Annotated in this window: 53 protein-coding genes, 1 tRNA gene and 1 pseudogene (1 of these 55 only partly in view); 24 read left to right on the plus strand and 31 right to left on the minus strand. The window is 64.6% G+C overall.

The genetic code is table 11. The features are described from left to right. Positions 1-155: 155 nt before the first annotated feature. Positions 156-2,171, minus strand: a complete 2,016-nt coding sequence (gene tkt / locus DRF71_RS03960) for a transketolase (protein ID WP_112309247.1) — start codon at positions 2,169-2,171, stop codon at positions 156-158. Positions 2,172-2,394: 223 nt separating this feature from the next. Here tkt and DRF71_RS03965 point away from each other — a divergent pair, with 223 nt between their 5' ends. From DRF71_RS03965 to DRF71_RS03975, 3 genes and pseudogenes are all read left to right on the plus strand, one after another. Further along, entirely contained in the window at positions 2,395-3,036 is a 642-nt protein-coding gene (locus DRF71_RS03965) for a hypothetical protein (protein WP_112309248.1), read from the plus strand. Next, positions 3,029-3,400: pseudogene (locus DRF71_RS28405) on the plus strand (cell division protein ZapA); the annotation flags it as partial. The gene DRF71_RS03965 and the pseudogene DRF71_RS28405, both read left to right, overlap by 8 nt. Positions 3,401-3,621: 221 nt before the next feature. Beyond that, positions 3,622-3,963 carry an MliC family protein gene (locus DRF71_RS03975; protein WP_112309250.1) on the plus strand — a complete coding sequence of 114 codons (342 nt, stop codon included), beginning with the start codon at positions 3,622-3,624 and terminating at the stop codon, positions 3,961-3,963. A 107-nt stretch (positions 3,964-4,070) separates the two neighbouring features. Here DRF71_RS03975 and grxD read toward each other — a convergent pair whose 3' ends face one another. The 8 genes from grxD to DRF71_RS04015 all read right to left on the minus strand — a co-directional run bounded on the left by grxD (position 4,071) and on the right by DRF71_RS04015 (position 10,033). Further along, a complete protein-coding gene (gene grxD, locus DRF71_RS03980) occupies positions 4,071-4,430 on the minus strand; it encodes a Grx4 family monothiol glutaredoxin (RefSeq protein ID WP_112309251.1) in 360 nt (119 codons plus the stop codon). After that, on the minus strand, positions 4,427-4,753 hold the full coding sequence (locus DRF71_RS03985) for a hypothetical protein (RefSeq protein ID WP_112309252.1): 327 nt from the start codon (positions 4,751-4,753) through the stop codon (positions 4,427-4,429). The genes grxD and DRF71_RS03985 overlap by 4 nt, the downstream gene beginning before the upstream one ends. 4 nt (positions 4,754-4,757) lie before the next feature. After that, entirely contained in the window at positions 4,758-5,000 is a 243-nt protein-coding gene (locus tag DRF71_RS03990) for a BolA/IbaG family iron-sulfur metabolism protein (protein WP_092896895.1), read from the minus strand. A 67-nt stretch (positions 5,001-5,067) separates the two neighbouring features. Further along, positions 5,068-5,583 carry a GNAT family N-acetyltransferase gene (locus DRF71_RS03995; RefSeq protein WP_112309253.1) on the minus strand — a complete coding sequence of 172 codons (516 nt, stop codon included), beginning with the start codon at positions 5,581-5,583 and terminating at the stop codon, positions 5,068-5,070. A gap of 1 nt (position 5,584) precedes the next feature. Next, entirely contained in the window at positions 5,585-6,007 is a 423-nt protein-coding gene (locus tag DRF71_RS04000; RefSeq protein ID WP_157970917.1) for a GNAT family N-acetyltransferase, read from the minus strand. Positions 6,008-6,039: 32 nt separating this feature from the next. After that, complete coding sequence (gene purL, locus DRF71_RS04005; RefSeq protein WP_112309973.1) at positions 6,040-8,214, minus strand: phosphoribosylformylglycinamidine synthase subunit PurL; 2,175 nt, start codon at positions 8,212-8,214, stop codon at positions 6,040-6,042. 420 nt (positions 8,215-8,634) lie between these two features. Further along, the gene (locus tag DRF71_RS04010; RefSeq protein WP_112309255.1) at positions 8,635-9,090 is read right to left on the minus strand and encodes a hypothetical protein; all 456 of its coding nucleotides are present in this window, start codon (positions 9,088-9,090) and stop codon (positions 8,635-8,637) included. A 49-nt stretch (positions 9,091-9,139) separates the two neighbouring features. Further along, complete coding sequence (locus DRF71_RS04015) at positions 9,140-10,033, minus strand: LysR family transcriptional regulator (protein ID WP_112309974.1); 894 nt, start codon at positions 10,031-10,033, stop codon at positions 9,140-9,142. Between the two features lie 213 nt (positions 10,034-10,246). On the opposite strand from DRF71_RS04015, the gene murI reads away from it, so the two are divergent. Further along, positions 10,247-11,059 (plus strand): glutamate racemase, encoded by an 813-nt coding sequence (gene murI / locus DRF71_RS04020; RefSeq protein ID WP_112309256.1) that lies wholly within the window; start codon positions 10,247-10,249, stop codon positions 11,057-11,059. 56 nt (positions 11,060-11,115) lie between these two features. On the opposite strand, the gene DRF71_RS04025 is transcribed toward murI, so the two are convergent. Further along, positions 11,116-11,736, minus strand: coding sequence for a thiamine phosphate synthase (locus tag DRF71_RS04025; RefSeq protein ID WP_112309257.1), 621 nt, complete (start codon positions 11,734-11,736; stop codon positions 11,116-11,118). A gap of 203 nt (positions 11,737-11,939) precedes the next feature. Between DRF71_RS04025 and DRF71_RS04030 the strand changes: the two genes are divergently transcribed. Next, a complete protein-coding gene (locus DRF71_RS04030; RefSeq protein ID WP_198672104.1) occupies positions 11,940-12,695 on the plus strand; it encodes an RNA methyltransferase in 756 nt (251 codons plus the stop codon). A 124-nt stretch (positions 12,696-12,819) separates the two neighbouring features. Further along, positions 12,820-14,061 carry a lytic murein transglycosylase gene (locus DRF71_RS04035; protein WP_112309258.1) on the plus strand — a complete coding sequence of 414 codons (1,242 nt, stop codon included), beginning with the start codon at positions 12,820-12,822 and terminating at the stop codon, positions 14,059-14,061. On the opposite strand, the gene DRF71_RS04040 is transcribed toward DRF71_RS04035, so the two are convergent. The 3 genes from DRF71_RS04040 to purD all read right to left on the minus strand — a co-directional run bounded on the left by DRF71_RS04040 (position 14,062) and on the right by purD (position 16,847). Then, complete coding sequence (locus DRF71_RS04040; protein ID WP_232831287.1) at positions 14,062-14,835, minus strand: EcsC family protein; 774 nt, start codon at positions 14,833-14,835, stop codon at positions 14,062-14,064. It lies immediately after the preceding gene. A 69-nt stretch (positions 14,836-14,904) separates the two neighbouring features. Then, the gene (locus DRF71_RS04045; RefSeq protein ID WP_112309259.1) at positions 14,905-15,390 is read right to left on the minus strand and encodes a GNAT family N-acetyltransferase; all 486 of its coding nucleotides are present in this window, start codon (positions 15,388-15,390) and stop codon (positions 14,905-14,907) included. Between the two features lie 179 nt (positions 15,391-15,569). Then, the gene (gene purD / locus DRF71_RS04050) at positions 15,570-16,847 is read right to left on the minus strand and encodes a phosphoribosylamine--glycine ligase (protein WP_112309260.1); all 1,278 of its coding nucleotides are present in this window, start codon (positions 16,845-16,847) and stop codon (positions 15,570-15,572) included. Positions 16,848-17,036: 189 nt separating this feature from the next. Between purD and ctaA the strand changes: the two genes are divergently transcribed. Both ctaA and DRF71_RS04060 read left to right on the plus strand, forming a co-directional pair. Beyond that, positions 17,037-18,221 (plus strand): heme A synthase, encoded by a 1,185-nt coding sequence (gene ctaA, locus DRF71_RS04055; protein WP_112309261.1) that lies wholly within the window; start codon positions 17,037-17,039, stop codon positions 18,219-18,221. Continuing rightward, a complete protein-coding gene (locus DRF71_RS04060; protein ID WP_112309262.1) occupies positions 18,221-19,696 on the plus strand; it encodes a carboxypeptidase M32 in 1,476 nt (491 codons plus the stop codon). Before ctaA ends, DRF71_RS04060 begins: the two co-directional genes overlap by 1 nt. Here the strand turns inward: DRF71_RS04060 and DRF71_RS04065 are convergent. The 5 genes from DRF71_RS04065 to DRF71_RS04085 form a co-directional block, all read right to left on the minus strand. Beyond that, positions 19,684-20,868, minus strand: a complete 1,185-nt coding sequence (locus tag DRF71_RS04065) for an MFS transporter (protein ID WP_112309263.1) — start codon at positions 20,866-20,868, stop codon at positions 19,684-19,686. The two genes, DRF71_RS04060 and DRF71_RS04065, sit on opposite strands and share 13 nt — an antisense overlap. A 113-nt stretch (positions 20,869-20,981) precedes the next feature. Continuing rightward, complete coding sequence (locus tag DRF71_RS04070; protein WP_112309264.1) at positions 20,982-21,536, minus strand: class I SAM-dependent methyltransferase; 555 nt, start codon at positions 21,534-21,536, stop codon at positions 20,982-20,984. Between the two features lie 278 nt (positions 21,537-21,814). Then, entirely contained in the window at positions 21,815-22,276 is a 462-nt protein-coding gene (locus DRF71_RS04075; protein ID WP_112309265.1) for an SspB family protein, read from the minus strand. A gap of 131 nt (positions 22,277-22,407) precedes the next feature. Next, positions 22,408-23,757, minus strand: coding sequence for a chromate efflux transporter (gene chrA / locus DRF71_RS04080; RefSeq protein ID WP_112309266.1), 1,350 nt, complete (start codon positions 23,755-23,757; stop codon positions 22,408-22,410). A 58-nt stretch (positions 23,758-23,815) separates the two neighbouring features. After that, entirely contained in the window at positions 23,816-24,274 is a 459-nt protein-coding gene (locus DRF71_RS04085) for a universal stress protein (RefSeq protein WP_112309977.1), read from the minus strand. Between the two features lie 241 nt (positions 24,275-24,515). Here DRF71_RS04085 and DRF71_RS04090 point away from each other — a divergent pair, with 241 nt between their 5' ends. After that, positions 24,516-25,454: a CehA/McbA family metallohydrolase gene (locus tag DRF71_RS04090; protein WP_112309267.1), complete on the plus strand. Its 939-nt coding sequence runs from the start codon at positions 24,516-24,518 to the stop codon at positions 25,452-25,454. Between the two features lie 35 nt (positions 25,455-25,489). On the opposite strand, the gene DRF71_RS04095 is transcribed toward DRF71_RS04090, so the two are convergent. Then, entirely contained in the window at positions 25,490-26,365 is an 876-nt protein-coding gene (locus DRF71_RS04095; RefSeq protein WP_112309268.1) for a LysR family transcriptional regulator, read from the minus strand. Positions 26,366-26,542: 177 nt separating this feature from the next. Here DRF71_RS04095 and DRF71_RS04100 point away from each other — a divergent pair, with 177 nt between their 5' ends. From DRF71_RS04100 to pgi, 9 genes are all read left to right on the plus strand, one after another. Then, positions 26,543-28,984: a GcvT family protein gene (locus tag DRF71_RS04100; RefSeq protein WP_112309269.1), complete on the plus strand. Its 2,442-nt coding sequence runs from the start codon at positions 26,543-26,545 to the stop codon at positions 28,982-28,984. A 77-nt stretch (positions 28,985-29,061) separates the two neighbouring features. Then, entirely contained in the window at positions 29,062-31,521 is a 2,460-nt protein-coding gene (locus tag DRF71_RS04105) for a GcvT family protein (protein WP_198672056.1), read from the plus strand. A gap of 72 nt (positions 31,522-31,593) precedes the next feature. Beyond that, a complete protein-coding gene (locus tag DRF71_RS04110; RefSeq protein WP_112309271.1) occupies positions 31,594-32,427 on the plus strand; it encodes an isocitrate lyase/PEP mutase family protein in 834 nt (277 codons plus the stop codon). A gap of 44 nt (positions 32,428-32,471) precedes the next feature. Continuing rightward, the gene (locus tag DRF71_RS04115) at positions 32,472-34,043 is read left to right on the plus strand and encodes a trimethylamine methyltransferase family protein (RefSeq protein ID WP_112309272.1); all 1,572 of its coding nucleotides are present in this window, start codon (positions 32,472-32,474) and stop codon (positions 34,041-34,043) included. An 85-nt stretch (positions 34,044-34,128) separates the two neighbouring features. Then, positions 34,129-35,565, plus strand: a complete 1,437-nt coding sequence (locus tag DRF71_RS04120) for an aldehyde dehydrogenase family protein (protein ID WP_112309273.1) — start codon at positions 34,129-34,131, stop codon at positions 35,563-35,565. A 122-nt stretch (positions 35,566-35,687) separates the two neighbouring features. Beyond that, positions 35,688-36,587 (plus strand): NAD(P)-dependent oxidoreductase, encoded by a 900-nt coding sequence (locus DRF71_RS04125; RefSeq protein WP_112309274.1) that lies wholly within the window; start codon positions 35,688-35,690, stop codon positions 36,585-36,587. 144 nt (positions 36,588-36,731) lie between these two features. Next, positions 36,732-38,186: a glucose-6-phosphate dehydrogenase gene (gene zwf / locus DRF71_RS04130; RefSeq protein WP_112309978.1), complete on the plus strand. Its 1,455-nt coding sequence runs from the start codon at positions 36,732-36,734 to the stop codon at positions 38,184-38,186. Then, on the plus strand, positions 38,183-38,854 hold the full coding sequence (pgl, locus tag DRF71_RS04135; RefSeq protein ID WP_112309275.1) for a 6-phosphogluconolactonase: 672 nt from the start codon (positions 38,183-38,185) through the stop codon (positions 38,852-38,854). The genes zwf and pgl overlap by 4 nt, the downstream gene beginning before the upstream one ends. A 28-nt stretch (positions 38,855-38,882) precedes the next feature. Next, positions 38,883-40,487, plus strand: coding sequence for a glucose-6-phosphate isomerase (pgi, locus tag DRF71_RS04140; RefSeq protein ID WP_112309276.1), 1,605 nt, complete (start codon positions 38,883-38,885; stop codon positions 40,485-40,487). A gap of 66 nt (positions 40,488-40,553) precedes the next feature. Here pgi and DRF71_RS04145 read toward each other — a convergent pair whose 3' ends face one another. From DRF71_RS04145 to DRF71_RS04155, 3 genes are all read right to left on the minus strand, one after another. Beyond that, the gene (locus DRF71_RS04145; RefSeq protein ID WP_112309277.1) at positions 40,554-40,907 is read right to left on the minus strand and encodes a RidA family protein; all 354 of its coding nucleotides are present in this window, start codon (positions 40,905-40,907) and stop codon (positions 40,554-40,556) included. A 129-nt stretch (positions 40,908-41,036) separates the two neighbouring features. Continuing rightward, positions 41,037-41,420, minus strand: a complete 384-nt coding sequence (locus DRF71_RS04150) for a hypothetical protein (protein ID WP_112309278.1) — start codon at positions 41,418-41,420, stop codon at positions 41,037-41,039. Between the two features lie 258 nt (positions 41,421-41,678). Next, a complete protein-coding gene (locus DRF71_RS04155; protein WP_112309279.1) occupies positions 41,679-42,554 on the minus strand; it encodes a hypothetical protein in 876 nt (291 codons plus the stop codon). A gap of 331 nt (positions 42,555-42,885) precedes the next feature. Between DRF71_RS04155 and DRF71_RS04160 the strand changes: the two genes are divergently transcribed. After that, positions 42,886-42,960 (plus strand) — tRNA-Thr (locus tag DRF71_RS04160). A 607-nt stretch (positions 42,961-43,567) separates the two neighbouring features. Here DRF71_RS04160 and DRF71_RS04165 read toward each other — a convergent pair. From DRF71_RS04165 to DRF71_RS04195, 7 genes are all read right to left on the minus strand, one after another. Further along, positions 43,568-44,701, minus strand: coding sequence for a TFIIB-type zinc finger domain-containing protein (locus DRF71_RS04165; RefSeq protein WP_112309280.1), 1,134 nt, complete (start codon positions 44,699-44,701; stop codon positions 43,568-43,570). A 3-nt stretch (positions 44,702-44,704) separates the two neighbouring features. Then, on the minus strand, positions 44,705-45,835 hold the full coding sequence (locus DRF71_RS04170) for an SPFH domain-containing protein (protein WP_232831288.1): 1,131 nt from the start codon (positions 45,833-45,835) through the stop codon (positions 44,705-44,707). Between the two features lie 130 nt (positions 45,836-45,965). Next, positions 45,966-46,655, minus strand: a complete 690-nt coding sequence (locus DRF71_RS04175) for a DUF4241 domain-containing protein (RefSeq protein ID WP_112309282.1) — start codon at positions 46,653-46,655, stop codon at positions 45,966-45,968. Further along, positions 46,652-47,611, minus strand: coding sequence for a DUF2927 domain-containing protein (locus tag DRF71_RS04180; protein WP_112309283.1), 960 nt, complete (start codon positions 47,609-47,611; stop codon positions 46,652-46,654). The genes DRF71_RS04175 and DRF71_RS04180 overlap by 4 nt, the downstream gene beginning before the upstream one ends. After that, on the minus strand, positions 47,608-48,792 hold the full coding sequence (locus DRF71_RS04185; protein WP_112309284.1) for a toxic anion resistance protein: 1,185 nt from the start codon (positions 48,790-48,792) through the stop codon (positions 47,608-47,610). The genes DRF71_RS04180 and DRF71_RS04185 overlap by 4 nt, the downstream gene beginning before the upstream one ends. Positions 48,793-48,801: 9 nt before the next feature. Continuing rightward, the gene (locus tag DRF71_RS04190) at positions 48,802-49,734 is read right to left on the minus strand and encodes a 5-bromo-4-chloroindolyl phosphate hydrolysis family protein (RefSeq protein WP_112309285.1); all 933 of its coding nucleotides are present in this window, start codon (positions 49,732-49,734) and stop codon (positions 48,802-48,804) included. Positions 49,735-49,959: 225 nt separating this feature from the next. Then, the gene (locus DRF71_RS04195) at positions 49,960-51,228 is read right to left on the minus strand and encodes a pseudouridine synthase (RefSeq protein WP_232831289.1); all 1,269 of its coding nucleotides are present in this window, start codon (positions 51,226-51,228) and stop codon (positions 49,960-49,962) included. Positions 51,229-51,335: 107 nt separating this feature from the next. Between DRF71_RS04195 and DRF71_RS04200 the strand changes: the two genes are divergently transcribed. Beyond that, positions 51,336-51,794 (plus strand): nucleoside deaminase, encoded by a 459-nt coding sequence (locus DRF71_RS04200; RefSeq protein ID WP_112309979.1) that lies wholly within the window; start codon positions 51,336-51,338, stop codon positions 51,792-51,794. Between the two features lie 3 nt (positions 51,795-51,797). Here DRF71_RS04200 and DRF71_RS04205 read toward each other — a convergent pair whose 3' ends face one another. Both DRF71_RS04205 and DRF71_RS04210 read right to left on the minus strand, forming a co-directional pair. Beyond that, entirely contained in the window at positions 51,798-52,214 is a 417-nt protein-coding gene (locus tag DRF71_RS04205) for a CBS domain-containing protein (RefSeq protein ID WP_198672057.1), read from the minus strand. Positions 52,215-52,238: 24 nt separating this feature from the next. Further along, positions 52,239-52,934 (minus strand): metal-dependent hydrolase, encoded by a 696-nt coding sequence (locus DRF71_RS04210; RefSeq protein ID WP_112309288.1) that lies wholly within the window; start codon positions 52,932-52,934, stop codon positions 52,239-52,241. 304 nt (positions 52,935-53,238) lie between these two features. Here DRF71_RS04210 and gatC point away from each other — a divergent pair, with 304 nt between their 5' ends. From gatC to DRF71_RS04230, 4 genes are all read left to right on the plus strand, one after another. After that, on the plus strand, positions 53,239-53,526 hold the full coding sequence (gene gatC / locus DRF71_RS04215) for an Asp-tRNA(Asn)/Glu-tRNA(Gln) amidotransferase subunit GatC (RefSeq protein ID WP_112309289.1): 288 nt from the start codon (positions 53,239-53,241) through the stop codon (positions 53,524-53,526). Beyond that, positions 53,523-55,001 carry an Asp-tRNA(Asn)/Glu-tRNA(Gln) amidotransferase subunit GatA gene (gene gatA, locus DRF71_RS04220; protein WP_112309290.1) on the plus strand — a complete coding sequence of 493 codons (1,479 nt, stop codon included), beginning with the start codon at positions 53,523-53,525 and terminating at the stop codon, positions 54,999-55,001. The genes gatC and gatA overlap by 4 nt, the downstream gene beginning before the upstream one ends. 88 nt (positions 55,002-55,089) lie before the next feature. Continuing rightward, positions 55,090-55,896 (plus strand): hypothetical protein, encoded by an 807-nt coding sequence (locus DRF71_RS04225; RefSeq protein ID WP_112309291.1) that lies wholly within the window; start codon positions 55,090-55,092, stop codon positions 55,894-55,896. Positions 55,897-55,906: 10 nt separating this feature from the next. Beyond that, positions 55,907-56,158: the 5' portion of an N-acetylmuramoyl-L-alanine amidase gene (locus DRF71_RS04230; protein WP_232831290.1), read on the plus strand. It continues 450 nt past the right edge of the window; 252 of the gene's 702 nt are visible here — the first part of the coding sequence; the start codon lies at positions 55,907-55,909; its stop codon lies off the right edge, out of view.

Genomic DNA, 56,158 nt, shown 5'->3' on the forward strand with positions numbered 1-56,158 from the left:
GGGCTGAGGCCTGAAGTGCCCTGAGGTCTGACCGGCCCGGATCAGCCAGCGAAAAAGGCGGGGGATTTCCCCCGCCTTTTCTTTCACCTGCGCGCCCGGGGGATAAAAAAAGGCGGCCCGCGCGGGGGCCGCCTTTGATCACAGCGGATCGCCGCTCAGAGCAGCGCTTTGACTTTCGCCACGGTGGCCTCGGCGGTGATGCCGAATTCCTTGTAAAGGCGGTCATAGGGGGCCGAAGCGCCGAAAGACGACATGCCGACGAAATCGGCTTTGCTGTCGCGGCCGCGCTCGCCGATCAGCCAGCGATCCCAGCCCTGACGCACGCCTGCCTCGATGCCGACGCGAACCGGACCGGCCGGCAGGACCTTCTTGCGCCAGGCTTCGTCCTGGGCGGCAAACAGCTCCATCGAGGGCAGCGAGACGACGCGGGTGCCGATGCCCTCGGCCTGCAAGAGATCGCGGGCTTTCATTGCGATTTCCACCTCGGAGCCGGTTGCCATCAGGATCGCCTGACGCTTGCCCTCGGCTTCGGCCAGAATATAGCCGCCTTTGGCGGTCATATTCTGGTTCGTATGGGTCTTGCGCACCGCGACCAGGTTCTGACGCGACAGCGCCATGACCGAAGGCGTGGTTTTCTGGGTGAACGCGATCTCCCAGGCTTCAGCCACCTCGGTCAGATCGGCGGGGCGGAACACCAGGGTGTTCGGCGTCGCGCGGCTGATCGCCAGATGCTCGACCGGCTGGTGGGTCGGACCATCTTCGCCCAGGCCGATGGAATCGTGGGTCATCACATAGACAACAGGCAGGCCCATCAGTGCCGAAAGCCGCATCGCAGGGCGGGCATAATCGGTAAAGGCCATGAAGGTGCCCGAATAGGGCCTTACGCCGCCATGCAGTGCCATGCCGTTCATTGCCGAGGACATGCCGTGTTCCCGGATGCCCCAATACATGTACCGGCCCTTGCGGCTCTCGACATCAAACACGCCCAGATCGGCGGTTTTGGTGTTGTTCGAACCGGTCAGGTCTGCCGAGCCACCGAAAGTTTCGGTCAGGATCGGGTTGATGGCGTTCAGCACCTTTTCTGATGCCGAACGGGTCGCGAGTTTCGGCTGGTCGGCGGCGGCCTCTTTCTTCAGCGCACGGATGGCGCCTGCGAGTTTCGCCGGCACGTCGAGGGCGAAGCTGCGCTCGAAATCCGCGCGTTTGCCGGTCGGCAGCGCGGCGAGACGGGTTTCCCATTCGGCGCGGGCGGCTGCACCGGGCTTACCCAGCGATTCCCACCAGGATTTGATTTCGGCGGGCACCTCGAACGGGCCGGCGGTCCAGCCATAACCGGCTTTCGCGGCCTCAAGCTGCGCCTTGTCGGTCAGCGCGCCATGGCCTTTCGACGTGTCCTGGGCGGCATGGCCAAGCGCGATATGGGTCTTGCAGTCGATCAGCGCCGGGCGCGGGCTGGCCTTGGCCGCCGTGATCGCGCGGTCGATATCTTCCGGGTCATGGCCGTCGCAATGGAACACATCCCAGCCCGAAGCGGCGAAGCGCGCGCGCTGGTCGGTCACATCCGAGAGCGAGACCTTGCCGTCGATGGTGATGTCGTTGTTGTCCCACAGAACGATCAGGCGCGAGAGCTTCTGGCGGCCCGCGATGCCGATGGCTTCCTGGGAAACACCTTCCATCAGGCAGCCGTCGCCGGCGATGACATAGGTGTAATGGTCCTGGATCCTGGCGCCATATTTGGCACGCAGATGCTCTTCGGCCATGGCAAAGCCGACCGAATTGGCGATGCCCTGACCCAGCGGGCCGGTGGTGGTCTCAACGCCCGAGACATGGCCATATTCCGGGTGGCCGGCGGTGATGGCGCCCCATTGGCGGAAGTTTTTGATCTGATCCAGCGTCACATCGCCGTAGCCGGTGAGGTAGAGCAGCGAATAGATCAGCATCGAGCCGTGGCCGGCCGAGAGGATGAACCGGTCACGGTCTGCCCAGCGGGGCGCTTTCGGGTCGAATTTCAGATGCTTCGAGAAGAGCACGGTGGCGACATCGGCCATGCCCATCGGCATCCCCGAATGGCCCGAATTCGCGGCCGCAACCGCGTCGAGCGTCAGCGTGCGGATGGCGGCGGCGCGCATCCAGTGATCAGGGTGGCGGGCGCGAAGGGTCGCAATATCCACGGGGCAGATCCTCTGCAATGATAGCGGAAACAGGAAGGGGCATAATGCTGCCCAGGCTCAAGATCAAGCGGCGAGGCAGCGCTATGGGCAAGCCCATGGCGCGAAAGGGGAAATAAGCCCGGCATCTGGCTGCCCAAAACGCGCAATTCTGTGGTCGGGGGGTTCCGTCTGCGATTCGTGCATTGTATCCTTGTTACAAGACCAAAAGCCGGTGAGGGCGGGTATGCAGGAAATTGTCGAGTTCGAGCGCCGCATTTCTTCGGCGCTGCGGCGGATCGAAGCCGGGATAGTCACGATTGACGCGGCGCAGGCCGAGGGCGCTGCCCGGTTGGCCGAAGCCGGGCGCCTGACCGCTGCGGCGGAAGAGGGGCGCCGCCAGGCCGAGGCTGCGCGGGATGCCCAGGCGGCACGGGCCGCCGGCGCCGTTGAGGCGGCAGAGCGGGCCGGGCGCCAGGCCGCAGATGAGATCCGGGCGGCAAAGGCCGAGGCCAAAGCCGGGCTTGAGGCCCAGGGGGCACGCGAGGAACCCACTCTCGTCCGGATGCGCGAACGTCTCGCCGAGGCGCGCGAGCGCGAGGCCGAGTTGCGCTCGGATTATGAGACGCAGATCGCGGCGCTTTCGGCCCAGCTGGATGTCCAGGGGCTGGAACTGGCGCGGATGCAGCGCAGCGCCGCCACCTTGCGCGAGGAATTGCGCCGCCTGACCGAGGCTTCAGCCGCCGGGCTGGTGGATGCGGCGGCGGTCAACCGCGCCATGCTGGCCGAGCTTGACGCTTTGCGGGCCAGCCGGCTGGCCGAGATGGCCGAGCTTGACGAGATTTCCGCCGCGCTGTCGGCCCAGATCGGGGAGGCGGAACATGCCTGATATCGAGGTGATGATCGGGGGGCGGAACTTCCTCGTCTCCTGCCAGCCGGGAGAAGAGCATTTCCTGCGCTCGGCGGCGGCGCAGCTGGATGTCGAGGCGCAGCCGCTGATCGCCACGATGGGGCGGCTGCCAGAGGCCAAGATGCTGCTGATGGCGGGGCTGATGCTGGCCGACCGGACGGCGGCGCAGGAAGACGAGATGCGCGCTTTGCGGGCCAGGCTCTCTGAGCTGGAGGACCGGCCCGAACCGGAGGCGAAGCGGATCGAGGTCCCCGTGATCCCGCCGCAGGTGCCGCAGACATTCGCGGAACTCGCCGCACGGATCGAGGCGATGGCGGAACGGATCGACGAGAAGGTGGCTGCGATGCAGCGCGATGCCGGTGCGGGCCTTGCAGAGGCGAAGGCGGTCGGGGAAACTGGCCCTGGCATGGGGAAGGCAGCGGTCGGGCCGGCTTTCGGGTTCGGGGATGGTCGTGACGGGGACGCCGAAGCGGATCCGGTAACCCAACCTGATGCGGATCCCGGGGAGGTCACGCCAGGCGATCCGCCGCAAAAGGGGGATGGCGATCCTGTGGAGACGGAGAAATGACCATCCGATCAACAGTGGCGGCAATGCTGGCCTTTGGCCTGTCCGCAGGTGCGGCTCTGTCACAGGACAGCAACTATCAGACAACGCGCTATCTCTGTGAGCGCGGGGTGGAAGTGCCGGTGACTTATATCAACGCAGCGGATTTGTCGCTCGCGGTGCTGAATGTCGAAGGCACTCAGATCACACTGGAAATCGAACAATCGGCTTCGGGCGCCCGCTATGGCTGGCCGTCCGACGGGGCGCATTACATCTGGTGGACCAAGGGCGAGACAGCCTTCCTGATGTGGTCGGAAGGCGGCGAGGAAAAGGTCATCCTCGATGGCTGCGCCCGGCAATAAGAAAAACGCCCGGAGCCTTGCCCGGGCGTTTGCAAAAAGCCGAAATCTTTGAAGATTTCGTCCCGGTTCCTTAGGAAGGAACCGGCGCCTGTGGTGGCCGGTCGCCTTCAGACATTGGCTTCGCGGATCTTGTCGGCGGCTTCCTTGTTATAGCTGACGCCCACTTTCTCGAACAAAGCATCCAGCTCGCCCGACAGCGTCATCTCGGTCACGATATCGCAACCGCCGACGAATTCGCCTTTGACGTAAAGCTGCGGGATGGTCGGCCAGTCAGAGAAGTCCTTGATCCCCTGACGGGTTTCCGCATCGGCCAGCACGTTCACATCGGTATAATCGACGCCCATGTAATTCAGCACCCCGGCCACGCGGCTGGAGAACCCGCATTGCGGCATGGTCTTGGTGCCTTTCATAAACAGCACCACATCGTTTTTCTCAACGGTTTCGCGGATCTGATCCTGCGCGCTCATCTTTCGTTTCCTTGCTTGGGGCCAAAGGCGTCGTGATAGCGCCTGGCATAGGTCTCATCATCTTTCGGAGCCAGTACGGAGGCGAAAATCCCGCACCCCGGCCCCTGCAATTCCTGTGGCACTTCGCCTCTCGGGGCATTCCGGCTCATTGCCAGAATGAAGCCGTCAAGATCGCTCGCCTCCATCCCCGGCTCGCGCCGGATGCCGTAACGCCCCGAAAGGAGTTCGTCGCGCCCCATCCGCCGTGCCGCCAGCCGATGGTTCAGCGAGGCCATAAAGCCGATCAGCGCCACGAGGCCAAAGAGGATGGGCCAGGCTTCCACCCGCTTATTCCGGCGCCTTGGTGGTCAGCGCCAGCGCGTGCAATTCGCCATGCGCCCCGTCCATCTTGCCCTTGAGGCTGGCATAGACCGCGCGCTGCTGCTGCACCCGGTTCATGTCGCGAAAGCTTTCGTCGATCACTTCGGCCGCCCAGTGATTGCCGTCACCGGCGAGGTCGGTGATGGTGATTTTAGCCTCGGGGAAGGTCTCCCGGATCAGGGCTTCAATATCCTTGCCTTCCATTGGCATCGGGCTGCTCCTTGCTCATTCCCTGAAAGATGTAAGCTCTGGCCGCAGGGGCTGCAAGGGAGATGGCTCAGCCCTGATCCTGCCATTCGTCCCGCATCAGGCCGAAAAGATGCAGATCGACATTGCGGCCAGTTCCCGGGTGCCCAATTCCCGGGTGTCCGGTATCGGGGCGGAACCAGTGGCCGCGCTGCACGCCCTCACGCCGGAAGCCAAGCTTTTCGTAAAGTGCCATGGCGCGCGGGTTCTCGCCCGAGGCATCCAGCCAGAGCCGTTGCGCCTCCAGCGCCTGGAAGCCGTAGCGGATCAGCTGGCCGACAAAGGCGCGGCCTCTGCCGCCGCCGGTCAGCGCAAGCGCGAGGCGGCGCAGTTCCACCCGGCGCGAGGGATCGCCGATCTCGCAAAACAGCGCGTAGCCGATGGCGACGCCATTCTCTTGCGCGATCAGCAACCGGGATTCGGGCGAGGCAAGATAGGCCGCAAGGGCTGCGTCATCCTCATCGGTGATGAAGGCGCGGTTTTCCGGGCGCTGCGCCAGCGCGCGGATGAAGGGGAAATCGGCTGCAACGGCAGGTCTCAGATCCATATCAGCCCCTCAGGCTTTGCCATTCCGGCGCCAGCATCGCGAAAGCATGGCAATCAACCCAGATGCCGCCCCGTTTCCAGCATTGCCGCATATTGCCCTCGAAGGTGAAGCCAGCGCGGGTCATCGCCTTCATTCCGGCCTCATTGTCGAAAACCACGTCGCACATCAGCCGATGGGCGCCCAGCTCATCAAAGACCACCGCCAGCATCTCGCGGATCAGCTTTTGCCCCTGGCCGGGGCGCGTCACCGCGAGATTGTCGAGATACCAGACCTCGTCGTAAAGCATATGCAGCGTGGTGAAACCGGCAAAACCCTGATCCTCGCGGATCAGGATCACACAATCATCCGCCTCCAGCATTTCGCGCAGCTGACCGGCGCCTTTGTCCATCAACGCGCTCGGATGGGCCTTGATCAGCAGGTCCACCCGGGCAAGGTCATCAACTGTCGCGCGCCGGATCAAAGGCCCACGGCAGTGGCGAAGGCGCTGCGGTAAAGCACCGAAAGATCAGTGAGCGAAGCGCTGTCCTGGCCAAAACTCACCTTGTCGCCGCCAAATGTGCCGATGCGGGTGACAGCGACGCCGGCGGTGATCGCGTTTGCCTCGATCTCGGCCGCCGCGCTTTCGCGCACCGCGAGCAGATAGCGCGCCTGGTCTTCGCCAAACAGCGCGCCGGTTTCGGACGGGATCAGGGTGATGCCGGTGCCGGCGCCCTCTGCCATCTCAAAGGCCGCCAGCGCGAGGCCGCCATCGCTGAGATCCGATGCCGCAACGATATTGCGGCGCTGCGCGCGCACGAAATCGCCGTTTTTCTTTTCAGCGACCAGATCGACCGGCGGCGCGTCGCCGCGCTCGTCGCCAAAGGCTTCGGCCAGCAGCGCCGACTGGCCGAGATGGCCAAAGCTCTCGCCGACCAGCAGCGCGACATCGCCGGCCTCGGGTGTGCCATTGATCAGATCATCCAGCGAGGCAAGGATCCCCACGGCGCCGATGGTGGGGGTCGGCAGAATGCCGGTGCCATCGGTCTCGTTGTAGAGCGACACGTTCCCCGAGACGATCGGCATATCCAGCGCCGAAACCGCCTCGCCGATGCCTTTGATCGCGCCGACGAATTGCCCCATGATTTCAGGCTTTTCAGGGTTGCCGAAGTTCATATTGTCGGTGGTCGCCAGCGGCAGGGCGCCCATGGCGGTGAGGTTTCGGTAAGCCTCGGCCACCGCCTGTTTTCCGCCCTCGAAAGGGTTGGCCTTGACGTAGCGCGGCGTCACATCCGAAGTGAAAGCCAGCGCCTTGTCGCTGCCATGGACGCGCACGACGCCCGCAGGCAAGCCCGGGGTCACCACGGTATCGGCGCCGACCTGGCTGTCATATTGCTCATAGACCCAGCCCTTATGGGCGTATGAGGGCGAGGAGATCAGCACTTTCAAACCCTGGATCGCGCCGATCTGCGGCACGTTGTGCAGGGGTTCCGCCTTCGGCGTCTCGACCCAGGGGCGGTTATATTCCGGCGCGCTCGACGAGAGTTTCGAGAGCTGGATATCCGCCTTCACCTCATTGCCGTGCAGAATGAGAAAACGGTCTTCCGGGATGGTCTCGCCGACGATGGCGAAATCGAGGTCCCATTTCACAAAGATCGCCCGCGCCACATCTTCCAGCTCGGGATTGAGGACCATGAGCATGCGTTCCTGAGACTCGCTCAGCATCATCTCATAGGCGGTCATATTGGTTTCGCGCTGCGGCACCTGGTCAAGCTGCAGCTTGATGCCCAGACCACCTTTGTCGCCCATTTCGACCGCCGAGCAGGTCAGACCCGCCGCGCCCATATCCTGGATCGAGATCACCGCGCCGGTCTGCATGAGTTCCAGGCAGGCCTCCAGCAGGCGTTTCTCGGTGAAGGGGTCGCCGACCTGGACGGTGGGGCGTTTTTCCTCGATGGTGTCGTCGAATTCCGCGGACGCCATGGTCGCGCCGCCAACGCCGTCACGGCCGGTCTTTGCGCCGAGGTACACCACCGGCATGCCCACGCCCGAGGCGGCCGAGTAAAAGATCTTGTCGGTGTCGGCGAGGCCCGCCGCGAAAGCGTTCACAAGGCAGTTGCCGTTATAGGATTTGTGGAAGCGCACTTCGCCGCCCACCGTCGGCACGCCGAACGCATTGCCGTAGGAGCCGACGCCCTCAACCACGCCCTTCACCAGATGTGCGGTCTTGGGATGCGACGGCAGACCGAAGGAGAGTGCATTCATCGCCGCAATCGGGCGCGCGCCCATGGTGAAGACGTCGCGCAGAATGCCCCCCACGCCGGTCGCGGCACCCTGATGCGGCTCGATATAAGAGGGGTGGTTATGGCTTTCCATCTTGAAGATGACCGCCTGGCCATCGCCGATATCGACCACACCCGCATTCTCGCCCGGGCCGCAGATCACCTGCGGGCCGGTCGTCGGCAGGGTGCGCAGCCAGACCTTGGACGACTTATAAGAGCAATGCTCGTTCCACATCGCCGAAAAGATGCCGAGTTCGGTGAAGGAGGGCTCGCGGCCGAGGATCTCCAGCAGGCGCGCATATTCGTCGGGTTTGATCCCGTGCGAGGCGATGAGCTCCGGGGTGATGGCGGGTTCGCGTGCGGCAACGGTCATGTCTGGCCTCCGGGTCGGCAGCTCTGGGCGGCGCCAGGTCTGCGGCAATGCGGGAAATCTGCGCGCGTCATATTGCATGCGGTGCGAATGGGGAAGGGCTCTGCCCGCGTGGCGGCAGGATAAAGCGGCGATGCCCACCGGCAGCGGCGGGCGAATCCCTCACGCCGAAAGTGGCGGGCGGTTAGCACAGAACAAAAAAAAGGCCGAGCAAAGCTCGGCCCAAGTCCAACAGGGAGGTATGAGAGCGATCAGGTTGCCCCGATCAGCATCTCATAGCCCGATTTATGGGCTGTTTGCGAATTATGCAAGTGCAGCAATGTCGCAGGTCGGTCAATGCCGCCATGCGCTATGTGCATGGCTTTGCGCCGGCCATGTTTGCGATAACGCTGCAATGCAGTTTCAACAGGCGCTTTTGCCGGATCAGGGCGGCGGCCCAAGGGGCGCGACGCCCGCCGCTTTGGCTTCGGCCAGGCATCGGCTGAGTTGGGCGGCGAAGGCTTCTTTTCCCCGGTAGCGCCGGGAATATAACTGGTCTGCGGGCGACACCCCACCATAAATGCGGGCGGCGCACTGATCGATATGGCGCAGGAAGTCTGTATTGCAGCCGGCCAGCACGAGGCCGCGCCATTCGCCTCGTTCCTGCGGAATCGTTCTGCCAAAGGGCGACAGAGCCTCGTCGACCGTCATTTGTAGCGGGTTCCCCCACAGTCCGATGACGAGACGCAGGATTCCATTGCGGCACATGTCGGCCGCTGTGACCGGCGGTGCGAGCAGATCCTCAAAGCCACTATAGAGGGAGCTAAGGTCGTAATGGGCGCCGGTGATCACGGCTTCGGCCCGGACCGGAGCGGCGAGCAGACTGCAAAGCGTCAGCATTCCTGCCCATACAAGCGCGCCAGAACCGCGACGCCGGCGCCCCCACATCTCAGCCGCCGTGACTGCGCCGGAAGGTCGAGATTTCCTCGGTCACGAAATCGCGGAAGGCGGCGACGCGTTTTGAGTGCCGCAGCTCTTCGGGATAGGCGAGGAAGACCGGCACTTCGCCCGATTCGATGTCTTCCAGCACCCGCACCAGATGCGGGTTTTCCTCGGTGGTGTAATCCGGCAGCACGCCGATACCGAGATGGTTGATCACGCCCTGCTGCACGCCGAAATAATTGTTCACATGCAGGGTCGAGGGGATCTCATGCGCCATGATCTCCTGCACCAGGCGCGCGCCGGCGGCCACCTGGGGCGTGCCCGGATGCTGGCAGATCAGCCGGTGCTGGCTGAGATCGGCCATGGTCTTCGGGGTGCCGTTCTTCGCCAGGTAATCCGGCGTCGCGTAAAGACGCATGCGGATATTCATCAGGCGGCGGCGGATCAGATCGGCCTGGGAGGGTTCTTTCATGCGGATCGCCACATCGGCCTCGCGCATCGGCAGGTCGAGCACGCGCTCTTCCAGCATGAGGTCGATCTTGAGCGCCGGGTATTTGTCGTAAAGCCGCGCGAGTCGTGGCGCCAGCCAGAGCGTGCCAAAGCCCATGGTGGTGGTGACCCGCAACTCGCCGAACACCTCATCCTCGCTGTCGCGGATGCGGGCGGCGGCGGCGTCAAGCCGCTTGGCCATGGCCTGGGTCGCCTCGAACAGAAGCTCCCCCTGTTCGGTCAGGATCAGTCCGCGCGCATGGCGGTGGAACAGCGTCACATCAAGGCTTTCCTCCAGCGCGCGGATCTGACGGCTGACGGCGGATTGCGACAGATGCAGCACCTCGCCCGCATGGGTAAGGCTGCCTTTATCGGCCACCGCATGAAAAATCCTCAGCTTGTCCCAGTCCATTTCCATGCCTCGTCCATTCGGGCGGGACAGTAGCACAAGCCATGCGTCGGAGGAAAACCTGATCACGCAATTTTGCTGTGGCGGCGGGGATTTGGCAGGAAAGTCACGGATGCCCCCACGGCAGGGCCTTTCACGGGGTTTCCCTTGCGCCTATGATTGCAGCATAAGACGGTGAAACCCGTCAGAATTTCCTTCGGGCGAGAGGGCAGGCAGATGGCGGTTGGCGTTTTTGATTCGGGGCTTGGCGGGTTGACGGTTCTGGACGCGGTCTCGCGCAGGCTGCCGGATGTGCTCTTCGTCTATTACGGCGACAATGCCCATGCGCCTTACGGGGTGCGGACCGCCGATGATATTTTCAACCTGACCTGTGCGGCGGTCGAACGGCTCTGGGCCGAGGGCTGCGATCTGGTGATCCTTGCCTGCAACACCGCCTCGGCTGCGGCTTTGCGGCGGATGCAGGAAAGCTGGCTGCCGGCGGATAAGCGGGTGCTGGGTGTGTTCGTGCCGCTGATCGAGGCACTGACCGAACGGCAATGGGGCGACAACTCGCCGCCGCGCGAGGTGGCGGTGAAACATGTGGCGCTGTTTGCGACGCCGGCGACGGTGTCGTCGCGCGCCTTCCAGCGGGAACTGGCGTTCCGGGCGATCGGGGTCGATGTCGAGGCGCAGCCCTGCGGCGGCGTGGTCGATGCAATCGAGCAAGGCGATGAGATCCTCGCCGAGGCGCTGGTGCGCAGCCATGTCGAGGCATTGAAGCGGCGGATGCCGCAGCCCGAGGCTGCGATCCTTGGCTGCACCCATTACCCATTGATGGAAAAGACTTTCCAGGAGGCTCTGGGCGAGGGCGTCAAGGTCTATAGCCAGGCGAAGCTGGTGGCCGAGAGCCTGGCCGACTATCTGGAGCGGCGGCCGGAAATGCTGGGTTCGGGTACAGAGTCGAAATTTCTGACCACCGGCGATCCGGCCTCGGTCTCGGCCCATGCGACGCAATTTTTGCGGCGCGGCATCAGGTTCGAAAAGGTCTGAGGCACGGCTCAGACCTCATAGCGTCTCAGACCTGTAAGCCGTCAGACCTGTCAGCTTCAGCCCAGGGGGGCGATCAGCGTCTGCAGCGCGGCGAGAGGGGCCTCGGTGCGCCAGATTTCCTCGCCAATGGCGAAGTGATCGGTGACCGGGCCGAATTTCGCCACCAGTTCGGCGGTCAGCCCGCCTTCGGCGACGACCGGCACCTCGATCACTTCGGACCACCACTGAAAGAGATCCCAGTCCACGCGGCTGCCATCACCGAGCCCGGTTTCGCCCACCGGGCCGAATGCGACATAATCGGCGCCGGCCTCGCCTGCATTCAGCCCCTCATGGCGGGTGGTGCCGCAATGGGCGCCGATGATCGCGTCCTGGCCGAGATCTTTGCGCGCCTTCCTGACCGAGCGCGCGCCATCGGTCAGATGCACCCCGTCCAGCCCGTGGCGCTCGACCAGCAGAAGATGGTTGTCGATCACCACCGCCACATCGCGCTGATGGGCGATATCGCGGCAGATATCGGCGGCAAGCCCCTGATCATCGGTGTTTTTTGTGGCCAGTGAAACGCGCAGACAGGCGATTTCCACCGCATCGAGGATCCGCGCCAGCTGATCGGGGAAGAGATCGGTCTGGAAGCTTGGCGGGGTGATGAGGTTGATCTGCGGGCGGTCATCTGCGGCCATGTCGCGGCTCCGTAACTGTATCGGGGCGCTTTAGCAGCGTTTGTCGGCTTTGGCTATGGGCGGAGGGGGCGCTGCCCCCGTCTGCGCCTTGCGCAGACTCCCCCGGGATATTTCTGGACAGATGAAAGGGGCTTTGCTTGTTTGCCGGCGGCGGAGCGGCTATCTGGCGGGCGGTTTTTCTGATGGGGGCGGCGATGGCAGAGATGATTGACCCGGTGATCGTGCTGGTGCGGCCGCAAATGGGCGAGAATATCGGCGCGGCGGCGCGGGCCATGCTGAATTTCTCGCTGGACCGGATGCGGATCGTTGATCCGCGCGACGGCTGGCCGAACCCGAAGGCCAATGCGATGGCCAGCGGGGCCGGGCGGGTGCTGGATCATGCCGGGATCTTTCCGGACGTGGCGCGCGCCGTTGCCGATTGCGATTTCGTCTTCGCCACCACGGCGCGCTCGCGGGAGCTGGTGAAAGAGGTGGTGACGCCCGAGCGCGCGATGGCGATGGCGCGCGAGATGGGCGCTTCGGGAAAGAAGGTCGGCATTCTTTTTGGGCCAGAGCGGGCTGGGCTGGAAAATGCCGATATCATCCATGCCAATGCGATTGTCACTGTGCCGGTCAATCCAGAGTTCTTTTCGCTGAATCTGGGCCAGTCGGTGCTGCTTTTGGCCTATGAATGGGGGCGCCAGGGCTCGGCGGTGCCGGAATCGGTCATGGGGCTTGCACGCACCGAAATGGCCAGCCGCGAAGAGGTGGCGCGGCTGGGCGATCACTATGAGATGCGGCTGGACGAGGCGGGGTTCTTTTTCCCTGAAACCAAGGCCGAGGGGATGCGGCTGAACCTGCGCAATATGTGGGGCCGGCTGGGACTGACGCGGGCAGAGGTCCAGACGCTGCATGGGATGCTGCGCCAGATCCTGTTTCGCAAGGCAAGGGGCGAGATGGACGAGGAGCCCCGCGACTGAGAGGCGCAACCGGGTTTTGGCAAAGCGCTGCCGGGTGCCGGGGGGGATGACGGGCGCGGGCTTTGACTGGCGCTTCGGATCAGGTAAACTTCTGCCAAATCGAGAACAAAGGCAGGCAGGCGTTATGATTACCCGCAGATTTTTCACCCTTACCGCCGGCACAGCCTTGCTTTCGGGCTGCGTTGGCGGCGCAGGTTCGCGTATGGGCAGTGCGGCACCCGGCAGCCGCGAGACCCCGGCGCTGCGCCCGGTGCCGAATTCTGGCTGGGACAGCTGGATCGCCAGTTACCGCAGCCGTGCATCCTCACGCGGGATTTCCCAGGGCACGCTCGATTCCGCCTTCCGCTATGCCGGTTTCCTGCCCGATGTGATCGAGAAAGACCGCAACCAGACCGAATTCAAGCGCTCGCTGGAAGACTATCTGTCGATTGCCGCCTCGGATGAGCGGGTCTCGCTGGGGCGTGAGATGTATGCGCGCTATGGCTCGACCCTGGCTGCGATTGAGCAACGCTACGGCGTCGAGGGCAATGTCGTTGCCGCCTTCTGGGGGCTTGAGAGCTTTTTCGGCACAAGGCGCGGCAATGTGCCGGTGGTCTCGGCGCTGTCGACACTTGCCTATGAGGGGCGGCGTGCGGCGTTTTTTGAGAGCCAGCTGGACGGCGCGCTGAAGATCCTCCAGGCTGGCGATGTGGCCCCGGAGCGGATGGTCGGCAGCTGGGCGGGGGCGATGGGGCATACCCAGTTCATCCCGACCTCTTACCTGCAATATGCGGTGGATTTCACCGGTGACGGGCGGCGCGATATCTGGTCGGATGATCCGACCGACGCGCTGGCCTCGACGGCGAATTACGTCGCGCGCACCGGCTGGCAGCGCGGGTTGCCCTGGGGGATGGAGGTCTCGCTGCCTTCTGGGTTCAATGCCGGTCTGCTGGGACGCGGCAAAGGCAAATCGGCGGCGGAATGGGAGGCGCTTGGCGTCTCGCGGGCGGCGGGCGGCGGGCTTTCCGGTGGCTCGATCATCCAGCCGGGCGGCGCGGGGACGCCGGCCTTCCTGCTGACGCAGAATTTCAACGTGATCCTGCGCTACAACAATGCCGAGAATTATGCGATCGGCGTTGGCCATCTGGCGGACCGGATCAAAGGCGGCGGCCCGGTGCGCGCCGATTTCGGCCCCGACCGCACCGGGTTGACCAAGGCCGACCGCCAGCAGCTGCAACAGCGCCTGACCGCGCGCGGCTTTGACACCGGCGGTACCGATGGGGTGATCGGCCCGAAATCGCGCGAGGCGATCTCGGCTTATCAGGCGCAGAACGGCATGGCGGTGACCGGAGAGCCCTCATCGGCGCTGCTGGCCGCGCTGCGGTAATCAGGCTTTGGTGATGCGGGGCTGGGCGGTTGCGGTTGCGAAATGCTCCAGCACCGGCCCGGCGCCGTGCACTTCTCCAAGCCGCAAGAGCCGGAAGCGGATTGCTGCCATCTCGCGGTAATAGCGCAGGAAGGCGGCATTGATCGCGGCGCCCGAAACGGCCCCCATCACCGGCACCGCCTGGGCGGCCAGTTTCTGGCCGAGCGTCGTTGCGAGCTTTGGCGCGATGGTGGTGATCAGCTGGTTGATCGCCGGCCCGGTCAGCGCCGCGCGCGCCGAATAGAACGCGGTGTTGATCCCGTCATCCGCCGCCACCGGACTGCCCGAGCCGAAGGTGCGCAAAGCCTCGGCCATGATCCAGGGATCGTCGGGATCATAGCCCTGCTTTTCGGCCTCGCGCCGGATCGCATGCAGCAAAACCGTGATTGTGAACGGGAGTTCGGCAATCGCCCCCATGATGCCGCCCGCACCGCCGGCAAAGCCCGCACCAATGGCAACTGCGAGGGTGCCACGGTCGCCGCTGCCGGGCAGCTTGCCCCCCTGACGCGCCACCGCCCAGGCATTTTCCAGCGCGGCGGATGTCACCCGCTCGGCCCGGTCGCGAAAGCCTGCGGGCAGGAACGCCATCTGCTCTTCCAGCCGGCCGCCAAACCGTGTGAGCAAACCCATCAGCGGGCCATTGGCCTTTTTCCAGCGCAGTGCGAGGGCATCGACATCGGCACCGCAACCGGCGGGCAGGAGAAGATGCGGCAGGGTCATGGTTTCATGGCTCATATTGTGCATATGGGAAGGGGGCGGCGGCGCGCAAGATCCCGGCCTGCGCTTTCGCCCGACCGCGTGGCCTCAGGTGGCGCGGGTGACCGGTCCGGCAATCCCCGCCCAGGCGCCGGTTTTCAGCTCCAGCCCCAGCACGCGGTCGGGGTTGGTCGGCGGCGGCATCACCACATGCTCCAGCTTTGCAAAGCCGAAACGGCGGTAATAGGGGGTGTCGCCCACCAGCAAAACCCGCTCCCAGCCGAGACGACGTGCCTCGCCCAGGCTTTCCGAGATCAAAAGCCCCCCCAGCCCCTCGCCCTGGCGGGTCGGGTGTACCGCGACCGGGCCCAGCAGCAGGATATCGACGGTGCCGATTTTGGCCGGCCAGTAGCGGATGGCGCCGGCCAGGATCCCATCACCATCGCGCAGACAAAGGCATAATGGCGCGATGGTCGGCACCCCGTCCCGCAGCCGGTACGAGGACAAAGCCGTCCGCCCCGGTGCGAAGCAGAGATCGTAAAGCGCCTCGACCTCCCACCAATCCGCCTCGGTCTCTTCCTCAAGCCTGTACACCAGCGCCTGTCCTCTTCCCTTAGCGGCAGTATGGCCGCAATGCGGCGCGCCCTGCCTGACATGCCAATGCGGTCAGGAATATGACAGGCTGCCCGCCTGAACCGACCGCATCTTCCTCTTGAGAAAAATACTCCCGCCGGAGGCATCCGCCGCCCGCAGGAAGCGCGGCGCTCAGAAGATCAAAGCGCCCGCCAGCCGATATCGCGTCGGCAGAACCCTTCCGGCCAGTCGATGCCATCGACCATCGCATAGGCCGCATCGCGCGCCGCGCCAAGCGCTCCGGCCCGGGCGGTGACATTCAGCACCCGGCCGCCATTGGCGAGAATTTCGCCCTCGCGCGCCACGGTGCCGGCATGAAAGACCATATGGCCGCTATCCTCGGGCAGGCGATCAAGCCCGGCTATCCGGCTGCCTTTGACATAGGCGCCCGGATAGCCGGCGGCCGCCATCACCACAGTCAGCGCATGGTCATCGGCCCAGTTCACTTTGGCCTGGGCCAGCCGCTGATCCGCCGTTGCGATCAGATGGTCCAGCACCTGCGCGCCCAGCCGCATCATCAGCACCTGACATTCAGGATCGCCAAAGCGACAGTTATATTCCACCAGCCGCGCGCGTCTTTCTCCATCCGGGCCGTCATCAATCATCAGCCCGGCATAAAGTACGCCCTGATAGGGGGTGCCACGACGCGCCATCTCGCGGATGGTGGGCAGCACGATCCGCTCCATCGCCTGGGCCTGGAGCGCCTCTGTCAGCACCGGCGCCGGGGAATAGGCGCCCATGCCGCCGGTATTCGGGCCGGTATCGCCATCTCCGACCCGCTTATGGTCCTGGGCGGTGCCGAAGGGGAGCGCATTGATGCCATCGGTCAGGATGAAGAAGCTCGCCTCTTCGCCCTGCATGAATTCCTCGATCACCACCTCGGCCCCGGCCGCGCCGAATTCACCGCCGAACATATCGTCGATGGCATCAAGCGCTTCGGCCTCGGTCATGGCGACGATCACGCCCTTGCCGGCGGCAAGCCCGTCGGCCTTGACGACGATCGGCGCCCCTTGCGCGCGGATATAGTCCTTAGCAGGCGCAGCCCCGGTAAAGCGTGCCCAGGCGGCGGTCGGCGCGCCGCAGGCATCGCAGACCTCTTTGGTGAACCGTTTTGACGCCTCAAGCTGCGCGGCCTCGCGCCCCGGGCCAAAGGTCAGGATGCCGGCGGCGCGGGTCGCGTCGGCCACTCCGGTCGCGAGCGGCGCCTCTGGCCCAACGATCACGAAATCAATCGCGTTTTCCTCGCAAAAGGCGACCACGCGCGCCTGGTCGAGAATGTCAAAGCTGGCGCATTCCGCGATCTGCGCGATACCGGCATTGCCGGGCGCCACGATCAGCCGGTCGCATTTCGGGTTCTGTTTCACCGCCCAGGCCAGCGCATGTTCGCGCCCGCCGCCGCCAAGGATCAGAATATTCATGTCTTTCGCGCGCGCCCCGTCTGTCAGAAGTGGTGTCGCCGCGGGGCAGGGTGACGCCCCTGGCCCCCGCGCTCTGGCCGCCTGATAGTCGCCACAGCCGCCGGTGGCAAGCGGGCAGACGCCCCCTTTGCCACCTTGAAGCCGCGAGGCGCGCGCCCTAATCTCGCGCCCGTCACGAAGGAAGGCACCATGGCCAGAAAACGCAGCATTTTCGAAGAAGTCGGCGAAGCATCGCAAAGCGCGAAACAAGGGGGCAAAACCGCCCCGGCGGGGGGCATGATCGACCAGGGCCATAAGGGCGCGCGCGGCGCGATCCGGCTCTGGCTGATCGTTTTGTTCCTGCTGGTCGTGGCGATGATCATCGTTGGCGGGCTGACAAGGCTTACCGGCTCGGGCCTTTCGATCACCGAATGGCGTCCGGTCACCGGGGCAATCCCGCCGATGGATGCCAGCGCCTGGACGGCCGAATTCGGGAAATACCGCCAGACGCCGCAATATGAGCTGGCGAATGCCGGCATGACGCTTGAGGAATTCAAGGCGATCTATTGGTGGGAATGGGCGCATCGCCAGCTTGGCCGGCTGGTCGGGCTGATCTGGGCGGTGGGTTTCCTCGCTTTCTGGGCCACGAAGTCCATCCCGCCACGCTGGCATAAGCGGCTGTTGCTGATCGGCGCGCTTGGCGGGCTGCAGGGCGCCATCGGCTGGTGGATGGTTGCCTCGGGCCTCTCGGGCAGCATGGTGCGCGTGGCCTCTTACCGGCTTGCGGTGCATCTGGGGCTGGCCTTCATCATCCTCGGCTTTATCGGCTGGTATGTGCTTTTGCTGTCGAGGAGCGATTCCGCGCTGATGACCGCAAGGCGGGGGAGGGAGGCGAAACTCTTCTCGATGTCCACCGGGCTGATGCATTTCGCCTTTCTGCAAATCCTGCTCGGCGCGCTGGTTGCCGGCATTGATGCCGGTCGCGCTTTCCCGACCTGGCCGCTGATGGGCGACAGCTTCTTCCCGGCGGATGCGTTTTACGCGACCGATATGCAAGGGAATGTGCTGCCGGTCTGGCATGCTTTCTTTGAAAACCCGGGCCTCGTGCAATTCATGCACCGGATGGCGGGCTATCTTTTGTTCATCTTCGGCCTGGTTGTCTGGCTGCGTGGTCGCAAATCCGCGCATCGTGATACGCGTTTTGCCTTTAACATGGTTATGCTGATGCTGCTGGCCCAGGTCGGGCTGGGCATCATGGCCGTGCTGACCTCGGCGCATCTGCATGTGGCGATCACCCATCAGATCGGCGCGGTGATCCTTTGGGTGCTGATCCTGCGCGCCCGCTACCTGTCGCAATACCCGGTTGCGGGCTCGATCCGGAAAGGAACCGCGTGATGGCTGACATTTATGAAGAGCTGATGCTGCATGCCCGTGAGACGGCGGCGCTGGAGCAGGTTGCCGGGCGTCTGTCCTGGGATCAGGAGACCATGATGCCGCGCGGCGCGGGCGAACAGCGCGGCGAGGAGATGGCCGCGATGGAGGGCGTTTTGCATGCCCGCCGCTCTGACCCGCGGGTGGGTGACTGGCTTTCAAAGGTCGAGCCGGTCGAGCTGGTCGCGAAAGCCCAGGTCGCGCGCATCCGCCGGTCGTATGAGCGGGCGCTGAAAGTGCCGGCACGGCTCGCGCAGGAGATCGCGCGGGTGACCTCGCTGTCGCAAGGCATCTGGGCCGAGGCCCGGGCGAATGAGGCGGTGGCCTCTTTCCTGCCGACGCTGGAACAGGTGGTGGCGCTGAAACGCCAGGAGGGCCAGGCGCTGGCTGCCGGGGCCGACAGCTATGACGCGATGCTGGATGATTACGAGCCTGGCATGACCGGCGCCGAATGCGCCGCAATGTTCGACACGCTGCGCCCGCGCCTGGTGGCGCTTCGCGAAAAAATCCTTGCCTCGCCCCGCAAACCGGCCCAGCTGACCGGCAGTTTCGGGGCGGATGCCCAGATCCGCCTGTCGCGCCGGCTGGCCATGGTCTTCGGCTATGACATGCAAAGGGGCCGGATCGACACGGCAGTGCATCCTTTCTGCTCGGGCTCTGGCGATGATGTGCGGATCACCACCCGCGTGGCCGAGGGCGACCCCTTCAACTGCCTCTACTCGACCATCCATGAGACCGGCCATGCCGCCTATGAGCAGGGCGTCGATTCGGATTTCCTGCTGACGCCCATTGGCGGCGGTGTCTCGATGGGCGTGCATGAAAGCCAGAGCCGCATCTGCGAGAACCAGCTTGGCCGCTCGCGCCTCTTTACCGAATGGTTGTTCGGCGAGATGCGCGACCGTTTCGGTGAATTCGGCATCACTGACCCGGAAGAGTTCTTCGCCACCGTCAACCGCGTCGCGCCAGGCTATATCCGGACAGAATCGGATGAGGTGCATTACAACCTCCATGTCATGCTGCGCTTTGATCTGGAGCGCGCGCTGATGGGGGGCGATCTGGCGGTCACGGATCTGGAAGCCGCCTGGAATGACCGCTTCCTCAATGATTTCGGGGCAGAGGTCGACAAACCCTCGAATGGGATGCTCCAGGACGTGCATTGGTCGATCGGGCTTTTCGGCTATTTCCCGACCTATACGCTGGGCAATCTCTATGCCGGCTGCCTTTTCAAGGCGATGCGCGCCGATCTGCCGGGGCTGGACCAGGATCTGGCAGCGGGCGAGATCGGGGCGGCGAATGACTGGCTGCGCGAAAACCTGCGCCGCCATGGTGGTCTTTACAGCCCGCGCGAGACCATCACCCGCGCCTGCGGCGAAGAGCCCACCGCCGGGCCGCTGCTGGATTATCTCGAAGCGAAATTCGGCGCGATCTACGGTTTCTGACGCTTCAGAGCGACCAGAGCCATCGCCAGCACCGACAGACCCGCGCCGATCACGAAAGGCGCGGGCGATCCCCAGCTGACCCAGGCCCAGCCGGCCGCCATATTGCCGGTCAGCATCACAAGGCCCGAGACGAGGCTGAAACTCCCAAAGGCGCTGCCCCGCAAGGCGGGCGGTGCGACTGCGGCCAGCATGGCGCCCAGAAGCCCCTGGCTGAACCCCATATGCAGCCCCCAAAGGGCCACGCCGACCAGGAAAACCGGCGCCGTCTGGGCGAAACCCAGCACCAGATGCGCCGCGACCAGCAGGCCCAGCCCGATCAGCAGCGGCACCCGCACCGGGTCACTCCCGCGCGCTTTCAGCCGGTCCGAAAGGATCCCCACCGGCCATGCCGCGGCGCCATAGAGCAGATGCAGCACCACGATGATCAGCGGCACCCAGACCGGCGAAAACCCGGCCTCCAGCGCTTTCAGAAGCAAAAACGCCTCGGAAAAGCGCGCAAGCATGATCAACCCGGCCAGCGCGATCACCGCCCGGACCGGCGCGGTCAGCCGCAACGCCTCGCGCAGCCGGAACGTGCCGCGCGGGGCCTCGGTCTGGCCCTCCGGCTCATGCACCCGCCCTATCAGCAGCAGCACGGCCAGCGCCGCCGGCACCGCTGCCAGCCAGAAAACCAGCCGGATATCACCGGCAAAGACCAGCATCGCGGCTATGGCGATCAACGGCCCCAGAAATCCGCCCATCGTATCAAGCGATTTGCGCAGGCCAAAAGCCGCCGCCCGGATCTCCGGCGGGGTGACCGCCGCGATCATCGCATCGCGCGGCGCGCCCCTGATCCCCTTGCCGACCCGGTCCAGCCCCTTCGCCAGCACCACCTGATCGACGCTCATCGCCAGCGGAAAGATCAGCCGCGACAGCGCGCCAAGCCCATAGCCCAGCACCGCCAGCGGCTTCGCCCGCTCCGACCAGTCCGCCAAAATCCCCGACAGCGCTTTGGTTACCGTGGCCACCGCCACCGCCAGCCCCTCGATAAAGCCAATCACCAGCGCAGATGCCCCAAGCCCCGAGGCCAGAAATACCGGCAAAAGCGTGTTCACCATCTCGGAGGACACATCCATCAGCAGGCTGACAAAACCCAGCATCCAGACCATGCGCGGGATCGGTGACGCCGTCATTGTTCGCTCAATTCCCTTCCCCCTGACCCAAATACTCCGGGGTCCGGGGCAGAGCCCCGGCGCCGGAGGCGGTCATTCCCGCAAAACAGGGACAAGAGGCCAGGCCACAGGTCTCAGGCCCGGCGAAAACGATAGACCCGCGCCGGTGGCAGATTGGCCCAGACCTTATGGCCGTTGTCGACGCTCAGCCCAAGCGCGGCAATGCTTTCCGGCGGGATTGGCGGGCGCGGCCCATAGGTGAATTGCACATATTCCCCGCCGGGAGCCAGCATCCCGAAAGCACTGCCGAGGATCGCGCGCCGCACCGGATCGGGCATCGACAAGAGCGGCAGCCCGGAAATCACTGTCGAGACGCCACCGCCCACGATCGCCGCCGCCTCCTCTGCGCCCGCTTTATGCACAGCCACACCGGGGAATTTCCGGCGCAGGTAATCGACGAATTCATCATCCAGCTCGAACAGGGTCAGATTCTCCGGCGCCACGCCGCGCGCCAGGATCGCCTCGGTAAAACGCCCGGTGCCGGGGCCGAATTCCACCACCTTGCCGCTTTCCGGGTTGATCCCCGCAGTCATCGCCCGCGCCAGCACGCGCGACGAGGGCGCAATGGCCGAGATCTGCCGCGGATTGCGCAAAAGCCGCCGCCGGAACAATGCAAGATCGCTTTCCATCGCCTGTCCTGTCTGTCTGTGGGGCAGAGGCGCCCCGGATCACTGGCCCGGCCCATCGGCAAGATGGTCCGGCTTTCCCCGCAGGCCTGCTCTTGCGCATCGTCGCGCACGGGCCTGCAAGACTTGGGTTATGGCATCGTGGCCCGTCTGTCTGGCAGGCGGCCCTGGCAGCAATCTCACCGCCCGGGGCTTACAGCAGGATGACAGGAAAGAGGCCGGAGTGCCCGCATATGCGGCCGGTCCGGCTCCCTGACTGGAACCGGCCGGCGCGGTGCGGATCAGGTCTTGCGGAACTGGTCGAGGCTGACGACCTCGGCCTCGGGGCGGGGGGCGCTTCCGGTCTCGCCTTCCTCCTCTTCGCCTTCCTCGTCTTCCTCCTCTTCGTCATGCTGGCTCTCAAAGCGCAGCCCGAATTCGACGGAAGGATCCACGAAGGTCAGCACGGAATCAAAAGGGATCACCAGCGGTTCGGGCGCATTGCCGAAATTCAGCGTGACGGTAAAGCCGTCCTCGGTCACTTCAAGCCCGGTGAACCAATGCTGCAGCACCACAGTCATCTCGGTCGGATAGCGCTCATGCAGCCAGTCGGCGATGGCCACATCGGGATGGGTGGTGTCGAAAGTGATGAAAAAGTGATGCGCCCCGGGCAGGCCATGTTCGGCCACCTCTTCCAGAACGGACCGGATCAGGCCGCGCATTGCCTGATGCATCAGGTTCCCATAATCGATGCCGCGCGTCATTCGGTTCCCCCGCCGTTTCCTGGCCACCATAAAACATCTGACCGGCAAGGAAAGGGGCGAGCGCGCGGCCAGGGGCGAAAACTCGCACAGCCGCCCTCGCGCGGCGCGGCTTTCGCCCCGAATTGCGGCAGTCAGGCGAAATGCGCCAGCAGGGCGAGGCCCGCCGCCAGCACCAGCACCAGCGGCATGGCTAGGCGCAGCCGGTAAAGCGCAAAACCGCTGGCCAGTGCGATCATCAGCGAAAGCGGCTTCAGTGTTCCGGCCTCGGGCAGCATCATCTGCAGCGGCCCGGCGCTGAACGCGCGATGCGCGGCAAACAGCACATGGAAGGCGAACCAGAGCGAGAGATTGGCAATCACCCCCACCACCGCCGGCGTGATCCGCGCCATGGCGCCCGCCAGCAGCGGGATCGCCAGCAGCCGCTCGATAAAGGGGCTGGCGGTAAAGATGAACAGGAAAGAGGGCAGAAAGGTCATCCACAGCGCCACCAGGGCGCCGCCCATCGCCATCAGCGTGCCGCCATCCTGAAACGCGGCGATCCAGCCGGCGAAGACGGTGACAAGGATCAGCGGCCCGGGCGTCGATTCCGCCAGTGCCAGCCCGTCGATCATCTGCCCGGTTGTCAGCCAGCCGCGCTGATCGACCATTTCCTGGCTCATCCAGGCCAGCAGCGCATAGGCGCCGCCAAAGGCCAGCGCCGCCAGTTTCGAGAAAAACACCCCGATCTCGGCAAGGCGCTGCGGCCCGGTCAGCAGCAGCACCGCCAGCGGCGCCAGCCAGAGCCCCAGCCAGATCAGCAGCGAGACCGCGCCCCGGCGCAATGTGGCGCCGGCCAGGGCTGGTGGCGCCACCCGTTCTGGCAACCCTGTCGCAGGGCGGCGCAGGGATTGCAGCGCCCCCCAGCCGGCGGCGACCATCAGGATCAGCGGAAAAGGCAGCGACAGAAAGAAGAGACCGGCGAAGGACATCAGCGCAATGATCCGCGCCTCGCGCGATGTCAGCGCCCTTTGCGCCAGCCGGATCAGGGCACCGGCAACTATCGCGATCACAGCGGCCTGGATGCCGGTAAACAGCACCGGAATCAAAGGTATAGTGCCAAAGCCGGTATAAAGCGCCGCCAGAGCCGTGATCAGAACCGCGCCCGGCAGCACGAAGAGCCCGCCCGCAATCAGCCCGCCTCTGACCCCCTGCAGCCGCCAGCCGATCCAGGTCGCCAGCTGCATCGCCTCCGGCCCCGGCAGCAGCATGCAAAAGGACAGCGCCCGCGCATATTCCTCTTCGCTGACCCAGGAATTCTCCTCCAGCACGACCCGGTGCAACAGCGCGATCTGCGCCGCAGGCCCGCCGAAGGACAGAACCCCGATCCGCCAGAACACCGCCGCCAGGGTGTTCAGGGCAGGCGGTACGCCATGTCCCGCCGTCCGGTGGTCACCGGTGGGCAGGGCTGCGGGACTGGCTGGCTTGTGGCTTGCGGTGGTCATGGTGGCGCAGGGATAGCGAGGCCGCGTAACGGCAGGAAGACAGGCCCCGGCGCCGGGATCATGCGCCGGCCTGACGCACCACCAGAACCGGCACCGTGCTCAGCCCCAGCACTTCCGACGTCTGGCTGCCCAGCAAAAGCCGCGTCAGCCCACGGCGCCCATGCGAGGACATCACGATCAGATCGCAGCCCGAAGCGGCGCATTGCGCAATGATCGCTCCGGCAGGGGAGGCGTCGATCAGGCTCACCACTTCGGCGGCGATGCCATGGCCCGCCGCGCGGCTGCGGATCTCGTCAAAGCGGCCGGCCAGATCTTTGGCCACCGATTCTTCGTATTTCTCGGTCGCATCATGCACGCCAGCAATCGCCGCCGCATGGACGATGCGCTGATCCATCGGTTCGGTGACGGTGACGACGGTGACCTTTGCGCCCAGTTTCACGGCCAGAGCCAGCCCGTGATCCAGTCCAAGCCCCGCCAGCGCGGAACCATCGGTGGCGATCAGAATATGGGTATACATCGCATTCTCCATGGCAGAGGCCGCAGCATCGCGATCCGGCGCCGCCGATGCAACCGCCGAAACCGCCCCCGGCGTGAATGCCGCAGAATGCGGCCTCTTGCCCGCGAAAGGCCGACGCGGCACAGTCACCGCTGCCGGGCCCGTCGCAACAGCGTTACGAAGCCCGGCGATATGGTCCCCGGCCGCATCCGCCGCCCGCGCCAGCCCGGCCGGCGGCCGACGGCTCTGTCCGGAGCGAGACATGGTCCGCCAATCTGCCTTCACCGCCCCCGGCCGCTTCTGGCGCGGCAATCTGCACAGCCATTCCGACCGCTCGGACGGCGCGCTCCCGCCTGAGGAGGTCTGCCGCCGCTACCGCGCCGAGGGGTATGACTTCATGGCGCTGACCGATCATTATGTCGGGCTTTACGACTATCCGCTGGTCGATACCCGCCCGTTCCGCAGCGAAGGCTTCACCACGCTCCTGGGGGCAGAGCTGCATTCCGGCGCGATGGAAAACGGCGAGCTGTGGCATGTGCTGGCGGTCGGCCTGCCCGAGGATTTCCCAAAGATCGGCAGCCCCGATTTCCATGCCCATCCCGGGCAGGAGAGCGGCCCGGAAATCGCCGCCCGCGCCGCCGCCGCCGGAGCCTTCGTCACCATCGCCCATCCGCACTGGTCGGGCATGACGCCGGCAGATGCGCGCTCGGTCACCGCCGCCCATGCGGTCGAGATCTACAATCACGGCTCTGCGGTCGGAGCCGATCGCGGCGATGGCGGCACCATCGCCGATCTGCTGATCTCGGAAGGGCGCGACATCACCCTGATCGCCACGGATGATTCCCATTTCGGTGTTCCCGATGCCTTTGGCGGCTGGACCATGGTGAAAGCCACGGAAAACACCCCCGAAGCGTTGCTCGCTGCGCTGAAACGGGGCGATTTCTATTCCAGCCAGGGGCCCGAAATCCACGATTTCCGGGTCGAGGGCGACCGGGTCATCGTCGAATCCAGCGCTGTCGAATGGGTGATCGCCATCGGCCATGGCTCAAGTTCAAACGTCACCCATGGCAAATCCATGACCCGCGCCGAAGTGGCCCTGAAATGGCAGGGCGACACATCCTGGATTCGCGTCGTGGTGATCGACGCCGCCGGTCGCCGCGCCTGGAGCAATCCGATCCGTCGCGCTTTGTCTTCCTCTTGACTTTAAATACTCCCGCCGGAGGCATCCGACCGAAATCACACCTCCGGCGGCTGACCGGCCATCCGCCCGCCCAGCTTGCGGCTGACGATCCGGCTCAGTTTGCGATGCAGCGGAGTGATCCGGTGCCTGATATGCATCGCGGCATAGACCGGCTGGCGCAGCACCGGCGCATCGGCAACCGCCTGGACCCTGCCGGCGACGATCAGTTCCTGCGCTGTGGTCTCCAGCACATAGCCGGTGCCACCCATCCCCAGCAGCAGCGAGGTGACCGAGCCGCTTTGCCCGACCGAGATCGGCGCTTCGGCCAGTTCCGGCGTCACCTGGCGGTGCATCTCCTGAAAAGCCGGCGAGAAATGCGAGAAGATGAAGCGCCCGGGCCGCACCTCTGACAGCGAGGTCACTTCGGTCGATACCATGTGATAACTGGCATCGCCGAGGCTCTCGAAATGCAGATCCGGATGCGGTTTCGGCGAGAACATCACCGCGAAATCAAGGATCCCGGTCAGCAGGTCGGCGCACATCTGGTTGGAGTAATCGGGCTCGATATAAAGTGCGATATCGGGGAATTGCCGGCGGATTCCGGCCACCCAGTCGCCCAGATAGATGGCGGAGAGATCGTTCTGTATCCCCAGCCGCAACAGATGCCCGGCACCGCTTGGCACCTGGATATGCCGCCGCGCCTCGTTCCATTCATGGCGCAACATACGGGCATGCGGCTCGAACCGCTTGCCTTCCGTTGTCAGCATGGTGCCCGCGCGGGAGCGGTCGAAGAGCCGCGCGCCAAGCGCGCTTTCCAGCGTTTGCAGGCGCGCGGAAATCGTCGATTGCGTCACGCCGAGCCGTTCCGCCGTGCGGTGGAAGCTGCGGCTTTCGGCGAGGTCGAGAAAGGTTTCGATGAGTTCGATTTGCATGGGAGCCGCGTTTTCGTTGAAGCCGCCGGGGGCCAGCCCCCGGACCCCCGGAGTATTTGGGTCAGGAGGAAGGTGAAAGCACCTGTCTGATCGGATAGTTCGATCAATAGCTGGATCTCAGCCGAATTGAAAGGGACGGGAAGCTGGCGGATATTGTCGTCAATCAGGGAGAATGACATGACGGAACTGGCCAGCGCGCGGGTCGCGATCATCGGGGGGGGCGTGGTCGGCGTCTCGGCGCTTTACCACCTTGCGAAAGCGGGCTGGAAGGATGTGATCCTGCTGGAAAAGAACGAGCTGACGGCTGGTTCCACCTGGCATGCGGCGGGGAATGTGCCGACCTTCTCCTCCTCCTGGTCGATTATGAATATGCAGCGTTATTCGGCGGGGCTTTACCGCGGCCTTGGCGATGAGGTCGGCTATCCGATGAATTACCATGTCACCGGTTCGGTCCGGCTGGGGCATAGCGATGAGCGGCTGCTGGAATTCAGGCGCGTGGCGGGGATGGGGCGCTATCAGGGGATGGATCTGGAGGTGCTGGGGCCGGATGAGATTCGCGGGCGCTATCCTTTCCTTGAGACGCATGACCTGAGCGGGGCGCTGTACGACCCCTATGATGGCGATATCGACCCGGCGCAGCTGACCCAGGCTCTGGCCGCCGGCGCGCGGCAGATGGGCGCACGGATCGAGCGGTTCTGTCCGGTATCGATGGCGCGCTGGACGGGATCGGAATGGGTGCTCTCGACGCCTAAAGGTGAGGTTCGGGCGGAATATGTCGTCAACGCCGCCGGTTACTATGCGGCCGAGGTGGGCAAACTGTTCGGGCGCCGGGTGCCGATGATGGTGATGAGCCATCAGTATCTGCTGTTTGACACCATCCCCGAGCTTGAGGCCTGGTCGAAGGAGAGCGGTGCCAAGCTGCCTTTGCTGCGCGATGTCGACAGCAGCTATTATCTGCGTCAGGAGAAGATGGGCTTCAACCTGGGCCCCTATGAAACCCCCTGCCGCGCGCATTGGGCAATGCCTGACGACCCGATGCCGGAGGATTTCAGCTTCCAGCTCTTTCCCGACGATCTGGAGCGGCTGGAATGGCATATTGCCGATGCGATGGCGCGGGTGCCTCTGCTGGAAAAGGCGGCGTTGCAAAAGGTGATCAACGGGCCGATTCCCTATACGCCGGATGGCAATCCGCTGATCGGGCCGATGCCTGGTGTGCCAAATGCCTTTGAGGCTTGTGTGTTTACCTTTGGCATCTGCCAGGGCGGCGGGGCGGGCAAGGTGCTGGCCGAATGGGTGACCGAGGGCGCGACGGAGTGGGATATGTGGTCCTGCGATCCGCGCCGCTTCACCGGGTTCGAGGATCACGATTACTGTGTGGCCAAGGGCAAGGAAGTCTATGGCCACGAATATGCGATCCATTTCCCGCATCACGCCTGGGGCGAGGGGCGCGGCAAGAAGCTGTCACCCGTGCATGACCGGGTGGCGGCGCAGGGCGCGCAGTTCGGCCCCTATAATGGCTGGGAGCGCGCGCTCTGGTATGCGCGGCCCGGGGATGACGTTTCCGAGGAGGCACAGCGGACCTGGAAGCGCGAAGGCCCCTGGTTCGGGGCGGTGAAGGCGGAATGTGAGGCGGTGCGGGATGCCTGCGGCATCCTCGATCTGCCGGGCTTCTCGCGTTACTGGCTGTCAGGCGCTGGCGCGGCGGAGTGGCTGTCTTTGCAGATCACCGGCAAGCTGCCTTCGGTGGGGCGGCTGGGGCTGGCCTATTTTGCCGATGAGAAGGGGCGGATCGTCACCGAGATGTCGGTCGCGCGCTTTGCGGAAGATGAGTTCCTGCTGATCACGGCGGCGACCGCGCAGGCGCATGACCGGGCCTGGCTGGAGCGGCATCTGATGCCGGGGTTGAGCCTCGCTGAGGTCACGAATGACTGGTCCTGCCAGATCCTGACTGGCCCGAAGGCGCGCGCGGTGCTGGAGGCGGCAGGGGCGGAGGCCGATCTGACCAAAGGCTGGCTTTCGCATCAGCTTGGGCGGATTGCGGGCCGTGAGGTCTGGCTGGCGCGGGTGAGCTTCGCGGGCGAACTCGGCTGGGAGATCCACAGCCGTCTGGCTGATACGCCTGCGGTCTGGGATGCGGTGTTGGCGGCGGGCGCGCCTTTGGGGCTGAAACCCTTTGGCATGTTTGCGCTGAATTCCTTGCGGATCGAGAAGGGATATCGCGCATGGAAGGGTGATCTTTCGACCGATTACACTGTATTGCAGGGCGGTCTTGAGAGATTTGTCGACTGGGGCAAAGCGGAGTTCCGTGGACGTGCGGCGCTGGAGGCAGAGAAGCAGGCGGGGGTTGCGAAGCGGTTTGCGACGCTGGTGATCGAGGCAGGCGCCTTCGATCCGCCCTATATGTCGACGATCTGGAAAGGCGAGCAGGTCGTGGGTGAACTGACCTCTGGTTATTTCGGCCATCGGGTCGGAAAATGTATTGGCCTTGGTATGTTGCGGGCCGATCTGAATGTGCCTGGCGAAGCGCTGGAGGTCGAGATCTTCGGCGCGCGCTTCGCTGCAGTGGTGCAGGCGGATGAGCCGCTCTGGGATGCGAAAAACGCGCGGATCCGCGCGTGACGGGTTTCGGGAGCGCCGGGGGTTTTCCACCCCCGGACCCCTGGAGGATATTTTCAGACAGATGAAGGGGTAACATCGTGGTCGATGTTCCGAAAACGGCGCGGGCGGTGGTGATCGGGGGCGGCATTTCCGGCTGCTCGGTGGCTTATCACCTCGCGAAAGCGGGCTGGACGGATGTGGTTTTGCTGGAGCGGCGCAAGCTGACTTCGGGCACCACCTGGCATGCGGCGGGGCTGATCGGGCAGCTGCGCGCCAATCAGAACATGACGCGGCTCGCGAAGTATTCCGCGGATCTTTACAGCAGGCTGGAGGAAGAGACCGGGGTTGCGACCGGGCTGAAGCGCGTCGGCTCGATGACGGTGGCGCTGACCGCCGACCGGATGCAGGAGATCTTGCGGCAGGCAACGGTGGCGCGGATCTTCGGGGTGGATGTGACAGAGATTTCTCCCTCGGAAATCAAGGCGATGTATCCGCATCTTAACACCGAAGGCGTGATCGGTGGGGTGCATTTGCCGGGCGATGGGCAATGTGATCCGGCCAATATCGCGATGGCCCTCGCCAAAGGTGCGCGGATGCGGGGCGCCAGGATCATCGAGGGGGTGAAGGTCACCTCGGTTACCGAAGGGGCGGCGCCTGGTGGCAAGCGGAAGGCAACCGGCGTCGATTATGAGGGGCCGGATGGTCCGGGCCATATCGCGGCGGAGGTGGTGATCAATTGCGGCGGCATGTGGGGGCGTGATCTTGCGGCGCAGTCGGGGGTGACGCTGCCGCTGCATGCCTGCGAGCATTTCTATCTTTTGACCGAGCCGGTGGCGGGCCTGACCGATATGCCTGTTCTGCGGGTGCCGGATGAATGCGCCTATTACAAGACCGATGCCGGCAAGATGATGGTCGGCGCCTTTGAGCCGGTCGCGAAGCCCTGGGGTATGGCCGGGATCCGTGAGGATTTCGAGTTCGACACGCTGCCTGAAGACTGGGACCATTTTGCGCCGATCCTGGAGGATGCGGCGAACCGGATGCCGATGTTCCAGACGGCGGGCATTCACACGTTCTTTAACGGGCCGGAAAGCTTTACCCCCGATGATCGCTATTATCTTGGCCCGGCGCCAGAGATGGAGGGATATTGGGTTGCGGCGGGCTATAATTCGGTGGGCATCGTGTCTTCGGGCGGTGCGGGCATGGCTCTGGCCGAGTGGATTACCACGGGCGAGGCTCCGTTCGACCTTTGGGATGTTGATATCCGCCGGGCACAGCCGTTCCAGAAGAACCGCCGTTATCTGAGGGATCGGGTGACCGAGACGCTGGGGCTGCTATATGCGGACCATTACCCCTACCGCCAGGTGGTGACGGCGCGGGGCGTGCGGCGGACGCCTTTGCATGAACACCTCAGCGCGCGTGGCGCGGTGTTTGGCGAGGTCGCGGGCTGGGAACGGGCGAACTGGTTCGCGCGGGAGGGGCAAGAGCGCGAGTATCGTTACGCCTGGGGGCGGCAGAACTGGTTTGAGAACCAGAAGGCCGAGCATATGGCGGTGCGCGAGAATGTCGGGCTGTTCGACATGTCGTCTTTCGGCAAGATCCGTGTCGAGGGGCGCGATGCCTGTGCCTTCCTGAACCGGGTTTGTGCGGGGCAGATGGATGTGGCGGTGGGGAGGATCGTCTATACCCAGATGCTGAACCAGAAGGGCGGGATCGAAAGCGATCTGACCGTGACGCGGTTGTCCGGGCGTGCCTTTATGCTGGTGGTGCCGGGGGCGACCTTGCAGCGCGATCTGGCCTGGCTGCGCCGCCATCTGGGCGATGAATTCGCGGTGATCACCGATGTGACGGCGGCGGAATCGGTGCTGTGCGTCATGGGGCCGAAATCGCGGGAGCTGATGCAGAAGATCAGCCCGAATGACTTCTCGAATGCCGCGCATCCTTTCGCGACCATGTGCGAGATCGAGGTCGGCTATGGCCTCGCCCGGGCGCATCGGGTGACCTATGTGGGCGAGCTTGGCTGGGAGCTTTATGTCTCCGCCGACCAGACTGCGCATGTCTTCGAGGCGCTGGAGGAGGCGGGTGCGGATCTGGGGCTGACGCTTTGCGGGCTGCATGCGCTGGATTCTTGCCGGATCGAGAAGGGTTACCGCCATTGGGGCCATGATATCACCGATGAGGATCATGTGCTGGAGGCGGGGCTTGGTTTTGCGGTCCGGACCAGAAAGCCGGATTTCATCGGGCGCGATGCGGTGTTGCGGGTCGAGGCAGAGGGCGTGGCGCGGCGGATGCTGCAGTTCCGGCTGGAAGATCCTTCGGTTTCGCTCTTCCATAATGAGGCGATTGTGCGGGATGGCGTGATTGTCGGGCCGGTGACATCGGCGAATTACGGCCATGCTTTGGGCGGTGCGATCGGCATGGGCTATGTGCCTTGCAAGGGGCAGAGCGAGACGGAGGTGCTGGGCTCCGCCTATGAGATCGAGGTGGCGGGGGTGCGGCATAAAGCGGTCGCGAGCCTGTCGCCGATGTATGATCCGAAATCGGAGCGGATCCGGATGTGACCGGTCGGAGAACGGGGGGCTGTCTGCCCCCCGCGCCTTCGGCTCCCCCCGAGGATATTTGAGGACAGATGAATGAAGCTCGCGGCACGGCATCAGGCTTTTGAGGATTTGCACCGCTCGGGGTGTTTTGTGATTCCGAACCCATGGGATCAGGGCTCGGCGCGGATGATGGCGGCTTTGGGGGCGCGGGCATTGGCGACATCCTCGGCGGCGCATGCGTTTACGCTGGGGCGGCCGGATATGGGCGGCGTCAGCCGGGATGAGGCTTTGGCCCATGCGGAGGATCTGATTGCGGCCACGGATCTGCCGGTCTCGGGCGATTTCGAGAACGGCTTTGGCGATGCGCCGGAGATGGTGGCCGAGACCGTGCGGCTGGCGGCAGAGGCCGGGCTTTCTGGGATCTCGGTTGAGGATACGCGGATGGTCGAGGGCAGTCCGGGCTATGATTTCGAGCTTGCAGTGGAGCGGGTCAGGGCGGGGGCTGCGGCGGCGCGGGCCTTGGGCCGGCCGTTTGTGTTCTGTGCCCGGGCCGATGGGGTGATGAACGGCGTCTATGATCTGGCGGAAGGCATCCGCCGGCTGCAGGCCTTCGAGGCGGCGGGGGCGGGTCTTCTGTATCTGCCGGTGCCGCCGGGGCGGGCGGAGCTGGCGCAGGTCCTGGCCTCGGTGAAAGTGCCGGTCAATGCGCTGGCGGCGGGGCCCTTGAAGGCGATGACGGTGGCGGAACTGGCGGCGATGGGGGTGCGGCGGATCTCGACCGGCAGCCAGATCGCGCGGCTGACCCATGCCGCGATCCGGGATGCGACGGCGGCCATGCTGGGAGCGGGCAGCTTCGCGCCGCTGGCCGGCGTGGCTTCGGGAAATGAGATTGATGCGTTGCTCGTGAAAGGGGCGGCGCAAGGGTGAATTGAGGGCCACGGATAAGGATGGCCCTGTCAGGGAGACTGGTGATGACAGTTCAGGAAGAGGTTGGCGGCGAAAGCGGGCGGCGGTCTGCGGGGGCAGGCGGGCGGGCCGGTGGGCGGGCGGCGCGGGTGGCGGCGCGGGCGGCGCCTCTGGCCGAGGACCTGCGCCCGATCCGGCCGGGGATGAAGGGCGGCCAGTATAAGCCGCTTTCTGATGCCGGGATGGCGATGATCCATCAATCGGCGCTGGAGGCGCTGGAGGTGATCGGGCTGTCCAATGCGCCGCCCTCGGGCGTTGAGATCCTGACCGGCGCGGGCGCGATTCAGGGTGATGACGGGCGCATCCGCTTTCCGCGGGCGCTGGTCGAGGATATGCTGACGAAAGCGGCGAGGAATATCACGCTCCATGCGCGCGATCCGAAACATGACCTGCATCTTTCCGGCACAAATGTGCATTTCGGCACGGCGGGGGCGGCGGTGCATGTGGTCGATCCGGTGACGCTCGACTACCGCGATTCCACCGCGCAGGACCTTTATGACGCGGCGCGGCTGGTCGATAATCTCGACAATATCCATTTCTATCAGCGCACCATGGTCTGCCGTGACGTGCTCGACAACAAAGAGATGGATCTCAACACGCTTTACGCCTGCCTTGCCGGTACGAAGAAACATGTCGGCACCTCGATCTTTGACCCCGAGCATGTCGCGGACTGTTTCGAGATGCTGCATATGGTGGCGGGCGGCGAGGAGGCGTGGCGGGCAAGGCCCTTCGTGTCGAACTCGAACTGCTTCGTCGTGCCGCCGATGAAATTCGCCGAAGAGAGCTGCAAGGTGATGGAGGATTGCATCCGGCGCGGCATGCCGATGCTTTTGCTGTCGGCGGGGCAGGCGGGGGCGACCGCGCCGGCGCCGATTGCGCTGGCGATTGTGCAGGCGGTGGCGGAATGCCTCGCGGGGGTGGTCTATGTGAATGCGATCCGCCCCGGCGCTCCGGCGATCTTCGGCACATGGCCTTTCGTCAGCGATCTGCGCACGGGCGCGATGTCGGGCGGCTCGGCCGAACAGGCGCTCTTGTCGGCGGGCTGCGCGCAGATGCACCGGTTTTATGATCTGCCGGGTGGGGCTGCGAGCGGGATCTCCGACAGCAAACTCCCCGATATGCAGGCGGGCTGGGAGACGGCGATCACCAATACGCTGGCCGGCCTTTCGGGGCTGAATATGTGCTATGAATCGGTGGGGATGCATGCCTCTCTGCTGGGCTTTTGCCTTGAAAGCCTGGTGCTGGGGGATGATATCCTGGGCCAGGTGATGCGGCTGGTGCGGGGTATCGACGTGACGCCCGACAGCACCTCGATCGAGGCGATGAAAGAGGTCTGCATGGGGGGGCCGGGGCATTACCTTGGCTCGGACCAGACGCTGAAGCTGATGCAGACCGAATATGTCTACCCGAAAACCGGCAACCGGATGAGCCCGAAGGAATGGAATGAGGCGGGCAAGCCCGTGCTGCTGGACCGGGCCATGGCGCGCAAGAACGAGATCCTTTCCAAAGCCGGTTGCGTCATCGACCCCGCCATCGACGCGGCGGTCCGGGCGCGCTTCAACATCTATTTCCGTTAAGCTTGCCACCAAGGGCGATCCGCCCCAGTCTGAGCCAAAAGGCGGTGCGCCAGACGCGCCGCCATTGAACCGACAGGAGGAAGAAATGGCGATCTCAAAGCATCTGGGACAGTTCTATATCAACGGCGCCTGGGTCGATCCGCTGCCCGGGGCTACGGCGCTTGGGGTCGAGAACCCGGCGACGGAAGAGATCGTCGGCGCGGTGGCGCTTGGGACCGAGGCCGATGCCGACCGCGCCATTCTCGCGGCACGGGCGGCGTTTGATGCCTGGACGGTGGTGCCGGTCGCAACCCGCATCGCTTTGGTGAAAAAGATCCTTGAGGTCTATAATTCCCGCTACGAGGATTTCGCGGTCGCGATGTCGACCGAGATGGGGGCGCCGATTGAATGGGCGCGGGGCGCGCAGGCCTGGGCGGGGCAGGTTCATATCGAATCGACCATCAAAGCCGCCGGGGAGATGGTCTGGGAATATATGCGCGGCGATACCCGCATCGTGATGGAGGGGATCGGTGTCTGCGCCCTGATCACGCCCTGGAACTGGCCGATGAATCAGATCGCCTGCAAGGTGGCGCCTGCGCTGATCGCGGGCTGCACCATGGTGCTGAAACCTTCGGAAATCGCACCGCTGTCGGGGCTTTTGTTTGCAGAAGTGTGCCATGAGGCGGGGGTGCCGGCGGGGGTTTTCAACCTGGTGAACGGGATGGGGCCGGTCGTTGGCGCGCGGATGTCCTCGCATCCGGAGGTGGATATGGTCAGCTTCACCGGCTCGACCCGGGCCGGAACCGCGATTGCGGCGGCGGCGGCGCCGACGGTGAAGCGGGTGGCGCAGGAACTGGGCGGCAAGAGCCCGAATATCATCCTGCCTTCGGCCGATATTGCCGGGGCGGTGAAGGCGGGCGTCGCCGGCTGTTTCGGCAATACCGGCCAAAGCTGCGACGCGCCGACCCGGATGTTCGTGCCGCGCGCCCATGCGGCGGTGGCCTATGCGGCGGCGAAAGAGGCGGCGGATGAGGTTGTGATCGGGCCGACCACCGATGCGGCAACCACGATGGGGCCGCTGGTCTCGAAACTGCAATATGACAAGGTGCAGCGCCTGATCCAGGCCGGTATCGACGAGGGAGCGACGCTGATCTCTGGCGGCTGCGGGCGGCCGCAGGGGGTGAACCGGGGCTGGTATGTGCAGCCGACGATCTTTGGCGATGTCACCAATGAGATGACCATCTCGCGCGAGGAGATCTTCGGGCCGGTCCTTGCGATCCTGCCCTATGACAGCCTCGACGACGCGGTACGGATGGCCAATGATACGCCTTACGGCCTTGCCGCCTATATCGCCGGCCCGGTCGAAGAGGCCAAACCCATTGCCCGCCGCTTGCGCGCCGGCACCGTCAACCTCAACTACCCCGACTGGGACACCTTCGCCCCCTTCGGCGGTTATAAACAATCCGGCAACGGGCGCGAATATGCCGATTGGGGCATCCATGATTTCTGCGAGATCAAGGGCGTCGTCGGCTGGGGCGCGTGACGGGCTCTGCCCGGATCGCATAGCGGATCCGCGCATTCCTGCCCTTGAACCTCGCCTCTGGCGGGTGAAACACTGCGAAGGCGGGGCCTTGCCTCGCCTTTCCACATTGCGGAGGAAGACCCATGCGCTATGGCTATGTCGGTCTGGGCAATCTCGGCGGGCATCTTGCCTGCAGCCTGCTCAGGGCGGGGTTCGATGTTACGGTCTTTGACCGTGATCCGGCTGCGGTGGACAGGCTTTGCGGCAAAGGCGGTGACCGCGCTTCCTCGCTGGAAGATCTGGCCCGCCAGGTTGATCACGTCTTCACCTGTCTGCCTTCGCCGCAGATCTCCGAGACGGTGCTGGCGCAGATATTGCCGCATCTGAAACCCGGTGCCACCTGGATCGAGAATTCCACCCTGGGCCGAGATGACGTGCTGCGGCTGGCCGGGCTCGCGCGGATTTCCGGCGTCAGGATGATGGAGGCGCCGGTCACCGGCGGCGTCCATATGGCGGCCAGGGGAGAGATCACCGTGCTGGCGGGCGGTGACCGCGATCTCTTCGATCTGCATTTCCCGGCGCTGGAGGTGATCGGCGGTAAGATCTTCCATATGGGGCCGCTGGGCTCGGCTGCGGTGATCAAGGTGATCACCAATATGCTGGCCTTCATCCATCTGGTGGCGGATGGCGAGGCCCTGATGCTGGCGAAACGCGGTGGCCTCGATCTGAAAACCGCCTGGGAGGCCATTGCGGCCTCTTCGGGCAGTTCCTTCGTGCATGAGACCGAGGGCCAGCTGATCCTGAATGGCAGTTACGATGTCGGCTTCTCGATGGATCTGGCGCTGAAGGATCTGGGTTTCGCCATTGGATTCGGGCGCGAATTCGGCGTGCCGCTGGATCTTGCCTCGCAGGTCAACCAGACCTTCCTGCGTGGACGCGCGGCCTTTGGCGGCCAGGCGCAATCGACGCAGATCGTTAAACTGCTGGAAGAGCTGCTTGCCACTGATTTACGCGCCGAGGGCTTTCCCGACCGGCTGGAATGAGCCGCGATGCAGCGCGCCATTTGCGAGGCCCAAATCCGGTGCTAGACATATCACGGCGTGGCGGCTAGAAAGCGGTCATCGCTCCGTTAGCGCTAACGGTCCCTGCGGCGGCAGGGGGCCGTGCTTGAAAAAGACGAGGAATCCATGGCTTCGCGTGTTATTCCGGTCGAGGTTTTCGATCTCGTGATCTTTGGCGGTACGGGTGATCTTGCCCGCAGAAAGATCCTCCCTGGCCTTTATCTGCGCTGGCTGGCAGGGCAGATCCTGCCCGAGGCCCGGGTGATCGGCGCGGCACGGGCCGATCTGACCGGGGCGGAGTTCCAGGATTTCGTCGCCGGCGCCATTGCTGAATTCGTTCCCGAAGCGAAGCGTGACGAGGCGGCGATAAAGGGGTTTCTGGACCGGCTGGCCTATGTCGCGATTGATGCGACGGGGGAAAAGGGCTGGAAGGATCTGAAGGCGCTGATCCGCCCCGATGTGGTGCAGGCCTTCTACTTCTCGGTGGCGCCGTCGCTGTTTGGCACCATTGCCGAGCGGCTGACCAGCTACGCGATTGCCGGCCCGGATGCGCGGATCGTGGTGGAAAAGCCGTTCGGGCGCGACCTCGCCTCGGCCAAGGCGCTGAACGCTGCGCTGGCGCAGCATTTCGAGGAACGCCAGATCTACCGGATCGACCATTATCTCGGCAAGGAAACCGTGCAGAACCTGATGGCGGTGCGGTTTGCCAATATCCTGTTCGAGCCCTTGTGGAAGTCGGAATATATCGACCATGTGCAGATCACGGTGGCGGAAACCGTCAGCGTTGACGGGCGCGGCGCCTATTACGACAAATCGGGCGCGATGCGGGATATGGTTCAAAACCATATCATGCAGCTTCTGTGCCTGATCGCGATGGAGCCGCCTTACCATTTCGACCCCGACGCCGTGCGCGATGAAAAGCTGAAAGTGATCCGGGCGCTGGATCCGGTCCGCCCCGAAGACATCGTGCGCGGCCAGTATCTCGCCGGGGGCGGCGAGGCGGGCTATCTGGAGCATACGGAAAACCCTGCCTCCCGCACGGAAAGCTATATCGCGCTGAAGGTGAATATCTCGAACTGGCGCTGGAAGGGCACGCCCTTCTACCTGCGCACCGGCAAACGTCTGCGCTCGCGCGAGAGCGAAATCGCGATCACCTTCAAGGAACCGCCGCATTCGATCTTTGACGATCATGCCGGCTGGCGCGACAATGTGCTGGTGATCCGGCTGCAGCCCGATGAGGGTATGAACCTCAAGGTGATGATCAAGGAACCCGGCCCGGGCGGCATGCGCCTGACCCAGGTGCCGCTGGATATGTCCTTTGCCGATGCCCTGAAAGACAGCCTCGAAGACGTGCCCGATGCCTATGAGCGGCTGATCATGGATGTGATCCGCGGCAATCAGACGCTCTTCATGCGCGGCGACGAGGTCGAGGCGGCCTGGGCCTGGACCGATCCGATCATCGAGGGCTGGGAGGCGCGCGGCGACCGGCCGCAGCCCTATGACCCGGGAACCTCGGGGCCCGAAGATGCGTTGATGCTGATGCATCGCGACGGGCGGCGCTGGCGGGAGATCAGGGCGTGAATTTCAACTCCTATCCCGACCGCGATTTCCTGCATCTGCAACTGGCGGATCGCATTGCCTCGCAATTGGGCGAGTTCATCCGCCGCGACGGGCGGGCGACGCTCTCGGTTCCGGGGGGCACCACGCCGGGGCCGGTATTCGACATCCTCTCGGGCGTCGATCTCGACTGGGGGCTGATCTCGGTCGTGCTCAATGACGAGCGTTGGGTGCCGGAGCATTCCGACCGCTCGAACACCCGGCTTTTGCGGGAGCGGCTGCTGAAAGGCCGCGCTGCCAATGCGCGACTGATCCCGCTTTATACCGCGACCGATACGCCCGAAGAGGGCATCCCCGGGCTGGAGGCGGGCCTTGCGCCGGTGCTGCCGATCTCGGTGCTGCTTCTGGGCATGGGTGGCGATATGCATACCGCCTCGCTTTTCCCCGGTGCCGACCGGCTGGCTGATGCGCTGGCCCCGGATGCGCCCTTGCTGATGCCGATGCGTTCTGATGCGGCGGTGGAGCCAAGGGTGACGCTGACCGCGCGGGTCCTGCGCGAGGCGATGCATATCCATGTGCTGATCACCGGCGAGGCCAAGCGCGAGGCGATTGAAAAGGCGGCGACGTTGCCGGCCATCGAGGCTCCGATCCGCGCGGTGCTGGATCATGCCGAAGTGCATTGGGCAGAATGACTGTGGAACGGTTGCGGAAGGGCAGAACATGGATAAATGGCAGGCGCTGAAGGCTCATCATGCGGAAGTGGCCGACCGCCACATCCTTTCGCTCTTCGCGGCCGATCCGGGCCGGGCTGCGGGCTTTTCCGCCCGGGCTGACGGGCTCTTGTTCGACTGGTCGAAGACCAATATCGACGCCCATGGCCGCGATCTTCTGCTGGCGCTGGCAACGGCTTCGGGTGTGGCCGAAAAACGCGCCGCGATGTTTTCCGGCAAGAAGATCAATGAGACCGAGGGCAGGGCGGTCCTTCATGTCGCGCTGCGCGCGGGCGAGGAACACCGGATCCTCGTCGATGGCGCCGATGTGATTCCCGGCATCACCGCCACCCGCAAACGGATGGCGGCTTTCGCCGATCAGGTGCGCTCGGCTGCGTATCAGGGCCAGGGCGGCAAGATCACCGATGTGGTCAATATCGGCATCGGCGGCTCTGATCTCGGCCCGGCTATGGCAGCACTGGCGCTGGTGCCCTATGCCGACGGGCCGCGTGCGCATTTCGTCTCGAATGTCGACGGGGCGCATATCCATGACGTACTTTCAGGGCTGAACCCGGAGACGACGCTGGTGATTGTGGCGTCGAAAACCTTCACCACCATCGAGACCATGACCAATGCTGATACCGCAAAGGCCTGGATGGGCCGCGTGGTGAAAGATCCGGCTGCACAATTCGCCGCCGTCTCGACCGCTGGCGACAAAACCGCCGCCTATGGAATTTCACCCGAACGGGTGTTCGGTTTTGAAGACTGGGTCGGCGGGCGTTATTCGATGTGGGGCCCGATCGGCCTCGCTCTGATGCTGGCGATCGGGCCAGAGGATTTCGGCGGGTTCCTCGCCGGCGGCCGCGCGATGGACTCCCATTTCCTTGAGGCGCCATTTGCGCAGAATATCCCCGTTCTGCTGGCGCTGGTGGGCATCTGGCACAACCAGCTTTGCGATTACGCCAGCCGCGCCGTGCTGCCCTATGAACAGCGCCTCTCGCGCCTCCCGGCCTATCTCCAGCAGCTGGAGATGGAATCGAACGGCAAATCGGTGGCGCTGGATGGGTCAGACCTCACGATCAATTCCGGCCCGGTGGTCTGGGGCGAGCCCGGCACCAATGGCCAGCATGCCTTTTACCAGCTGATCCACCAGGGCACCCGGGTGATCCCCTGTGAATTCCTCGTCGGTCGCCATGGGCACGAGCCTGACCTCGCGCATCAGCACCTGCTGCTGGTCGCCAATTGCCTCGCCCAGACCGAAGCGCTGTTGCGCGGCCGGTCTCTTGACGAGGCACGCGCCATCATGGCGAAAAAGGGCCTGAGCGGGGACGAGCTGGAACGCCAGGCCCGCCACCGCGTCTTCCCCGGCAACCGCCCGACCACGACGCTGGCCTATGACAGGCTGACGCCCTTCGTGCTCGGCCAGATCATCGCGCTTTACGAACACCGCGTCTTTGTCGAGGGCGTCATCCTCGGAATCAATTCCTATGACCAATGGGGGGTGGAGCTCGGCAAGGAGCTCGCCCTCGCGCTGCAACCGGTGCTGGAAGGCAAACAGGGCACCGGGACCAAGGACGGATCCACCGCGCAACTGGTGGATTTTCTCAAAGCCTGAGCCATATTCATCTGTCCCCAAATATCCTCGGGGGGTGCAGGGGGGCAGACAGCCCCCCCTTCTTCTTCACTTCAGCGCGGCGGTCACGATGACCTCGACGCGGTAATCCGGCGTCGCCAGCTTTGCCTCGCCGGTGGCGCGGGCGGGGGTATTCCCCTGCGGCACCCAGGCATCCCAGACCGAGTTCATCTCGGCGAAATCCGCCATATCGGCCAGCCAGATCTGGGTCGAGAGGATGCGGGTCTTGTCGGTGCCGGCAGCCGCCAGAATGCGGTCGACTTCGGCCAGACAGGTGCGGGTCTGGTCCGCCACAGAATCGCCGGGATTGCCGACCTGACCCGCCAGCCAGATGATGCCATTATAAGACACGCCCTCGGACATCCGCGCGCCGACGCCATAGCGTTTGATTTCGGAACTCATCTTCCACTCCCTGGTGTTTCGCTTCCCGTAAAGGCATAGCCGCCGGGGGAGAGGAAGAAAAGTATCCGCCAGGGAAAAGCTGCGGCAAAGGCGCCTGGCCTTTGCTGCTGCCCACCCATTCCTGCCCGGCTACTCTTGTTTCCGGCAGAGGAAACTGTCGCCGCTGACCGGCGAGAACCAGGTCATGGTGCCATCGGGATTCATCGCGAGCGAAAGCTGGTAATTGTCTTCGAAGGTCAGGGTGAAGGTATCCCCCTCCGGCGCGATATCGACGATGGGCATCGGCTCGGCGCCGGTGTCGTAATCGCTGCCGGTAAAGGTGAAGATACCGACCTCGCAATCCCAGCTGCCCTCAAAGGGCCAGGGCGCAGCCGCAAGCGCAGGCGCGGTGCCCAGAGTTCCCGCGCAGAGGAGTCCCCAGAGGACCGACCCGATGCGACTCCCGAGGCGCGGCACAAAACGCGCCATGCCCGGTCTGATCCCCGAGGTGATATCCGATGCCTGCGGCGCCAATCTGTCGTCCTCCTGTGCTGCGGTGATACAGTGCTGCGGTGATACAGTGCTGCGGTGATACTGTGCGCCCCGACCGGGCCCTTGTCTTCCCAGATTGTCTTTCCAGATCGTCTTCCCCGATCCGGACCCTGATCTGGCGCCATCTGCCGCTTCCGGGTCAAGCCGCGCAAGGCGCCCGGATTACCAGACCGGCACCGGATCGCCGATTACCGCCGGCCCGCTGGCGAAACACCGCCGCAGCCCGGGGGCGCGGCAGCCTCAGGCGCTGATCAGCGTGACACCGGGCATCGCGCGGATCAGCTCGATATCCTCAAGATAGGTCTGGGTCAGACGGTCGACGGTCTCCTGGCTCCAGCCGGGCAAGGCGAATTCCATATTGATCCGGTCGGACAGCGCGAATTTGTCGAGGAAGGCCGCCACCACCCGGCGGCGCTGGCTGACCGAGGCGGGCGGATGGCTGGCGAGGTAATTGCGCATCCGCGTCAGCCCGTCCCCCGGCATGATCAGCGACAACAGCTCATCGGTATCCTCAAGCCGGGTCTCGTCGCTATAGCCGCCCACAGCCTGCAGCACTTCCGGCCAGATCAGCGGCGTATCCTCGTCGCACCAGATGGTCAGCGGAGCGCCGGAATTCTCGGCCATGATCTGGCTGACCACATCCGACCAGCGCAGCTGATGGATATCGGTGCCCTCGATGAATTCCTCATAGCTGCGGCTGCTTTTCTGTTTCTCGTAAAGCGCCGGCAGCCAGGTGGCGGGGTTGCGGATCGCAAGGAAGAACTCGGCCTCGATATGGGGAAAGATCTGGGTGAAGGCGCGGATCCGCTCGCCGGCAAAGCCGTAAAGCCGGCCGCGCAAAGCCCATTGCGGGAAGGCGAGGAAACTGTCCCAGCTGAGGATCAGCCGCCCTGCCTTGTCATCATCCATGATCTGCTCGATCACCAGCGCCTGGGTCTCGACACTGGCCGGAGCGCCGCGCAGCTGCACAGCGGTGTCACGGAGCAGACGGCGGTAGCGCGTCGGCGCGGGTACATGGATCCCCTGTTCCGCCAGAGCAGAGCGGTTCTTGAGCAGGCAACGGATCAGCCGTTCCTCATCGGTGCAATGGGCACCCAGGTGGTAGACAATGCGCATGATTCGGATCGGGGCTCCCGCTGCCATCCTCGCCACCCGGGGCAATCGGGCGGCCTGCTTTCCTCCCATATACAGCACACCAGCCTGTGGCAAATGCGTTTGTCCTGAGGCCTTTCTGAGAAGCCGCCCGGAAATCACGCAAAAATTGTGGGATCGCGCCGGGGCGGCCCCGGTGAGCCCTTGCATCCCGGCTTGCATCCCGACCGGCCAATCCGCTCACCGATGCGCCCAGGAAACAGGTCTTGCCGCGCCGGCCCGCCCCCCCCCCCCGCAAACCAGCCGAGCGCCGGCTTGCACGCAGAGACGACAGTTGCTACATCATCGCCAAGGCGCCCCTATAGCACAGCGGTAGTGCAGCGGTTTTGTAAACCGAAGGTCGGGAGTTCAAATCTCTCTGGGGGCACCATTCAGCCTTTCTGCCCGATACTCATCCTGAATGTCTGCGAGAGGGTTTGCCGCCTCTGATGCAGCCTGTTTTGCCTGTATCGGGGCATTGCACGGTGTCGCGAGACTGTTCCGTTTTATATATTTTGAATGTCCTGGCATGAATGTGCTGCTGTGCTCAGTGACCCGCTTCGGACAGGCATGATCCAAGGGGGCGGCCATGCCTCCGTCGCAGTAATCTCAGGCCAGCCCTTCGATCCGGGCGCTGCCGGGAGGGCTGCGACCGTTGATAAGCGCGCGGCGTATCTGTGCAACCTTAAGGGGGCAAGAAGATGCCATCCCGGGCCGGACGGAGGCCGGGCCTGGAGCCGGTGCGGGCAGCGGGCTTGCCACAGGGGGCAGGACGGAAGCCGTGAGATGCCCCCGGTGTCAGGGGATGTGTCACGGGCTGTGTCGGGGGGACGGTGGCTGGGGGGCTGTGGCAGGGGCGGGTTTCCCCAGGCCGAGAATTGAATACAACTCTGCGCGTTATCCATCCTGCCATCCATCCTGTGCGGGCGCGGCGGAGATTTCGCTCCGCCATCCAACCCGGAAACGACCGACCGGCCAGGCCGGTTCGCCCCGGCCGCTCAGTCCAGCCAGTCGAGCCCACCCCCGCCGATGCTGATATCGCCATCCTTCATCAGATAGAGCACCGCCGCCGCCAGCAAAGCCGCAGCCAGCGCCGCGAGTGCGATTTTCCAGACCGACCAGGGGCGCTCGCCCTGGACCTCTCCGGTCTGGCCATTGACGAGGAACTGATAGCTTTTACCGTTGTATTTATAGGCTGCCATCCAGATCGGCAGCAGGATATGTTTGAACGTCTCGTCGCGGTAATCGGTGTCGATGCCAGAGACCCGCTGCTCGTCGCCGCCGATATCGCGGCGCACATCGCTTTCAATCACCCGGGCCATTTTCTGTTTCGACTGCAGGCTCGCCGGTTCCAGCGGGATCGTATACCCCTCGGCGGTAAAGCCGGCGAGGTAGTCCGGCGCATAGGGCACCAGCGCGGTCAGATCCCAGGGCTCCAGCGCATTGGCATAGCGCGCCGGCAGGCTCAGCGAGCCCAGCACACCAACATCGTCGAAATCCCGCGCGACGCGACCTGAAACCGAGGTCCAGCGGATCTTGCGCTCCTGCCTTGTCTCGCGCTTGCCGTTCACGGTGACGGTGCGGGTGACGTAATAGGCATCGCCCCGGCTGCCCTGGTAATCCGAGCGGGTCGCGGCGTCAAAGGTCCACCAGGGCACATAGACGCCATTCATCGCCCGCCCGCGCCGGGTGAATTCCAGCAGGCGGTTCGGCGCGAACCACAGCGAGCCCAGCCATTTCACCAGCTCTTCGCGCGCCTCGCGTTCGGACAGCACGAAGGCGATCAGCGCCTGGGGCTTGATCTGCCGCGTCTCGCCGGTAGAGGCCACCACCGGCGTCGCGCAGAAGGGGCATTCGGTGGCATGGGTGGCGCCTACGAATTCGATCAGCGCGCCGCAGGAGGTGCAGCGGGTGGTCCTGACCACCTCCATCGCCGAGGCTGAAAGGTCATCGGCCAGACCCTTTGCCAGGTCATGCTCGATCAGAGCGCTGTCCTGATCGGCCAGGGCGATATCGGGCAGGCGCTGGACATTGCCGCAATGGTCACAGATCAGCTCGCGCTGGCCCGGGGCGAAACGCAACTGCGCCCCGCACTGGCCGCAGGGCCAGCGATATTCTCTGGCGTCGGACATGGCTCAGCCTGCGGGCGGCGGCGGTGGGGGCATTTGCGAGAAGAGCCGGTCGAGCTCGGTCTCGGAGGCGGCTTTCCAGCCCTCCATTCCCTGGGCCCAGACCATGGTGCCGCGCGCCAGCTGACCCGAGGAAACCAGACCGGCAAGTTGCGCCTCGGAGAAGGGGCCTTTGGTGGCGCCGTTCTCGGCCAGATGCCATTCCTTGCCGACCGGCGGCGGCGGTGGCGGTGTATGCTGCGCGGCCGGCGGCTGCGCACCCCAGGGACCCATATTTGTCCCCATCGTCTGTGCCATGCCCATGCCCAGCCCCATGCCGGCACCCGTGGCCATGGCAGAGCCCGCGCCCGAGGCCGGGTTGCCCATCGCCTCGGCGGTGTTGAACTGCATGTATTTGTTCAGGTCACCCACCACACCCATCGAGGTGCGCTTATCCAGCGCTTTCTCAACTTCTTCGGGCAGGCTGATGTTTTCGATATAGAATTCCGGAATCGATATCCCGTATTCCGCGACTTTCGGCCCGATGGCGCCGGCGATCAGCTTGCCGAGATCTTCGGTATTCGCCGCCATATCCAGCACCGGGATCCCCGAACCCGCCAGCACCTGGGCAGCTGCCTGGACGATGATGTTGCGGATCTGGGTCGAAATCTCGTCTGCGGTGAATTCCCCATCGGTTCCAACGATTTCCGTCATAAACTTGCCAGGATCCGAGACCCGCATCGAATAGGTGCCAAAAGCCCGCAGCCGCACCGGCCCGAATTCCGGGTCGCGCGCCATGATCGGGTTCTTGGTGCCCCATTTCTGATCGTTGAACCGGGTGGTTGAGACGAAATAGACCTCGGATTTGAATGGCGACTGGAAGCCGTGATCCCAGTGCTGCAAGGTCGTCAGGATCGGCATATTGTTGGTCTCAAGCTGGTAGAGACCGGGGCTGAACACATCCGCCAGCTGACCCTCATGGATGAAGACCGCCGCCTGACCCTCGCGCACAGTGAGTTTCGCGCCGTATTTGATCGCCTGGCCGCGACGCTCAAAGCGCCAGACCATGGTGTCGCGGGTGTCATCGAGCCAGGAGATGACGTCGATGAACTCGCCCCTGAGGAAATCGAAGACCATGGGTTCAGCCTTTCTGTCCATTTTGCGCAGGCCCCTGGGGCGCGCGGCGTCTGTCGGGGTCAAAATAGCGTGCATACGCCGGGATTGAAGTGAAAATTTCGCGTCAGCGGGTCTGGTGCCGAATTGTTCATCTGGCAGCCGCCGGATGGCATCAGGTCGAGCCGCAGGCATTGGGTAAAAGCCAGTCTCCGGCATCGTTTTTCCCCATGAAATCGGCGTAAAGGGCGACGACCTCACCGCTTGCGGATTTCAGCCGCGCCACCGGATAGCCGCCGTCTCCCCAGCCGGTCGAGGTCATGGGAATCAGCGTTTTGTCGGGCAAAGGCAGGATATGGCCCACCACCCAGGTCTCGCCGATCAGATCCTCGAACCAGCCGGAATAAAGATCCTCGGGGTCGATCATCTCATAGGAACGGTTCAGGGCCTCGCGCATCACCGGGTCGAGAAAGCTGGCAAGGCCGGTATCGACCGGAATCGTCGCGACATCATCGCCACAGACCGGGGCCGCATCCGAGAAGATCAGCATCGCCTGGGAAACGCGACCCTGACCGTCATCCAGCGCGAGGATAAAACGGGCCTCGCCGGTGGGCGTCCCGATTTCCGGCAGGTCCCAGTCATCGGACCAGGTCAGCGGATCGGCAGCGACGATACCGCCAGGCGCGATGGTGATGCGGCCGGCATCGCGAAATTCCAGCGGAAAATCGGATTGCCCGCGCAGCCAGGCAAGACTGCCGATGGCGCTGACCACCGGGTCGGGCATGGCCTCGCCCGGGGGCTTTTGCGCCTCGGCACCGGCAGGGAGGGCCAGCAGGAGCGTCAGACAGGCGGCAATGCGGATCACACACCGCCCCCCATCAGGCGCTGCGCAATACGGCGCACCACCGGCGCGGCGTCTTCCTCGGTCATGCCGGGCCACATTTCCGGATCATAGAGGATCTTCAGCATCAGCTCATCCTGCCTGGTCAGCAGTGCGAATTCCTCGTCATCGTTGAAGATCGAGGGCCGCGCGCGCGGGCTGTCATTGGCAAGGCCCAACCCCTGGGCGATTTCCTCATGGTAGCAGGATTGCCGCAACAGATCTGGGTGTTCGGCCCGCACCACGGCGACCGCGCGGCGGTAATTGCCGCTGTCCCCGTCCGACAGCGCATAGACAAGGCAATAGGTGGTGGGCGACATGCCGGTGACATCGGCCACATCCTGCGGGCTCAGCCCCGGCAATTCGCGCCGCAGCGCCGGGCCCAGCTGTTCGCGCTCATCCTCTGACACCACATGCAGGGTGAAATTGCCGCCCTGATCGACCAGGGTGATCGGATGGCCGGTCAGCGTCGCCAGCCGCTTGAGGTAAGAGGCGATCCGCGCCCGGTCGGTGGCGCGTCGATCAGCGGGAACCGAGGCGCCGAACTGGATCTGAAAGCGGATAGGAACATCCCAGCGGCGCAGAACAGAGGCGGATTCTCCACGCGCGAAAGCGCCGTCCATGCGGTTGTATTCATCGTAAAGCGCGATGCGGATGAAATTTTCCGCGAGGATCCTCGCGTCGAAAGGCGTGTCCTGGCCGCCGCCATCGGTGCGCAGCAAGCCCTGGGCCAGCAGCGAGTTCTGCACCTGGGTGTAATAGGCGCGGGCGGCCGTGCTTTTCGGCGTCTCGGGCGTCACCGCGACCGGAAGCGCCGGCCGGGGCGGCGGCGCCGCGATCCGCTGCGGCTCCGGCCCGCCGGTGGCGACACAGGCGGAAAGGCCCGCCACCAGCAGGGTGGCAGGCCAAGGTCTCAGACCAGTGGTCCGGGCTGGGTTCATGATTGCGGCTGAGCCGGGGCAGGGGTGATGCTGCGGGCACGGGCCGAGGCCAGCGTGTCGCGCAGCTCGGTTTCCATCTTTTGCAGCTCGATCTCGGCCGCCGCGCGGCGTGCCTTGCCTTCATCGGCGATCTGAAGGCTTTCATTGATGGTGGCGATCAGCGTCTCATTGGCGTATTTCACCGTTTCAATGTCGAAGACGCCGCGCTCCATTTCCTCGCGCACGGTGCGGTTGGCCTGCTGAAGGTTCTCGGCATTCGATTTCAAAAGCTCATTGGTCAGGTCATTGGCATCGCGGATCGACTCGGCGGCCTCTTTTGAGCGCTGGATGGTCACCGCCTGGGCCAGCTGCGTCTCCCACAGCGGCACCGTATTCACCAGCGTCGAGTTTATCTTGGTGACGAGGCTCTTGTCGTTTTCCTGCACCAGCCGGATCGAGGGCAGCGACTGCATCGTGACCTGGCGCGTCAGTTTCAGGTCATGCACCCTACGTTCCAGATCGTCGCGGGCGGCACGCAGATCGCGCAGTTCCTGCGCTTTCAGCACTTTGTCATCCTCGGCCGCAGCCGCGACCTCGGCCTCTTTCGCCGGAATGGTCGTCGCATCGGTCTCTTTCAGCTTTGCCTCGCCGGCCGCGATGTAAAGCCCGAGTTCATCGTAGAAATTCAGCGTCTTGGCATAGAGGAGATCGAGCGACTTGATGTCTTTCAGCAGCTTGGTCTCATGGCCCAGCAGCTCGTCGGTGACCTTGTCGATCTGGCCCTGGACACCCTCATATTTCGCGACGAATTCCGCGAAGGGCGCCGCCTTGCCCAAAAGCCGCTCCCACCACGAGCTTTCGCGGCGCAGGTCCAGCTCATCGGTCGAAAAGCCCCGAATGGTGGTGACGATCTTCCTGAGACTGTCGCCCGCCGGGCCGACATCCTTGTTCTTCACATCCTGCAGCATCTCCTGGCTGATGACCTGCAATTCCGTCTGGGCGGAAGAGCCGAAAGAGATGATGGATTGCGTATTGGTCAGATCCAGCTCGCTCATGCGCTTTTCGATCGCGGCGGCCTTGTCCGGCGAGGCAGCCTCAAGCGGCACGATTTCACCGGCCGGTTCCGGCAGGATCACGGCAGTGACCTTCTCGACTTCGGCGAGGGTCGCTTCGGCAGCGGCGCGGGTGGTGTTCTCGGTCATGGTTAAATCTCACACTTGGGGAGGATTGGAGCCGGGGGGAGTGCCGGAGGATATCCCGGAGGGCGTCTCGAATTTCAGCCGGTCGCGCAGCACGGAAATCTCGACATCGAGATTGTCGCGGTCATTGCCGAGCAGATTTTCCGAACGGGTGGCAAAGGTGGTTTCCAGATCTGTCAGCAGCGCCTCATAATCTTCGCGCGCTTTCGGATCGGGGCGTATTGCCCAGAGATCGGCGAATTTCACCGTCGCGTCGCGGGCACCCTCCAGGTAGACGGTCAGATAGCGGCGCGCAGCGGTCAGATCGCCGGGATCTTCCTCGACCCTTTGCATCAGGCCGCGGGTCTGGGCGATGAAGCGGTCGACCCGGCCCTCAAGCTGGCGATCTTTCGCGCGCAGGATGGCGTCTTTCATCTGCGACAGCGTCTTTTCCGCCCCGGCGACGGCACGGGCGACGCGGTCGGTCTGGAAGCGGTCGATGCCCTCCATTCCCTTATCGCTCCAGGGGTCCAGCCCGAAGGCGCCGATATGGAGACCGGCGCCGGCCAGCCCGAAGAGGATCGGGTAAAGCGAGATCCCGTGTCCGATCAGCCCGCCGGTAAACAGCGCGGCTCCGGTTGCGATGGCGCCAAACAACAGGCGTGGGATCGCCGGGCGGCGTGCGACGCGGCGGGCGTCAAAGGCGGCGCGGGCGCGCATCCCTTCGCGGCTGAGCCAGGCGGAAAGGATCAGGCAGCCGCCGGCGATCAGGCTCAGCAGCATCGCGCCCGGCTCTTCGCCAAAGGCCGGGAAAAGGAAGATGAAGGCCGCGAGGAACAAAAGCGTCGCCCGCCAGCCGCCTTTGGGTTTTTCCGCCCCAGGTGCTGCGCGCGGGATCGGCGGCTGAGTACCCGCCTGGCGCGATCCGTCGGGGCTGTATTTTCCGCCAAAGCGCTGAGCGGCCATCACATTCCTCCCGAACCGGCGACATAGAAGACAAGGGCGATCAGAAGCGCCAGCGAGAGGGTGCGCAGGCCGGATTCGGACATTCTGGATTCCGGAAATAACGGTCGGTTGGCGTGATCCTAGCGAATGGAATCCCGGCTTGCCAGCCTGAGCGGCGGGGAATGCGCGGGAATCTTCTGCCCGCATTCCCGCTTGCGCCCGGCCGGCGGCAGGGGAGGCGCCCGATCAGCCCTTGCCCCCCGGACCGCCACGCCCCGGACCGCCGCGCCCCGAGGGGCTGCCGGGTTTGCGCGGCGCGGTCGCGGGGGGCGCGTTGCGGGTGCTTTGAGGCTTTGCCGGGCGGGGTTTTGCCGCCCGCGCTTTGGGGGCGGGGGCGGCGTTGCGGGCCTCCGCCGCCTGGATCGGGTTGCGTCCGGGCCGTCGGGCCGGCGCGGCAGCATCGCCGTCACGGGGCGGTGCGGTGCGGCGGGTGGTCGTCATGGCGCCGGCTTTGCCGGCAGCGGCGCGGTTGCCCGGAGCGGGTCTTGCCTCGCGCGTTGCGGGGGCGCCGTCCTGGGCGGCGTGCCTTGTGCCGGTTGCGGCTGATGCCGGCCTTGCGGCGCCCGAGCGCGGGGCGGGGCCGGTCTTGCCGGCGGGGGCAGGGCCGGTCTTGCCGGCAGCGGCCGGCCGGGCGGGTTTATCAGGCGCGGCGCGGCCGGCGCGCACCCGCGTCAGCGCCGGTTTTCTGGCGGCGCGGCCGGTATCATCGGCCTCGGCCTCGATCTCGCCCAGCTGTTCGCGCAGCACGCGGGCCTTGATTTCCTCGACCTGGCCCGGCTCCAGATCGCCCAGCCGGAAGGGGCCGTAAGAGACCCGGATCAGCCGGTTCACATAAAGGCCGATCGCCGACATGGCGCGGCGGATCTCGCGGTTCTTGCCCTCGCGCAGGCCGACGGTCAGCCAGGCATTGGCGCCCTGCTGGCGGTCGATGGTAACCTGCATCGGCTTGAACCGCTCACCCTCGACGGTGATTCCCTCGCGCAGGGGCTGCAGTTTCAGATCATCCGCCGCGCCATTGACGCGGACGCGGTATTTCCTGAGCCAGCCGGTCGAGGGCAGTTCCAGCCGCCGCTTCAGCCCGCCATCATTCGTCAGCAGCAAAAGCCCCTCGGAATTGAGGTCGAGCCGCCCGACCGACATCACCCGGGGCAGGTCTTCGGGCAGATGGTCAAAGACGGTGTCGCGGCCCTTTTCATCGGCGGCGCTGGTGACCAGGCCCTCGGGCTTGTAATAGAGCCAGAGCCGCGCCTGTTCCTCTTCGGGCAAGGCCTTGCCGGAAACGGTGATGCGTTCCTCGCCGGTCACGTTCAGCGCCGGGCTGGTGATGACCTTGCCGTTGACGGTGACCTCGCCCGCCTCGATCAGCCGTTCAGCTTCGCGCCGCGAGGCGACGCCCCGGCGCGACAACAGTTTCGCGATGCGCTCTCCGGCGGGAGGACTTGTGTTTTCCGGCATGGGAGGCGACCTTTTCGGGGGATTGGGCATGATGGCTGAGGACAGCCGGGGGGCTTGCCCCCCGGACCCCCGAGGATATTTCAGGACAGATGAAAGGACAATGCGGCGTGGCTTTCCGCTCTTATATGGATCTGGCGCTTGATGAGGCGCAGGCGGCGGCCGGGCGTGGCGAGGTGCCGGTCGGGGCGGTGCTGATCGCGCCGGATGGCGCGGTTGTGGCGCAGGCAGGCAACCGCACGCGTGCGCTGAACGATCCGACCGCCCATGCCGAGATGCTGGTGATCCGGGCGGGCTGCGCGGCTTTGGGGCGCGAGCGGCTGGAAGGATTCGCGCTTTATGTCACGCTGGAGCCATGTCCGATGTGCGCGGCCGCGATTTCAGCGGCGCGGATCGCAAGGCTAGTCTATGGCGCCGCCGATCCGAAATCGGGGGGCGTTGCGGTCGGTGCGCGGGTCTTCAGCCATCCGCAATGCCATCATGTGCCCGAAGTGCTGGACGGGATTGCAGAGGCCGAGGCCGGGCGGCTTTTGCGTGATTTCTTCGCCGCCCGGCGCGAGGGGGGCTGAGGGTCAACCGCTCAGTGCGCGAAAGCGTTCATACATCACCCGGTATTCCGCCGGGATATCGCGCACCGACAGCAACCCGAGGCAGGTGCCCGCGGCATCAACCACCGGCAAATGGCGGAAATGGCCGCTTTCCATCTTGCCAATAGCATCCGCCAGCGGGTCGCTGTCCTGCACTGTGACCGGGTCCGGTGTCATGGCGCTGGCCACGGTGATCGCATCGGCATGCAGCCCCTGGCCCACCACCTTGCGCAGCACATCGCGCTCGGACAGGAGGCCCGTGATGCGGCCCTCGTCAATCACCACCAGCGCCCCGATATCATAATGGTCAAGGATCGAGGCGGCTTCGGTGATCGTGGCCACAGACCGGATCTGCGGCAGATCGCGGCCCTGAATGACTTCTCCGACCGAGCGGATCAGCATGGTATTCTTCCTTATCATATCAGTTCAGAACAAGATCGGTTCCAGCACCAGGGGTTCGATCACCTCGACGCCGGGCGGCAGGCCCGCACGCAGCGGATCAGCATTCTGTGCCAGCAGTGGGAAGGTTTTGTAATGGCAGGGAATCACCCAGCGGAAATTGAAATATTTCCGCGCGGCCCAGGCGGCGCGTTCCATATCCATCGTGTAATGGCCGCCGCAGGAGAGGATGCCGATCTCGGGCTGATGCAATTCTCCCATCCAGGCCATATCGGCCATGATATCGGTATCGCCCGAAATATAGACCGTGCGCCCCTCGCCGCGCAGCATGAAACCGGCGGCCGAGCCTGCCGGCAACAGCGCGCCACCCCCGAAATCGACCGAGGCCGAATGGATCGCGTTCACCATGGTCACCTTCGCGCCGCCGCAGTCGATGGTGCCGCCTTTGCCGAAGCCGATGGTCTCGGCCCCCTGGCCGTCCAGCCAGACCGAGACCTCATGGATACAGGCCACCGGCACGCCCAGCTCTTGCGACAGCGCTGCCGCATCGGCCGCATGATCGCCATGCGCATGGGTCAAAAGAATATGCGTGGCCCCCGCCACCGCCTCAGCCCGCCGTGCGGCAGGGAAAACCGGATTGCCGGTCAGCCATGGATCCACCAGCAGCACCGCCTGTTCGATCTCGATACGGAACCCCGAATGCCCGAGCCAGGTGATTTTCATGGTCTCTCCTCCTGTCCTGATTGTGCGGGGGGCAATCTAGCCACCCATTGTGACAGGTTTCCAGTGCTTTCCGAACCAGATGGTTCGAATTCGCGCATCCCCGCCTTTCCTGTCCCGGCTTTTCCCCTGACCCAAATACTCCCGCCGGAGGCGCAGATCTGCCAGAGGCACCCCCTCCGCCTTTGCGCAGGCACCCATAGAACAGGCAACCCTGGCACGGGCAGCCTTTGCCTTGCACAGCCGCCATGCCCTGGCTAAACGGGGCCCTGATTGAACGAAGCCAAAGCTTCAGAGGGTCTGATCCATGTCCATCGACATTGATACCGCACGGAAAGTGGCGAAACTCGCCCGGATCCGGGTTGAGGAGGCGGCGCTTCCTGATCTCGCCCGGGAATTGTCCGGCATTCTCACCTTCATGGAGCAGCTGAACGAGGTCGATGTGACCGGCATCGAGCCGATGGTCTCGGTCACGCCGATGCGGCTGCGCCGGCGCGAGGATATTGTCACCGATGGCAATCTCCAGGCCGAGGTTCTGAAAAACGCCCCCGAAGCCCGCGAAGGCTTCTTTGCCGTGCCGAAGGTGGTGGAATGAGCGCGAATAGCTGGACGATCGAAAAGGCGCGGGACGCGCTGCGGGCCGGCGATATTTCCGCCGTCGATCTGACCATGTCCTGCCTGACGGCAATTGATGCAGGCGATGCGCTTGGCGCTTTCGTCCATAAAACGCCCGAGCTGGCGCTGGAGCAGGCACGGGCGGCGGATCAGCGGCTGAAAGCGGGGGATGCTCCGTCTTTGTGCGGCATCCCGCTGGGGATCAAGGATCTTTTCTGCACCAAAGGCGTGAATTCCCAGGCCGCCTCGGGCATCCTCCAGGGCTTTAAGCCGGAATACGAGTCGACTGTCACCACGAAGCTGTTTGCGGATGGCGCGGTGATGCTTGGCAAGCTGAACATGGACGAATTCGCCATGGGCTCGTCGAATGAAACCTCGGTTTACGGCAATGCCGTGAACCCCTGGAAGATCGACGACCGCCAGCTGACGCCGGGCGGGTCGTCGGGCGGATCGGCCTCGGCGGTGGCGGCAGATCTTTGTCTTGCCGCAACCGGCACCGATACCGGCGGCTCGATCCGGCAGCCTGCGGCCTTTACCGGCATCGTCGGTATCAAACCGACTTATGGCCGGGTCTCCCGTTGGGGGATCATCGCCTTTGCCTCCTCGCTCGACCAGGCCGGCCCGATGACGAAATCGGTGCGCGATGCGGCGATCTTCCTGCAGTCGATGTCGGGCTATGATCCGAAGGATTCGACCAGCGCCGAAATCGCGGTTCCGGATTTCGAGGCCGCTCTGACCGGCGATATTCGCGGGCGGGTGATCGGCATTCCGAAGGAATACCGGCTCGACGGGATCCCCGCCGAGATCGACGCGCTTTGGGAGCAGGGCATCGCCATGCTGAAAGACGCCGGTGCCGAGGTCCGCGAGATCAGCCTGCCGCATACAAAATACGCGCTGCCGGCCTATTATGTGATCGCCCCCGCCGAGGCCTCTTCCAACCTCGCGCGCTATGATGGCGTCCGCTACGGCCATCGCGCAAAGCTGGGCCCGGGCGATGGCATTACCGAGATGTATGAGAAAACCCGCGCCGAAGGGTTTGGCGCCGAGGTTCAGCGCCGGATTATGATCGGCACCTATGTGCTGAGCGCTGGCTTCTACGACGCCTATTACAACCGCGCCCGCCGCGTCCGTGCCCTGATCAAACAGGATTTCGAGGCCGTCTTTGCCGCTGGCGTCGACGCGATCCTGACACCGGCGACGCCGTCATCGGCCTTTGGTCTGGGCGAGATGGCCTCGGCCGATCCGGTCGAGATGTATCTGAACGACGTCTTTACCGTGACGGTGAACCTTGCCGGCCTGCCGGGCATCTCGGTTCCGGTGGGGCTGGATGCCAAAGGCCTGCCGATGGGGCTGCAACTGATCGGCAAACCCTGGGACGAGGCGGGGCTTCTTAATCACGCCTATGTGCTGGAACGCGCTGCGGGATTTGTAGCCAAGCCGCAAAAATGGTGGTAATGGCGGCCGGATATATTCCGGCCCCGCACTGTTTCTCTGTCTGTTGAGAGGCCTGCGGGCCGGTATTGCCGTTTTACATGAGGACGCGATGACCCCCCGCCGGCAGATCATTTCGGGTTTTTCACGCAAGGGCGCCTCGGTCCTTGGATTGCTGGTTCTGGCGGCTTGCACGCCTTCCGTCCCCGATTCCGGCAGCGGCGTGGGCTTTCAGGATTACAATTCCTATATCCGGGGCACCAATACCAACCCGTCGCAGAGCGCGGCTCCGGCGGCAGTGGTGCCTTTGGCTCCGGCAGGGGCGGCGCCTGCCAGCGCGGGCTTTGACCCGGCTGCGGCGGCTGCGGCCATAGACCGTGCCGATGGCACCACCACCCCGGCCCCGATCAGCGCGATCCCTGCGACCGGCACCAGTGCGAATTACATTCCGCCCGCCGACACCACCGGCAGCCGTCCACGCGGCGGCGCTCCGGTCGGGATCAAGGAAGAATCGGGCGAGATGATCCACTCTAACCCGAGCATCTCGGACGAGAACGATTTCCAGGCCGTCTCCTCCCGCGAATCCATCGCCTCGGATGCCGAGCGGATCGCGAAGAACCGTGCCGAATATGTCGTGGTGCAGCCCGGTGCGCTGCCGGTGCGCCCCGGCGAGAGCGGGCCGAATATCGTTGAATTCGCGCTGGCCACCACCCATGCGCCGGGCGTGCAGATGTATGATCGCGGTCGCAACTCGAAAGATCCGCTGATCACCTGCGCGAAATACCCCTCGCCGGATCTGGCGCAAGAGGCGTTTCTGGCCAATGGTGGCCCGGATCGCGACAAGCAGGGGCTTGACCCCGATGGCGATGGTTTCGCCTGTGGCTGGGATCCGCGCCCGTTCCGCACCGCGCTGCAGTGAGTGATCTCTGGTGAGCGACCGGCCTTCGCCGCAATGGCCCTCGCCGAATTTCGGCGAGCGGCGGGGCGGCGTGAAGCCCTCGCTGATCATCCTGCATTACACCGCGATGAAAAGCGCTCAGGCCGCCCGGGCGCGGCTTTGCGATCCGGAATTCGAAGTCTCGGCCCATTGGCTGATCGGCGAGGATGGCACCAGTCTGGCGCTGGTGCCGGAAGAGGCGCGGGCCTGGCATGCCGGGCGCAGCTACTGGCGCGGCATCCGT

Origin of the sequence: Pseudogemmobacter bohemicus, assembly GCF_003290025.1 — a bacterium.
Taxonomy (GTDB): domain Bacteria; phylum Pseudomonadota; class Alphaproteobacteria; order Rhodobacterales; family Rhodobacteraceae; genus Pseudogemmobacter; species Pseudogemmobacter bohemicus.

Coding starts and splice junctions, on each gene's coding strand:
- DRF71_RS04205 (WP_198672057.1), bottom strand. CDS start 52,214: ATGCTGATCCGCTCGGTCGGAGAAGTCATTCAGGGCCGCGATCTGCCG.
- DRF71_RS04155 (WP_112309279.1), bottom strand. CDS start 42,554: ATGCGCATTGTCTACCACCTGGGTGCCCATTGCACCGATGAGGAACGG.
- DRF71_RS04085 (WP_112309977.1), bottom strand. CDS start 24,274: ATGTATACCCATATTCTGATCGCCACCGATGGTTCCGCGCTGGCGGGG.
- DRF71_RS04195 (WP_232831289.1), bottom strand. CDS start 51,228: ATGCCGGAAAACACAAGTCCTCCCGCCGGAGAGCGCATCGCGAAACTG.
- DRF71_RS04035 (WP_112309258.1), top strand. CDS start 12,820: ATGATTACCCGCAGATTTTTCACCCTTACCGCCGGCACAGCCTTGCTT.
- purD (WP_112309260.1), bottom strand. CDS start 16,847: ATGAATATTCTGATCCTTGGCGGCGGCGGGCGCGAACATGCGCTGGCC.
- DRF71_RS04180 (WP_112309283.1), bottom strand. CDS start 47,611: ATGAACCCAGCCCGGACCACTGGTCTGAGACCTTGGCCTGCCACCCTG.
- DRF71_RS04185 (WP_112309284.1), bottom strand. CDS start 48,792: ATGACCGAGAACACCACCCGCGCCGCTGCCGAAGCGACCCTCGCCGAA.
- ctaA (WP_112309261.1), top strand. CDS start 17,037: ATGGCCAGAAAACGCAGCATTTTCGAAGAAGTCGGCGAAGCATCGCAA.
- DRF71_RS04095 (WP_112309268.1), bottom strand. CDS start 26,365: ATGCAAATCGAACTCATCGAAACCTTTCTCGACCTCGCCGAAAGCCGC.
- DRF71_RS04100 (WP_112309269.1), top strand. CDS start 26,543: ATGACGGAACTGGCCAGCGCGCGGGTCGCGATCATCGGGGGGGGCGTG.
- DRF71_RS04165 (WP_112309280.1), bottom strand. CDS start 44,701: ATGTCCGACGCCAGAGAATATCGCTGGCCCTGCGGCCAGTGCGGGGCG.
- murI (WP_112309256.1), top strand. CDS start 10,247: ATGGCGGTTGGCGTTTTTGATTCGGGGCTTGGCGGGTTGACGGTTCTG.
- DRF71_RS04060 (WP_112309262.1), top strand. CDS start 18,221: ATGGCTGACATTTATGAAGAGCTGATGCTGCATGCCCGTGAGACGGCG.
- DRF71_RS03995 (WP_112309253.1), bottom strand. CDS start 5,583: ATGGATCTGAGACCTGCCGTTGCAGCCGATTTCCCCTTCATCCGCGCG.
- DRF71_RS04025 (WP_112309257.1), bottom strand. CDS start 11,736: ATGGCCGCAGATGACCGCCCGCAGATCAACCTCATCACCCCGCCAAGC.
- DRF71_RS04070 (WP_112309264.1), bottom strand. CDS start 21,536: ATGGAAAGCGATCTTGCATTGTTCCGGCGGCGGCTTTTGCGCAATCCG.
- DRF71_RS04075 (WP_112309265.1), bottom strand. CDS start 22,276: ATGACGCGCGGCATCGATTATGGGAACCTGATGCATCAGGCAATGCGC.
- DRF71_RS04040 (WP_232831287.1), bottom strand. CDS start 14,835: ATGAGCCATGAAACCATGACCCTGCCGCATCTTCTCCTGCCCGCCGGT.
- DRF71_RS04110 (WP_112309271.1), top strand. CDS start 31,594: ATGAAGCTCGCGGCACGGCATCAGGCTTTTGAGGATTTGCACCGCTCG.
- gatC (WP_112309289.1), top strand. CDS start 53,239: ATGTCCATCGACATTGATACCGCACGGAAAGTGGCGAAACTCGCCCGG.
- DRF71_RS04210 (WP_112309288.1), bottom strand. CDS start 52,934: ATGAAAATCACCTGGCTCGGGCATTCGGGGTTCCGTATCGAGATCGAA.
- DRF71_RS04125 (WP_112309274.1), top strand. CDS start 35,688: ATGCGCTATGGCTATGTCGGTCTGGGCAATCTCGGCGGGCATCTTGCC.
- DRF71_RS04030 (WP_198672104.1), top strand. CDS start 11,940: ATGATTGACCCGGTGATCGTGCTGGTGCGGCCGCAAATGGGCGAGAAT.
- DRF71_RS04145 (WP_112309277.1), bottom strand. CDS start 40,907: ATGAGTTCCGAAATCAAACGCTATGGCGTCGGCGCGCGGATGTCCGAG.
- DRF71_RS03975 (WP_112309250.1), top strand. CDS start 3,622: ATGACCATCCGATCAACAGTGGCGGCAATGCTGGCCTTTGGCCTGTCC.
- DRF71_RS04090 (WP_112309267.1), top strand. CDS start 24,516: ATGGTCCGCCAATCTGCCTTCACCGCCCCCGGCCGCTTCTGGCGCGGC.
- purL (WP_112309973.1), bottom strand. CDS start 8,214: ATGACCGTTGCCGCACGCGAACCCGCCATCACCCCGGAGCTCATCGCC.
- chrA (WP_112309266.1), bottom strand. CDS start 23,757: ATGACCACCGCAAGCCACAAGCCAGCCAGTCCCGCAGCCCTGCCCACC.
- DRF71_RS04015 (WP_112309974.1), bottom strand. CDS start 10,033: ATGGACTGGGACAAGCTGAGGATTTTTCATGCGGTGGCCGATAAAGGC.
- DRF71_RS04190 (WP_112309285.1), bottom strand. CDS start 49,734: ATGGCCGCTCAGCGCTTTGGCGGAAAATACAGCCCCGACGGATCGCGC.
- DRF71_RS04115 (WP_112309272.1), top strand. CDS start 32,472: ATGACAGTTCAGGAAGAGGTTGGCGGCGAAAGCGGGCGGCGGTCTGCG.
- DRF71_RS04170 (WP_232831288.1), bottom strand. CDS start 45,835: ATGGACAGAAAGGCTGAACCCATGGTCTTCGATTTCCTCAGGGGCGAG.
- DRF71_RS03965 (WP_112309248.1), top strand. CDS start 2,395: ATGCAGGAAATTGTCGAGTTCGAGCGCCGCATTTCTTCGGCGCTGCGG.
- DRF71_RS04065 (WP_112309263.1), bottom strand. CDS start 20,868: ATGACGGCGTCACCGATCCCGCGCATGGTCTGGATGCTGGGTTTTGTC.
- DRF71_RS04120 (WP_112309273.1), top strand. CDS start 34,129: ATGGCGATCTCAAAGCATCTGGGACAGTTCTATATCAACGGCGCCTGG.
- pgi (WP_112309276.1), top strand. CDS start 38,883: ATGGATAAATGGCAGGCGCTGAAGGCTCATCATGCGGAAGTGGCCGAC.
- grxD (WP_112309251.1), bottom strand. CDS start 4,430: ATGAGCGCGCAGGATCAGATCCGCGAAACCGTTGAGAAAAACGATGTG.
- DRF71_RS03990 (WP_092896895.1), bottom strand. CDS start 5,000: ATGCCAATGGAAGGCAAGGATATTGAAGCCCTGATCCGGGAGACCTTC.
- gatA (WP_112309290.1), top strand. CDS start 53,523: ATGAGCGCGAATAGCTGGACGATCGAAAAGGCGCGGGACGCGCTGCGG.
- zwf (WP_112309978.1), top strand. CDS start 36,732: ATGGCTTCGCGTGTTATTCCGGTCGAGGTTTTCGATCTCGTGATCTTT.
- DRF71_RS04225 (WP_112309291.1), top strand. CDS start 55,090: ATGACCCCCCGCCGGCAGATCATTTCGGGTTTTTCACGCAAGGGCGCC.
- DRF71_RS04010 (WP_112309255.1), bottom strand. CDS start 9,090: ATGCTGACGCTTTGCAGTCTGCTCGCCGCTCCGGTCCGGGCCGAAGCC.